Origin of the sequence: Micromonospora chalcea (assembly GCF_028768405.1) — a bacterium.
Lineage (GTDB): Bacteria > Actinomycetota > Actinomycetes > Mycobacteriales > Micromonosporaceae > Micromonospora > Micromonospora chalcea.
Genome location: NZ_CP118233.1, coordinates 5,221,906 through 5,278,014, shown reverse-complemented (window position 1 = coordinate 5,278,014; position 56,109 = coordinate 5,221,906). Strand labels below are relative to the sequence as shown.

The 56,109-nt window shown below is 73.0% G+C and carries 56 protein-coding genes (2 of these 56 cut by a window edge); 21 read left to right on the top strand and 35 right to left on the bottom strand.

The features are described from left to right. The 5 genes from PVK74_RS23725 to PVK74_RS23705 form a co-directional block, all read right to left on the bottom strand. A protein-coding gene (locus PVK74_RS23725; protein WP_274477241.1) for a bifunctional glycosyltransferase/CDP-glycerol:glycerophosphate glycerophosphotransferase crosses the window boundary here: on the bottom strand, positions 1-544 show its 5' end (the start). Its footprint begins 1,640 nt before the window's first position; 544 of the gene's 2,184 nt are visible here — the first part of the coding sequence; the start codon lies at positions 542-544; the stop codon falls past the left edge of the window. A gap of 16 nt (positions 545-560) precedes the next feature. Further along, complete coding sequence (locus PVK74_RS23720) at positions 561-2,564, bottom strand: DUF5941 domain-containing protein (protein WP_420800506.1); 2,004 nt, start codon at positions 2,562-2,564, stop codon at positions 561-563. Further along, the gene (locus PVK74_RS23715; RefSeq protein ID WP_030503547.1) at positions 2,561-3,304 is read right to left on the bottom strand and encodes an ABC transporter ATP-binding protein; all 744 of its coding nucleotides are present in this window, start codon (positions 3,302-3,304) and stop codon (positions 2,561-2,563) included. The genes PVK74_RS23720 and PVK74_RS23715 overlap by 4 nt, the downstream gene beginning before the upstream one ends. Beyond that, the gene (locus tag PVK74_RS23710) at positions 3,305-4,132 is read right to left on the bottom strand and encodes an ABC transporter permease (protein ID WP_166455742.1); all 828 of its coding nucleotides are present in this window, start codon (positions 4,130-4,132) and stop codon (positions 3,305-3,307) included. It abuts the gene before it with no gap. A 66-nt stretch (positions 4,133-4,198) separates the two neighbouring features. Then, positions 4,199-5,569, bottom strand: coding sequence for an L-serine ammonia-lyase (locus PVK74_RS23705; RefSeq protein ID WP_274477239.1), 1,371 nt, complete (start codon positions 5,567-5,569; stop codon positions 4,199-4,201). 1,059 nt (positions 5,570-6,628) lie between these two features. Here PVK74_RS23705 and PVK74_RS23700 point away from each other — a divergent pair. Next, positions 6,629-6,832: a PspC domain-containing protein gene (locus PVK74_RS23700; protein ID WP_043327136.1), complete on the top strand. Its 204-nt coding sequence runs from the start codon at positions 6,629-6,631 to the stop codon at positions 6,830-6,832. Between the two features lie 86 nt (positions 6,833-6,918). Here PVK74_RS23700 and PVK74_RS23695 read toward each other — a convergent pair whose 3' ends face one another. From PVK74_RS23695 to pdxH, 7 genes are all read right to left on the bottom strand, one after another. Beyond that, positions 6,919-7,707, bottom strand: a complete 789-nt coding sequence (locus tag PVK74_RS23695) for a DUF4230 domain-containing protein (RefSeq protein ID WP_043327138.1) — start codon at positions 7,705-7,707, stop codon at positions 6,919-6,921. Positions 7,708-7,806: 99 nt separating this feature from the next. Next, entirely contained in the window at positions 7,807-8,967 is a 1,161-nt protein-coding gene (locus tag PVK74_RS23690; protein ID WP_043327140.1) for an acyl-CoA dehydrogenase family protein, read from the bottom strand. 31 nt (positions 8,968-8,998) lie between these two features. Next, entirely contained in the window at positions 8,999-9,304 is a 306-nt protein-coding gene (locus tag PVK74_RS23685) for a type II toxin-antitoxin system VapB family antitoxin (RefSeq protein ID WP_013283726.1), read from the bottom strand. A gap of 54 nt (positions 9,305-9,358) precedes the next feature. After that, entirely contained in the window at positions 9,359-9,961 is a 603-nt protein-coding gene (locus PVK74_RS23680) for a nitroreductase family protein (RefSeq protein WP_043327142.1), read from the bottom strand. A 2-nt stretch (positions 9,962-9,963) separates the two neighbouring features. Next, positions 9,964-10,890 (bottom strand): aldose 1-epimerase family protein, encoded by a 927-nt coding sequence (locus PVK74_RS23675; protein ID WP_274477235.1) that lies wholly within the window; start codon positions 10,888-10,890, stop codon positions 9,964-9,966. A gap of 16 nt (positions 10,891-10,906) precedes the next feature. Then, positions 10,907-12,199 carry an MFS transporter gene (locus PVK74_RS23670; protein WP_069089567.1) on the bottom strand — a complete coding sequence of 431 codons (1,293 nt, stop codon included), beginning with the start codon at positions 12,197-12,199 and terminating at the stop codon, positions 10,907-10,909. Continuing rightward, a complete protein-coding gene (gene pdxH, locus PVK74_RS23665) occupies positions 12,196-12,825 on the bottom strand; it encodes a pyridoxamine 5'-phosphate oxidase (protein ID WP_051611271.1) in 630 nt (209 codons plus the stop codon). Before pdxH ends, PVK74_RS23670 begins: the two co-directional genes overlap by 4 nt. A gap of 273 nt (positions 12,826-13,098) precedes the next feature. Here pdxH and PVK74_RS23660 point away from each other — a divergent pair, with 273 nt between their 5' ends. The 4 genes from PVK74_RS23660 to PVK74_RS23645 all read left to right on the top strand — a co-directional run bounded on the left by PVK74_RS23660 (position 13,099) and on the right by PVK74_RS23645 (position 17,907). Beyond that, the gene (locus PVK74_RS23660; RefSeq protein WP_043327149.1) at positions 13,099-14,205 is read left to right on the top strand and encodes a citrate synthase 2; all 1,107 of its coding nucleotides are present in this window, start codon (positions 13,099-13,101) and stop codon (positions 14,203-14,205) included. A 252-nt stretch (positions 14,206-14,457) separates the two neighbouring features. Next, the gene (gene serC, locus PVK74_RS23655; RefSeq protein ID WP_043327151.1) at positions 14,458-15,585 is read left to right on the top strand and encodes a phosphoserine transaminase; all 1,128 of its coding nucleotides are present in this window, start codon (positions 14,458-14,460) and stop codon (positions 15,583-15,585) included. 191 nt (positions 15,586-15,776) lie between these two features. Continuing rightward, complete coding sequence (sepH, locus tag PVK74_RS23650) at positions 15,777-16,856, top strand: septation protein SepH (protein ID WP_043327153.1); 1,080 nt, start codon at positions 15,777-15,779, stop codon at positions 16,854-16,856. A gap of 64 nt (positions 16,857-16,920) precedes the next feature. Beyond that, positions 16,921-17,907: an aldo/keto reductase gene (locus tag PVK74_RS23645; RefSeq protein ID WP_043327155.1), complete on the top strand. Its 987-nt coding sequence runs from the start codon at positions 16,921-16,923 to the stop codon at positions 17,905-17,907. A gap of 84 nt (positions 17,908-17,991) precedes the next feature. Here the strand turns inward: PVK74_RS23645 and thpR are convergent, their stop codons facing one another. The 5 genes from thpR to PVK74_RS23620 all read right to left on the bottom strand — a co-directional run bounded on the left by thpR (position 17,992) and on the right by PVK74_RS23620 (position 22,492). Beyond that, positions 17,992-18,555: an RNA 2',3'-cyclic phosphodiesterase gene (gene thpR, locus PVK74_RS23640; protein ID WP_274477234.1), complete on the bottom strand. Its 564-nt coding sequence runs from the start codon at positions 18,553-18,555 to the stop codon at positions 17,992-17,994. A 4-nt stretch (positions 18,556-18,559) separates the two neighbouring features. Further along, positions 18,560-19,069, bottom strand: a complete 510-nt coding sequence (locus PVK74_RS23635) for a hypothetical protein (RefSeq protein ID WP_274477233.1) — start codon at positions 19,067-19,069, stop codon at positions 18,560-18,562. A 75-nt stretch (positions 19,070-19,144) separates the two neighbouring features. Further along, on the bottom strand, positions 19,145-20,431 hold the full coding sequence (locus PVK74_RS23630) for an MFS transporter (protein WP_064448807.1): 1,287 nt from the start codon (positions 20,429-20,431) through the stop codon (positions 19,145-19,147). Positions 20,432-20,499: 68 nt separating this feature from the next. Next, the gene (locus PVK74_RS23625) at positions 20,500-20,949 is read right to left on the bottom strand and encodes a MarR family winged helix-turn-helix transcriptional regulator (protein WP_030503565.1); all 450 of its coding nucleotides are present in this window, start codon (positions 20,947-20,949) and stop codon (positions 20,500-20,502) included. Positions 20,950-21,010: 61 nt separating this feature from the next. Further along, complete coding sequence (locus PVK74_RS23620; RefSeq protein ID WP_043327162.1) at positions 21,011-22,492, bottom strand: NCS2 family permease; 1,482 nt, start codon at positions 22,490-22,492, stop codon at positions 21,011-21,013. 92 nt (positions 22,493-22,584) lie between these two features. Here PVK74_RS23620 and PVK74_RS23615 point away from each other — a divergent pair, with 92 nt between their 5' ends. Further along, complete coding sequence (locus PVK74_RS23615; protein WP_030503567.1) at positions 22,585-22,848, top strand: DUF2530 domain-containing protein; 264 nt, start codon at positions 22,585-22,587, stop codon at positions 22,846-22,848. A gap of 4 nt (positions 22,849-22,852) precedes the next feature. On the opposite strand, the gene PVK74_RS23610 is transcribed toward PVK74_RS23615, so the two are convergent. Continuing rightward, positions 22,853-23,692, bottom strand: a complete 840-nt coding sequence (locus tag PVK74_RS23610) for a DUF3027 domain-containing protein (RefSeq protein ID WP_043327164.1) — start codon at positions 23,690-23,692, stop codon at positions 22,853-22,855. An 87-nt stretch (positions 23,693-23,779) separates the two neighbouring features. Between PVK74_RS23610 and PVK74_RS23605 the strand changes: the two genes are divergently transcribed. Then, on the top strand, positions 23,780-25,393 hold the full coding sequence (locus tag PVK74_RS23605) for an MFS transporter (protein WP_187693189.1): 1,614 nt from the start codon (positions 23,780-23,782) through the stop codon (positions 25,391-25,393). Continuing rightward, positions 25,390-26,067: a futalosine hydrolase gene (locus tag PVK74_RS23600; protein WP_069088093.1), complete on the top strand. Its 678-nt coding sequence runs from the start codon at positions 25,390-25,392 to the stop codon at positions 26,065-26,067. The genes PVK74_RS23605 and PVK74_RS23600 overlap by 4 nt, the downstream gene beginning before the upstream one ends. Before the next feature lie 56 nt (positions 26,068-26,123). Here the strand turns inward: PVK74_RS23600 and PVK74_RS23595 are convergent, their stop codons facing one another. Continuing rightward, positions 26,124-27,107, bottom strand: coding sequence for an NAD(P)-dependent alcohol dehydrogenase (locus tag PVK74_RS23595; RefSeq protein ID WP_104115468.1), 984 nt, complete (start codon positions 27,105-27,107; stop codon positions 26,124-26,126). A 117-nt stretch (positions 27,108-27,224) separates the two neighbouring features. On the opposite strand from PVK74_RS23595, the gene PVK74_RS23590 reads away from it, so the two are divergent. Both PVK74_RS23590 and PVK74_RS23585 read left to right on the top strand, forming a co-directional pair. Beyond that, on the top strand, positions 27,225-27,935 hold the full coding sequence (locus PVK74_RS23590) for a TetR/AcrR family transcriptional regulator (protein WP_274477232.1): 711 nt from the start codon (positions 27,225-27,227) through the stop codon (positions 27,933-27,935). Between the two features lie 34 nt (positions 27,936-27,969). Further along, the gene (locus tag PVK74_RS23585) at positions 27,970-28,800 is read left to right on the top strand and encodes a 1,4-dihydroxy-6-naphtoate synthase (protein WP_274477230.1); all 831 of its coding nucleotides are present in this window, start codon (positions 27,970-27,972) and stop codon (positions 28,798-28,800) included. Here PVK74_RS23585 and PVK74_RS23580 read toward each other — a convergent pair. Both PVK74_RS23580 and PVK74_RS23575 read right to left on the bottom strand, forming a co-directional pair. Next, complete coding sequence (locus PVK74_RS23580) at positions 28,761-29,147, bottom strand: cold-shock protein (RefSeq protein ID WP_030503574.1); 387 nt, start codon at positions 29,145-29,147, stop codon at positions 28,761-28,763. The two genes, PVK74_RS23585 and PVK74_RS23580, sit on opposite strands and share 40 nt — an antisense overlap. Positions 29,148-29,175: 28 nt before the next feature. After that, positions 29,176-29,799 carry an HAD family hydrolase gene (locus PVK74_RS23575; RefSeq protein WP_274477229.1) on the bottom strand — a complete coding sequence of 208 codons (624 nt, stop codon included), beginning with the start codon at positions 29,797-29,799 and terminating at the stop codon, positions 29,176-29,178. A 37-nt stretch (positions 29,800-29,836) separates the two neighbouring features. On the opposite strand from PVK74_RS23575, the gene PVK74_RS23570 reads away from it, so the two are divergent. Next, entirely contained in the window at positions 29,837-32,299 is a 2,463-nt protein-coding gene (locus PVK74_RS23570) for a helicase-associated domain-containing protein (RefSeq protein WP_187693184.1), read from the top strand. A 4-nt stretch (positions 32,300-32,303) separates the two neighbouring features. On the opposite strand, the gene PVK74_RS23565 is transcribed toward PVK74_RS23570, so the two are convergent. Both PVK74_RS23565 and PVK74_RS23560 read right to left on the bottom strand, forming a co-directional pair. After that, positions 32,304-32,540 (bottom strand): hypothetical protein, encoded by a 237-nt coding sequence (locus PVK74_RS23565; RefSeq protein WP_030503577.1) that lies wholly within the window; start codon positions 32,538-32,540, stop codon positions 32,304-32,306. Between the two features lie 125 nt (positions 32,541-32,665). Then, a complete protein-coding gene (locus PVK74_RS23560) occupies positions 32,666-33,541 on the bottom strand; it encodes a L,D-transpeptidase family protein (protein WP_043327176.1) in 876 nt (291 codons plus the stop codon). A gap of 186 nt (positions 33,542-33,727) precedes the next feature. Between PVK74_RS23560 and PVK74_RS23555 the strand changes: the two genes are divergently transcribed. After that, positions 33,728-35,407: a DNA repair helicase XPB gene (locus PVK74_RS23555; RefSeq protein ID WP_274477228.1), complete on the top strand. Its 1,680-nt coding sequence runs from the start codon at positions 33,728-33,730 to the stop codon at positions 35,405-35,407. A gap of 51 nt (positions 35,408-35,458) precedes the next feature. Here the strand turns inward: PVK74_RS23555 and PVK74_RS23550 are convergent, their stop codons facing one another. From PVK74_RS23550 to ligD (PVK74_RS23525), 6 genes are all read right to left on the bottom strand, one after another. After that, positions 35,459-36,406: a zinc metalloprotease gene (locus tag PVK74_RS23550; RefSeq protein ID WP_274477227.1), complete on the bottom strand. Its 948-nt coding sequence runs from the start codon at positions 36,404-36,406 to the stop codon at positions 35,459-35,461. A gap of 139 nt (positions 36,407-36,545) precedes the next feature. Next, positions 36,546-36,734, bottom strand: coding sequence for a toxin-antitoxin system HicB family antitoxin (locus tag PVK74_RS23545; protein ID WP_274477226.1), 189 nt, complete (start codon positions 36,732-36,734; stop codon positions 36,546-36,548). Then, positions 36,727-37,584: a GNAT family N-acetyltransferase gene (locus PVK74_RS23540; RefSeq protein ID WP_274477225.1), complete on the bottom strand. Its 858-nt coding sequence runs from the start codon at positions 37,582-37,584 to the stop codon at positions 36,727-36,729. Before PVK74_RS23540 ends, PVK74_RS23545 begins: the two co-directional genes overlap by 8 nt. Positions 37,585-38,011: 427 nt before the next feature. After that, positions 38,012-38,725: a TIGR03089 family protein gene (locus PVK74_RS23535; protein ID WP_274477224.1), complete on the bottom strand. Its 714-nt coding sequence runs from the start codon at positions 38,723-38,725 to the stop codon at positions 38,012-38,014. 78 nt (positions 38,726-38,803) lie between these two features. Next, on the bottom strand, positions 38,804-39,718 hold the full coding sequence (gene ligD, locus PVK74_RS23530; RefSeq protein WP_274477223.1) for a non-homologous end-joining DNA ligase: 915 nt from the start codon (positions 39,716-39,718) through the stop codon (positions 38,804-38,806). Then, a complete protein-coding gene (ligD, locus tag PVK74_RS23525) occupies positions 39,708-40,646 on the bottom strand; it encodes a non-homologous end-joining DNA ligase (RefSeq protein ID WP_043327188.1) in 939 nt (312 codons plus the stop codon). The genes ligD (PVK74_RS23530) and ligD (PVK74_RS23525) overlap by 11 nt, the downstream gene beginning before the upstream one ends. A gap of 87 nt (positions 40,647-40,733) precedes the next feature. On the opposite strand from ligD (PVK74_RS23525), the gene ku reads away from it, so the two are divergent. Beyond that, positions 40,734-41,753, top strand: a complete 1,020-nt coding sequence (ku, locus tag PVK74_RS23520) for a non-homologous end joining protein Ku (RefSeq protein WP_043327190.1) — start codon at positions 40,734-40,736, stop codon at positions 41,751-41,753. A 50-nt stretch (positions 41,754-41,803) separates the two neighbouring features. On the opposite strand, the gene PVK74_RS23515 is transcribed toward ku, so the two are convergent. Then, positions 41,804-42,196, bottom strand: coding sequence for a PPOX class F420-dependent oxidoreductase (locus PVK74_RS23515; RefSeq protein ID WP_064448873.1), 393 nt, complete (start codon positions 42,194-42,196; stop codon positions 41,804-41,806). 63 nt (positions 42,197-42,259) lie between these two features. On the opposite strand from PVK74_RS23515, the gene PVK74_RS23510 reads away from it, so the two are divergent. The 5 genes from PVK74_RS23510 (at position 42,260) to PVK74_RS23490 (ending at position 46,971) form a co-directional block, all read left to right on the top strand. Beyond that, the gene (locus tag PVK74_RS23510; protein ID WP_274477222.1) at positions 42,260-43,015 is read left to right on the top strand and encodes an FKBP-type peptidyl-prolyl cis-trans isomerase; all 756 of its coding nucleotides are present in this window, start codon (positions 42,260-42,262) and stop codon (positions 43,013-43,015) included. Between the two features lie 139 nt (positions 43,016-43,154). Further along, positions 43,155-44,003: an SCO6745 family protein gene (locus PVK74_RS23505; protein WP_274479312.1), complete on the top strand. Its 849-nt coding sequence runs from the start codon at positions 43,155-43,157 to the stop codon at positions 44,001-44,003. A gap of 31 nt (positions 44,004-44,034) precedes the next feature. Next, on the top strand, positions 44,035-44,688 hold the full coding sequence (locus PVK74_RS23500; protein WP_274477221.1) for an HAD family hydrolase: 654 nt from the start codon (positions 44,035-44,037) through the stop codon (positions 44,686-44,688). A 41-nt stretch (positions 44,689-44,729) separates the two neighbouring features. Beyond that, positions 44,730-45,866: a glutathione-independent formaldehyde dehydrogenase gene (locus PVK74_RS23495; RefSeq protein ID WP_274477220.1), complete on the top strand. Its 1,137-nt coding sequence runs from the start codon at positions 44,730-44,732 to the stop codon at positions 45,864-45,866. A 91-nt stretch (positions 45,867-45,957) separates the two neighbouring features. After that, positions 45,958-46,971, top strand: coding sequence for an NADPH:quinone reductase (locus PVK74_RS23490; RefSeq protein ID WP_274477219.1), 1,014 nt, complete (start codon positions 45,958-45,960; stop codon positions 46,969-46,971). 180 nt (positions 46,972-47,151) lie between these two features. Here PVK74_RS23490 and PVK74_RS23485 read toward each other — a convergent pair whose 3' ends face one another. After that, positions 47,152-48,786, bottom strand: coding sequence for a fatty acid--CoA ligase (locus tag PVK74_RS23485; RefSeq protein ID WP_176722787.1), 1,635 nt, complete (start codon positions 48,784-48,786; stop codon positions 47,152-47,154). 100 nt (positions 48,787-48,886) lie between these two features. Here PVK74_RS23485 and PVK74_RS23480 point away from each other — a divergent pair, with 100 nt between their 5' ends. After that, positions 48,887-49,378, top strand: coding sequence for an NUDIX domain-containing protein (locus PVK74_RS23480; protein WP_030503787.1), 492 nt, complete (start codon positions 48,887-48,889; stop codon positions 49,376-49,378). A gap of 7 nt (positions 49,379-49,385) precedes the next feature. Here PVK74_RS23480 and PVK74_RS23475 read toward each other — a convergent pair whose 3' ends face one another. Together PVK74_RS23475 and PVK74_RS23470 are read right to left on the bottom strand one after the other, a co-directional pair. Continuing rightward, a complete protein-coding gene (locus PVK74_RS23475) occupies positions 49,386-51,053 on the bottom strand; it encodes an MDR family MFS transporter (protein WP_064448866.1) in 1,668 nt (555 codons plus the stop codon). A gap of 56 nt (positions 51,054-51,109) precedes the next feature. Next, a complete protein-coding gene (locus PVK74_RS23470; RefSeq protein ID WP_043327208.1) occupies positions 51,110-51,664 on the bottom strand; it encodes a type 1 glutamine amidotransferase domain-containing protein in 555 nt (184 codons plus the stop codon). Between the two features lie 119 nt (positions 51,665-51,783). Here PVK74_RS23470 and rfaE2 point away from each other — a divergent pair, with 119 nt between their 5' ends. Continuing rightward, positions 51,784-53,649 (top strand): D-glycero-beta-D-manno-heptose 1-phosphate adenylyltransferase, encoded by a 1,866-nt coding sequence (gene rfaE2, locus PVK74_RS23465; protein ID WP_069088078.1) that lies wholly within the window; start codon positions 51,784-51,786, stop codon positions 53,647-53,649. Beyond that, on the top strand, positions 53,646-54,518 hold the full coding sequence (locus PVK74_RS23460) for a glycosyltransferase family 2 protein (RefSeq protein WP_069088077.1): 873 nt from the start codon (positions 53,646-53,648) through the stop codon (positions 54,516-54,518). The genes rfaE2 and PVK74_RS23460 overlap by 4 nt, the downstream gene beginning before the upstream one ends. On the opposite strand, the gene PVK74_RS23455 is transcribed toward PVK74_RS23460, so the two are convergent. Continuing rightward, entirely contained in the window at positions 54,493-55,653 is a 1,161-nt protein-coding gene (locus PVK74_RS23455; RefSeq protein ID WP_064448864.1) for a glycosyltransferase family 9 protein, read from the bottom strand. The two genes, PVK74_RS23460 and PVK74_RS23455, sit on opposite strands and share 26 nt — an antisense overlap. Before the next feature lie 7 nt (positions 55,654-55,660). Next, a protein-coding gene (locus PVK74_RS23450; protein WP_043327210.1) for an Hsp20/alpha crystallin family protein crosses the window boundary here: on the bottom strand, positions 55,661-56,109 show its 3' portion. Its footprint extends 88 nt past the window's final position; the window shows 449 of its 537 coding nt (coding positions 89-537); the start codon falls outside the window, past its right edge; it ends in the stop codon at positions 55,661-55,663.

Sequence of the window (56,109 nt, the reverse complement as noted above, 5' to 3'; positions counted from 1 at the left end):
AGCCCGGCTCGAAGCGCAGGCCGCGCTCGATCAGGAACTCCCGCCGTACCACCCGGTTCCACGCGGTGTGCAGCAGCTTCAGCGTCTCCGGCCGGTCCCGCAGCGTGAACGTCGTCGCGCCGGGCGGCACCGGGAACACCTCGCGCATCGCGCTGCGGGTGCCGATGTTGTTCCAGTGCGCCCGGACGTGGTCCACGATCAGCACGTCCGGCGCGGTGTCGCGGAGCCGGTCCGCGACGTGCGGCAGGCAGCCGGGCACCAGCCAGTCGTCCCCGTCGACGAACCACACGTACTCGCCGACGGCCCGGTCCAGCCCGATGTTGCGGGCCGGACCGAGCCCCACGTTCTCGGCGAGGCGCACCGGGCGGACCCGGGGGTCGCGCAGCGCGTACTCGGCCAGGATCTCGCCGCTGTCGTCGGGGGAGGCGTCGTCGACGCCGATCACCTCGATGTCGGCGAACGGCTGGTCGAGGATCGAGTCGAGACATTCCCGCAGGTAGCCCTGCACCTTGAAGGCCGGCACGACGAAGCTGATCAAGGTCACCCCGGCCCGCCCTCCGTCAGCCCGGCGAGCGCACACCCCCACGGGCGCGGGCCGGCAGGACCACCCAGGCGAGGACCACGCTCGCGACAAAAACCACGAGAAGGTACGCACCGAGTGTAGCCAGAGCGATACTCGCATATCCGGCGATCAGCCCGATTGCCAGCAGCAGGGAACGCCCCGGCCAGCCCAGCGTGGCGGCGTGCAGCGGCGGAGCCGACTGCCGCTTCTCCAGCCGGGCGGTCAGGTCGTAGTGGTGCAGCGTCAGCACCAGCACGTACCCGAAGATCAGCCAGGCCGGTGCCCGGCCCGCCACCCCGACCGCGATGGCGAACAGATACTCGGCGGCCCGCAACGCAGCCGGCACCAGCCAGTCCAGCGACCCGTCGTGCGGCGCCCGCGAAGCCTGCGCGGCGCCCAGCAGCAGCACCAGCGCGAGCACCGGCACCCAGACCGGCAGGTCGCCGCCGCCGTGCACCGCGAGCAGCGCCCACACCAGCGTCCCCGCCGAGCCGAGCGCGCCGAGCACCGCCAGCAGCAGCGGCCGCCGCGTGGTCGGCAGCGTCCGCGCCAGCACGCCGTCGTCACGGTGCAGACCCGCGTCCACAGTGGCCATCACCGGCACCCGCATCCACCGCGCCCGCAAGGTCCGCAACCCCCCGGTGTACGCGAACGCCAGCGTCCCCCAGACCAGCACCGCGACCAGCGCCACCAGCGGCCCGAACAGCGCGGCGGCGATCGCGATCAGCGCCCACCGCTCCCCGATCGGGAACACCACAGTGCGCTTCAGCCAGTACGACACCGAGCCGGTGTCCGCCTGCACCCGCGTCGACGCGGCGTTCAGCTTCCCGCCGATGCCGCCCGCGTCGGCGGTCACCACCTTCGGCCGCCGGGCCGCCTCGTCGTGCAACGCCCCGTACCAGGTGTCGGTCATGTGCCGCACGGTCTGCAACGTCATCGCGGCCAGCGCCAGCGCCCAGCCGTACCGGAACCCGGCATGCGTGGCCCCGAAGCCGAGCCCGGCGTAGACCACGTACTCCTTGAAGCGGTCGGCCATCGTGTCCAGCCAGCCGCCCCAGGCGCTGAAGTGCCGGGTGTAGCGGGCCAGTTGCCCGTCCACGCAGTCGAGCACGAACCCCAGGTAGAGCAGGACCGCCCCGGCCACCAGCGCGGGCCGTCCACCGACGCCGAACAGCACCGCCGCGGCCACCGCGAACGCCACCGAGACCATGGTGACCCCGGTCGGGCCGATCCCGATGCGCGCCGCCGCCTTCGTGACGTACGGGGACCAGGTGCTGACGAAGAACGTGGTGAAGAAGTCGTCCCGCTCCTTCACCGACAGCTTCAACTCGGCCCGGTCCTCGTCGACAGCGGCCACCGCCGCCTCGGCCGCATCCCGCTGCGCCTCGTCGCCGACCCGGTGCGCCACGAGCAGACGTACCCGCTGGGCGAAGATCAGCGTGCCGCGGGCGGCGAGGTCGGCCACGAGCCGGTCCACCGCGTTCCGCGGCCCGCCGTCCGTTGCGCCGACGCCCGGCGCGGACGCCGGGTCGGTCAGGCGCGCGTCCGGCGCATCCGGCGCGGCGCCTGCGGCGCGGCGGGCGGCGTCGGCGACCGCCGGCAGGTCGGCCGCGCCCACCCGCAGCGCGCCGCCGAACACGCCGGTCGCGTCGGCGGCGTCGACCTCGACCACCTGGCCGCGCTCCTCGCGCACGGTGGCCTGCCCGGGAGCGGGCGGATCGGTGAGCACCAGCGCCACCGTCGGCCCCACCGGGCTGGTCGCGAGATGCTTGAGTACGGCGGTGTGCGCCACCAGGTCCGCGCCGCTCACCAGCACCGGGCCGGTCGCGGCGGCCACCAGGTCGGCCAGCTCGGTCAGGTCGGCGGCGATACGCACGTCGTCCGCCCCGGCCCGGCGCCACTGCGCGGCCAGGCGCTCGGTGAGCGGTTCCCCGGCGGGCCGGCCAGGCTCGGTGAGGTGGCCCGCCGCCGGGTCGGCGGCGAGCACGATCGCGAGCGTCACCGCTTCGCCGCGTCGGCGTAGGCGGCCAGCGCCTCGTCGATCGTCCCGTCGACGATCAGCCGTCCGGCGTCGAGGTAGAGCCCCCGACGGCAGAACCGGGTGAGGTCCTTGTCGTTGTGTGACACCAGCACCAGCGTGCGCCCTTCCGCGAGAAGTCGCTCGATGGTCGCATAGCACTTCGCGCGGAACTCCGCGTCCCCGACCGCTGTCACCTCGTCCACAAGCAGCACCGGGTGCGGCAGGTGCGCGATCACCGCGAAGCCCAGCCGCACCTTCATCCCCGACGAGTAGTGCCGCACCGACGTGTCGATGGCGCGTTCCACCTGCTCACCGGCGAACGAGACGATCTCGTCGAAGTGTTCCCGCAGGTACGCCGACGACAGTCCGTGCAGCCCGCCCACCAGGTACAGGTTCTCCCGGCCGGTCAGGTCCCCGGAGAACCCGGCGGACAGTTCGAGCAGCGGCGCCACCCGGCCGTGCACCCGGATCGAACCCTCGTCCGGGATGAGCACACCGGCGATCAGCCGCAGCAGCGTGCTCTTGCCGGTGCCGTTGCGCCCCACCACGCCCACCGTCTCGCCCGGTTCGATCCGGAACGACAGGTCACGCAGCGGCCAGAACCGGCCCGCGTCCGGGTCGCGGGCGCCCCGGTGCACGATCAGCTCCCGCAGCCGCAGCTGGCGGCGCCGGTTGCGGACGAACCGGATGCCGAGCCCGTCCGCCTCGATGATCGGGGCCATTCAGAGTTCCTTCAGCACTGCCGGTTCGAGGCGGTGGAACGCCCACCAGCCGAGCGCCAGCACCAACACGCTGCCGGTCACCGTGATGATGAGCAGCCGGGCGTCCGGGAACTCGTCCGGGTACCAGACCGCGTGGTGCAGCTGGAAAATCCCGACCAGCGGGTTCAGCTCGTACCCGATCTTGAGCCAGCCCGGCATGCCCGACTCCCGCACCAGGTCGAGCGGATAGATGATCGGCGTCGCGTAGAACAGCAGCCGGATGATCAGCCGCATGGTGCGTTCGATGTCGCGCATCAGCACGTTGCCCGCCGACAGCAGCAGCGCCAGGCCCACCAGCAGCACGAACTGCACCGCCACCGCCAGCGGCAGGGCGAGCAGGCTCCAGCCGGGGCGGATCTTCCCCTGGCTCGCGTAGATCGCCGCGACGGCGACCAGGATCGGCAGCCCGGCCAGGTACTCGGCGAAGCGCCCGGTGACCCGCCCGATCGGGAAGATCGGCCGGGGCAGGTTCATCGTGGTGATCAGCCGGGCCTGCCCGGTGAGCGCGTTCGCGGCCTCGGTCAGCGCCGAACTCGCCCACATCCAGGCGAAGATCCCGGTGATCAGGAACAGCGGGTACGACCCGGCCGCCTCGCCCAGGTGCCGCCGGGTCGCGCCGGAGTAGAGCACGCCGAAGACGAACCAGTAGATCAGGCCCATGCCGAGCGGTTCGATCAGCGACCAGAAGTAGCCCAGCACCGACTGCTGGTACTTCACCGCGAGGTCCCGGCGGACCAGGATGCGCAGCGAGGTGCGGGCGGACCAGAGCGCCGCGACGCCTGACGTCACCGCATGATGGTCGCTTTGTCAGTAGCGCTCCCGGGCCGGGTGCGGGCCGGGGTCACCCCAACGGGGTCAGCATTCGATGACGTTGACGGCGAGCCCGCCCCGCGCGGTCTCCTTGTACTTGACCTTCATGTCCGCGCCGGTCTCCCGCATGGTCTTGATGACCTTGTCCAGCGACACGTGGTGCACCCCGTCCCCGCGCAACGCCAGCCGGGCCGCGGTGATCGCCTTGATGCTCGCCACCGCGTTGCGCTCGATGCACGGAATCTGCACCAGGCCACCCACCGGGTCGCAGGTCAGCCCCAGGTTGTGCTCCATGCCGATCTCGGCGGCGTTCTCCACCTGCTCCGGCGTACCGCCCAACGCCTCGGCCAGCCCGGCCGCCGCCATCGAACACGCCGAACCCACCTCACCCTGGCAGCCCACCTCGGCACCCGAGATCGACGCGTTCTCCTTGAACAACACACCGATCGCGCCCGCCGCCAGCAGGAACCGCACCACCCCCTCCTCGGACGCGCCCGGCACGAACCGGGTGTAGTAGTGCAGCACCGCCGGGATGATCCCGGCAGCGCCGTTCGTCGGCGCGGTGACCACCCGCCCGCCCGCCGCGTTCTCCTCGTTGACCGCCAACGCGAACAACGTCACCCAGTCCATCGCACGCAACGGATCCCCGCTACCGGTCTCCGCCTCCAGGCCGCGCCGCATCTCCGCCGCGCGCCGCCGGACCTTCAACCCACCCGGCAGTACGCCGTCACGGGTGCAGCCGCTCTCCACGCACTCGCGCATCACCCGCCAGATCTCCAGCAACCCCGCCCGCACGTCCGCCTCGCTACGCCAGGACACCTCGTTGGCGAGCATCACCTCACTGATCGACAGCCCGGTGCCGGTGGTGACGGTCAGCAGTTCCGCGCCGGTGAGGAAGGGGTGCTTCACACGGGTGCTGTCCGCCTTGATCCGGTCCGCCCCGGCGGCCGCCTCGTCCACCACGAACCCGCCACCCACCGAGTAGTACGTGCGCGCCCGCACCTCGTTCCCGGCCACGTCGTACGCCGCGAACGTCATCCCGTTCGGGTGGTACGGCAACGACCGCCGGCGGTGCAGCACCAGATCCGTGTCCGGGTCGAAGTCGACCCCCTGACTGCCGAACAGGTCGAGCCGCCGCTGGGTGCGGATCCGCTCGACGCGCGGCCCCACCGAGTCGGTGTCGACGGTCTCCGGAACCTCACCCTCCAGCCCCAGCAGCACCGCCCGGTCACTGCCGTGCCCGTGCCCGGTCGCGCCGAGCGAGCCGAACAGCTCCGCCCGTACCCGCGCCACGTCGGCGAGCTGCCCGTCGGCCTTCAGGCCCGCCACGAACGTACGAGCCGCCCGCATCGGCCCGACCGTGTGCGAGCTGGACGGCCCGATACCGACACTGAAAAGATCGAAAACACTGATCATTTGCTGCTTTCCTCGCCGTCGTCCCCGTTGTGCGGATCCGAGCCGGTGCGTGGGGTTGCCGCCCCCGCCAGGCGGGACGGCCGGCGCCCGGGGTGGGGGCGCCCGACCGGCGAGCCTACCCCGCCCTCATGAATACCCGCCCCCACTCCGCCCCATGCCCGCCCGCGAGCGAGCGCTGCCCCCTCCGGCCCCCACTCCCCCCGTCGATCTTGGAGTTGTGGCGCCCGGATGGCGGCATTTACGACCTTCGTGAACCGCCACAACTCCAAGATCGCCGCACAGCGCGGCGGGAGGCCGGCTCCCGGCTCCCGGCTCCCGGCTCCCGGCTCCCGGCTCCCGGCTCCCGGCTCCCGGCTCCCGGCTCCCGGCTCCCGGCTCCCGGCTCCCGGCTCCCGGCTCCCGGCTCCCGGCTCCCGGCTCCCGGCTCCCGGCTCCCGGCTCCCGGCTCCCGGCTCCCGGCTCCCGGCTCCCGGCTCCCGGCTCCCGGCTCCCGGCTCCCGGCTCCCGGCAGATCTTGGAACCAAACGGCCCCCATAGGGACCCTTTCCTTCCAAGATCTCCACGAATCCCACTCGACGGAACGCCGGTCCCGCACTACGGAACGCACTCGCCGCAACACGCGACCGAGCGCGGCTCCCACCGCACGCCACCCCGTCAACTGCCGCGACCTTGCACTTCCCGCCCCGTCAATCCAGAGCAAATAGGGCACGTCGAGGGCCTCAAGTGCAAGATCGCGGAAGGCGGGAGACGGAAGGCGGGAGACGAAAGCGGGAGCGGGAGGGGGCGGGAGGGGGCGGGAGGTAGGGCTGATGGTGTGGCCAGCAGTGCGGAAGCGCTGAGCAGGAACCGCAGTTCCCCGACCCGTGACTGCGGGACCACCTCGGACCGGAAACCGCGGCGGCGACCCGGGAGTCTCCGCGGTGAGTCGGTGGGGACGGTCCGGGGTATGCACCTACGGGTGCCCGGGTCGCCGATCATCCTCGGGGCCGAGGGCGCGGCGCGCACCCCTCTCTACCGTGGAATCAGCGCGGCGGATCGCCGCAGAAGTGGGAGACGACGATGAGTCGCAAACTGGTCCGGCCCCGCCAGGGGCGCATGATCGCCGGTGTCTGCGCCGGCCTGGGGCAGCGGTTCGGCATGTCGGCCGGCCTGGTCCGGCTGCTGTTCCTGCTGTCGCTGCTGCTGCCCGGCACGCAGGTGATCATCTACCTGATCCTGTGGGTTCTGATGCCGAACGAGGACCGCTACCTCGCCACCCGCTGACGCGACACGAAGCCGGGACACCGGCACACACGCGACGCGCCCGCCCCGGACCATCGGGGCGGGCGCGCGGCGTCAGCGCACGAAGATCAGGGCGCGGTGTAGGTGACAGTCACCTTCTCGTAGCCGAGCGAGCGCAGCAGCCCTTCCAGCATCTTGCGGGTGTTCTCCTCGGCGCGGGCGGCGAGCCCACTGTCGCGGGCCGCCGCGGTGATCCGGTCCTCGGCGAGCTTGTAGATCTGCTGCTGCCGGTTGGGGTCGCCGGCCACCAGGTCGTTGAGCCGGTTGATCAGTCCCCGCTGCTGGGCGAACACGTAGCTCTTGTCCATGTCCAGGTCGGTCTCGCCGAGCTGCGGCGCGGGCAGCTTGATCTCGGCGGACTTGCCGTCTTCGGAGACCGTCACCGCGCCGTCGGCGATCTTCGCGAAGTCGACGTACGCCTCGACGCGGCCCGCCCCGACGAACAGCGTGCGCTCGTTGAGCAGGAAGTCGGGCACGTTGCGCCGGTCGTTCTGCACGTCCACCACGACCTGGAAGTTGCCCTCGGCGGCGACGTAGCGGCTCAGGTCGCGGATCGACTTGAGCAGCGGCGGCTGGCTGCGGTCGGTCTGCTCCTTGGCGAACGGGTTGCGGAAGTCGGGCAGCAGACCGGTGGCCTGCACGCCGAGCAGCACCACCACCGCCAGCGCCGCCGCGCCGAGCACCCAGAGCAGGCCACGAGCCGCGCCGCCGCCCGACGCCGGGGCGCCCGGACCGGGCTCGCGATCGGGATCGCGGCCCGGGTCGGGCGAGCCTTCCGCCCGGTCGCGAAGGGACTCGCTGGTGGGGTAGTCCGGGAACTCCCGGGTGGGCTCGTTGATGTCACCGTCGCGGGCCATCGCCCTCACCGTCCTCGTCCGACACATCGACTGACAAAGACGGTACGGCCACCGTGCGACAGTCGCTCGCCGAGCGTCCCGATCGGGTGAAACCGCAGGTCAGGCGAACGCGGACAGGCCCGTCAGCCGCTGGCCGATGACGAGCTGGTGGATCTCGGAGGTGCCCTCGTAGGTGAGCACGCTCTCCAGGTTGTTGGCGTGCCGCATCACCGGGTACTCGCCGGAGACGCCGTTCGCGCCGAGGATCGTGCGGCACTGCCGCGCGATGGCGAGCGCCTCCCGGACGTTGTTCAGCTTGCCCACGCTCACCTGATGGGGCCGCAGCGAGCCGGCGTCGGCGAGACGGCCCAGGTGCAGCGCGAGCAGCATCCCCTTGTTCCACTCCACCGCCATGTCGGCAAGCTTGGCCTGGGTGAGCTGGAAACCGGCGAGCGGGCGGCCGAACTGGGTGCGCGTGGTCGCGTACTCCAATGCGGTTTCCAGGCAGTCGCGGGCCGCGCCGAGCGCGCCCCAGACGATGCCGTGCCGGGCCTCGGTCAGGCACCCCAGCGGCGCCTTCAGCCCGATCGCCTCGGGCAGTCGCGCGTCGGCCGGCAGCCGGACGTCGTCGAGCGCGATCTCGCCGGTCAGTGACGCGCGCAGCGACATCTTGTGCCGGATCTCGCGCGCCGTCACCCCCGGCGTGTCCATGGGTACGGCGAAGCCGCGCACGCCTTCGTCGGTGCGCGCCCAGATCACGCCCACGTCGGCGATCGGCGCGTTGGTGATCCACAGTTTGCTGCCGTTGAGGATCCAGTCGTCGCCGTCGCGGCGGGCCCGGGTGGCCATCGAGCCGGGGTCGGAGCCGTGGTCGGGCTCGGTGAGCCCGAAACAGCCGATCGCCTCGCCGGCCGCCATGGCGGGCAGCCAGCGCTGCTTCTGCTCCTCGCTGCCGAAGCGCCAGATGGCGTACATGGCCAGCGATCCCTGCACCGACACCAGCGAGCGGACGCCGGAGTCGCCGGCCTCCAGTTCCAGGCAGGCCAGCCCGTACGCGACGGCGGACGCGCCGGCGCAGCCGTACCCGGTCAGGTGCATGCCGAGCAGGCCGAGCTTGCCGAACTCGCGGGCCAGCTCACGGGCCGGCACCTGGCCGTCCTCGTACCAGCCGGCGACGTGCGGGCGTACCCGGTCGGTCACGAGCTGGCGCACGACGGCGCGGATCTGCCGCTCCTCCTCGCTGAGCGACGCATCGATGTCGAGCAGGTCCAGAGGAGTCATGGCGTCACCTTAACCAAGGCTCAGCCGGGCGTCACTCGCCCTGGTCGCCGAGGACCAGCACGCGCGCGTGGATCTGGTTGCGCTGCTGCAGCGCCGCGCGCAGCGCCCGGTGCAGGCCGTCCTCCAGGTAGAGGCCGCCGTTCCACTGGACCACGTGCGGGAAGAGGTCGCCGTAGAAGGTGGAGTCCTCCGCGAGCAGCTTGTCCAGCGCCAGTTCGCGCTTGGTGGTGATGAGCTGGTCCAGCCGCAGCGGGCGCGGCGGGATCTCGGCCCACTGCTTCAGCGTGAGGTTGTGCTCCGGGTAGGGACGCCCGTCCCGGACCGCCCTGAAGATCACGGCGTGCTCTCCTCCCCCAGGCCCGGCTGACGATGTGGATGTCAGCCTAACCGCTCAGGTCCACCGTCCCCGCCGCACCACATCCTGCACCGGACGCCGCCCTCTACGCAGCGACGGTGACCGATGGTCGACGGCCCGATAACCCACTGTGATGGCTCCGACGGGGCTGAGTTCCGGCGGTACCCCGAACGCCTCCCGGTACGCCTCGATCCGCTGCGGCGGAATGCCGAAGAAGCAGGCGCCCAGCCCTTCGTCCACGGCGGTGAGCAGCATCAGCAGCGCCGCGAAGCCGGTGTCCACGTACCAGTAGGGCACCGGCCAGCGGTCCTCGGCGCGGTCCGCCCAGCCCTTGTCCGGCTCGGCGTAGCGGTCCAGGTAGGCGTCACGGTTGGCGTGCGGCACCACGATCAGCGGCGCCCGGCGCATCCCGGCCAGCCAGCGTTCCCGGCCGCCGCCACCGGGCGTGGTCGCCGCCCAGAACCGTTCCCGGTCCTCGGGTTCCTCCAGCACCAGGAAGCCCCAGCCCTGGGCGAACCCGGCCGACGGCGCGCGGACCGCATGGTCCAGCAGGCGGTCCACCACCTCCGGCGGCACCGGGCGGTCGGGGTCGTAGTTGCGCACCATCCGGCGGCGGCGGACTACCTCGGCGAACTCCACGCTCATACCTCCGGCCGGACGCCCCAGGCGCCCCGCCAGGTCTGCCCCGGCTCCAGCGTGATGACGTCCCTGCCGGAGCGGAACGCATCAGGCGGGCAGGTCATCGGCTCGACCGCCACCGACCGGCGGTGCCGTTCCCCGCCGAGCGTGTCGCCGGTGAACACCTGCCACCAGCCGAACTCGCGGTCCGCCCAGATCCGCAGCACGGACGAGCCGTCCGGCGAGCCGAGCGTCACCGCCGAGCCGCCGTCGGCGTCCCGCTCGACGTCACCGAAGGCGGTGTCGAGGACCAGGTCGCCGATCGGGCGCGGGCTGGTGAAGTCGAACTCGGAGCCGGTCACCTCGGTCGCACCGACCGGAAGCAGGCGGCCGTCCACCAGCACCCGCCGCCGGGCCGGCAGGTGCAGCCGAATCCCGTCCACGCCGGCCTTCGGCAGTTGCAGGTAGGGGTGCACGGAGAAGCCGAACGGCGCCGGCTCGCCGGACAGGTTCGTCGCCTCGTGCTCGGCCCGCAGCCCGTCCGGGCCGACGCTCCACCGGGCCCGCAGCCGCAGCGCCCACGGGTAGCCGGGGCTGGGCGGCAGGTCGTAGCCGATCGTCACGCTCTGGGCCGACTGCTCGATCAGCTGCCACCGCGCCCAGTTCACCAGGCCGTGCAGCGCGTTGTGCCGCTCCGGCTCGGTGAGGTCGAGCTGGAACGACCGCTCCCCGAACGAGTAGACGCCGTCCCGGATCCGGTTCGGCCAGGGCGCGAGCACCTGACCGGCCGAGCCGGGGCAGACCTCGTCCTCGGCGTACCCGTCGAGGTAGTCCACGCCGTCGTGCCGGTAGGCCCGCAGCCCGCCGCCCACCTCGACCACGACGGCCTCGTGGCCGTCGGCGGAAATGGTCCACTGTGTACCGGACGGTGGCTGCACGTCGATCCCCATGTCGGCGACCCTACCGTCAGTGGCGCTCCTCGGCGGGGGTGGTCGAGCGATAGCGCAGCAGCGCCGGGAACGCCACCACCAGCAACACCGCGAGTACGGCGGCGGCCAGGCCACCACCGACCATGGCGACGCCGGTGCCGAACCCGGCGGCCGTCGCGCCGGCCCGCAGATCGCCCAGACGCGGGCCACCGGCCACCACGACGGTGTTCACGCCCTGGAGGCGGCCCCGCATCCGGTCCGGCGCGTAGACCAGCAGCATCGACTGGCGCAGCGTGGCGCTGACCAGGTCGGCGGCGCCGGCGACGCCCAGCAGCACCACCGCCACCCACAACTGCCCGGCCAGCCCGGCGAGCGCGATCGCGACGCCCCAGCCGACCACCGCCACGGTGAGCGCGAGGCCCTGTCGGCGTACCCGGCCGATCCACCCGGAGGTCAGGCCGCCCAGCATCGCGCCGATGGCGATCGAGCTGTAGAGCCAGCCCACCGCCGAGGCGCCGCCGAAGCGTTCCTGCGCCAGCTCGGGGAAGAGCGCCCGCGGCATGGCCAGGATCATCGCGATCAGGTCGATGGCGAAGGACAGCAGCAGCACCCGCGTGGTGGCCAGGTAGCGGAAACCGTCGACGATGCTGGCCAGCCCGGCCTTGCGGACGCCGCCGTCCGGGTCCGGCGCGGGCGGCATCGCGGGCAGCCGCAGCGTGGCCCAGAGCGCCGCCGTGTACAGCAGCGCGTCCGCCGCGTACGCGATGGGCAGCGCCGTCCCCACCTCCCACCCGGCGAAGATCAGGCCGGCGGCGAGCGGGCCGAAGACGGCGGCGGCGGTGAACGTGGTGAAGTTCAGCGTGGTCGCGGCCGGGACCAGCTCGGCCGGCACGAGCCGGGGCAGGATCGCGCTGCGGGCCGGTGAGGTGATCGCGAAAGCCGTCGACTGGAGGCCGACGAGCAGCAGGAGCAGCAGCGGGCTGCGCACGCCGGCCAGCGACTGCACCAGCAGCCCCAGCGTCGACGCCCAGAGCACGCAACCGCCGACGAGCAGCACCCGGCGGCGGTCCCGGGCGTCGGCGATCGCGCCGCCCCACAACCCGAACAGCAGCAGCGGCACGAAACCGGCGATGCCCAGCAGGCCGACCCAGAGCGAGCCGCCGGTCAGGTCGAACATCTCCACCGGCACCGCCACGGCGGTGAACTGGAAGCCGAACATCGCGATCGCGTTGCCGGTCCAGACCCGCCGGTACGCGGGCACGCGCAGCGGGCGCAGGTCGATCGCCCAGCGGCGCGCACCCCGCCGCCGGGCCTGCGTGACGTCGGTCACGGCGCGAGCCGCTCGACGACGAAGACCCCGTTCCCGGTACGCCGGAAGCGCAGCCGGTCGTGCAGCCGGCTGGCCCGGCCCTGCCAGAACTCGACCGTCTCGGGCCGGACCCGGAACCCGCCCCAGTGCGGCGGCGCGGGGATCGGGTCCACGTCGGCGAACCGTTCCGCCGCCGCCCGGTACGCCTCGTCGAGCGCGGCGCGGTCCGGCACCACCGTCGACTGGGCGCTGGCCCACGCCCCGAGCTGCGAGCCGCGCGGCCGGCTGGCGAAGTACGCCTCGGTCTCGGCCCGGTCCACCGGCTCGACCCGGCCGGTCACCGTCACCTGCCGCTGCATCGGGAACCAGGGGAACACCAGGCTGGCCCACGGGTTCCCGGTCACCTCGGCACCCTTGCGCGAGCCGTGGTTGGTGTAGAAGACGAAGCCCTCCGGGTCGTACCCCTTGAGCAGCACGGTGCGCCCGCTGGGCCGGCCCCGGGCGTCGGCGGTGCCGAGCACCATCGCGTTCGGCTCGGGCAGCGGATGTGCCACCGCGTCGGCGAACCAGCGGGCGAACTGGGTGTGCCAGTCCGGCGCCAGGTCCGCCTCGGTCAGGCCCAGGTCGGCGGCGTACTCGTTACGCATACCGGCCGGTGCGGGTGTGTCGCCTGTCACTGTGCTCGTCCCTCTCCCGGGCGTGCCGGCGTCCCCCGACGCTGGCCAGGCCCCGGTACCCAGTCTTCTCCCTCTCTCACCGACGGCCAGCGGCGGGGATGTCGTGTGGCGCACAGTGGCTGTGGGTCGCGCAGCCGGTTACCCACCGGGCAAGATGTTCCGAACCACATCCCTGAAGGGTCGCCTGAGCTGCGGGGCTCGATCAGCCCGCCCGGGCGCGCCGAGCCGAAGCCAGGAGACGACATGTCCGATTTCAAACCGGGCCTGGAGGGCGTCGTAGCCTTCGAGACCGAGATCGCCGAACCCGACCGCGCGGGGGGTTCACTGCGCTACCGGGGCGTGGACATCGAGGACCTGATCGGCCAGGTCTCGTTCGGCAACGTCTGGGCGCTGCTGGTGGACGGCCGGTTCGGCCCGGGCCTGCCGCCGGCCGAGCCGTTCCCGGTGCCGGTGCACTCCGGTGACATCCGCGTCGACGTGCAGTCCGCGGTCGCCATGCTGGCGCCGTACTGGGGGCTCAGCCAGCTTCTCGACATCTCCGACGAGCAGGCCCGCGAGGACCTGGCCCGGGTGTCGGTCACCGCGCTGTCCTTCGTCGCCCAGTCGGCGCGCGGCCTGGGCCTGCCGGCCGTGCCGCAGAAGGAGATCGACAAGGCGGAGACCATCGTCGAGCGGTTCATGAAGCGCTGGCGGGGTGAGCCCGACCCGCGGCACGTCAAGGCCGTCGACGCGTACTTCATCTCGGCCGCCGAGCACGGCCTGAACGCCTCCACCTTCACCGCCCGGATCGTCGCCTCCACCGGCGCGGACGCCGCGGCCTGCATCTCCTCCGGCATCGGCGCGCTCTCCGGCCCGCTGCACGGCGGCGCCCCGTCCCGGGTGCTCAGCATGCTGGAGGCGGTCGAGCGCAGCGGCGACGCCGACGGGTACGTCAAGGGCGTGCTCGACCGGGGCGAGCGGCTGATGGGCTTCGGCCACCGGGTCTACCGGGCCGAGGACCCCCGCGCCCGCGTGCTGCGGCGTACCGCCAAGGAGCTGGGCGCGCCGCGCTTCGAGGTCGCCGAGGCGCTGGAGAAGGCCGCGCTGGCCGAGCTGCAGGCCCGCCGCCCGGACCGCGTCCTCGCCACCAACGTCGAGTTCTGGTCGGCGGTGGTGCTGGACTTCGCCGAGGTGCCGGCGCACATGTTCACCTCGATGTTCACCTGCGCGCGGATGGGCGGCTGGTCGGCGCACATCCTGGAGCAGAAGAAGCTCCAGCGGCTGGTGCGCCCGTCGGCGACGTACGTCGGCCACGGCTCGCGCAAGCCGCAGGAGGTCGAGGGCTGGGACGCCATCCCGCACGGCGTCTGACGTCTCGCCCGGGGCCCCGCTCCACCCGCGGGTGGAGCGGGGCTCCGGCATTTCCGGGACCGGCTCGCGGCCCGTGTGGCGGACGCCTCACCGACCGGCGTGGGACTGGCCGCCGGACGGCCCGGAGCAGGTGCGAGGATTGCCGTGGCAGTGTCGCCGGAACGGGCTCGGACGCCGCCCGCCGCCACGCGGCAGCACATCGTCCGCGCCTGCCAGCTCACCTCTCGCCCATGCGGAAGGATCTTCAAGACCGTGGCTGACGCACCGACCATCCGGATTCCCGACGAGATCAGGCCCGCCGACGGACGATTCGGCTGCGGCCCGTCCAAGGTCCGTCCGGCCGCGGTCTCCGCCCTCGCCGACGTCGCCACCAGCTACCTGGGCACGTCGCACCGGCAGAAGACGGTCCGCGACCAGGTCGCCCGGCTGCGCCGCGGCCTGGCCGAGTTCTACTCCCTCCCCGAGGGGTACGAGGTGGTGCTCGGCAACGGCGGCACCACCGCGTTCTGGGAGGTCGCCACGTTCGGCCTGATCCGGGACCGGGCCCAGTTCGCCAGCTTCGGCGAGTTCGGCGCCAAGTTCGCCAAGTCGGTCAAGGACGCACCGTTCCTCGGTGAGCCGACGGTGCGCAAGTCCGACGCGGGCAGCGCCCCGACGCTGGTCGCCGAGGCCGGCGTGGACGTCTACGCCACCCCGCACAACGAGACCTCCACCGGTGTCGCGGTGCCGATCAGCCGGGTGGCGGGCGCCGACGAGGGCTCGCTGCTGCTGGTCGACGCCACCTCCGGCGCGGGCGGCCTGGACGTGGACGTCGCCCAGACCGACGTCTACTACTTCGCGCCGCAGAAGTGCTTCGGCTCCGACGGTGGCCTCTGGCTGGCCCTGATGTCGCCGGCCGCGCTGGCCCGGGCCACCGAGATCAAGGAGTCGGGCCGCTACATCCCGGCCTTCCTCGACCTGGTCACCGCGATCGACAACTCGCGGCTGGAGCAGACGTACAACACCCCGGCGCTGGCGACCATCTTCCTGGCCGCCGAGCAGACCGACTGGATGAACTCCCAGGGCGGGCTGGCCTGGGCGGCCAAGCGCACCGCCGAGAGCGCCGGCATCGTGTACGGCTGGGCCGAGCGCTCGTCGTTCGCCACCCCGTTCGTGGCGGACCCGGCGCTGCGGTCCAACGTGGTCGCCACCGTCGACTTCGCCGACGGGGTGGACGCCACGGCGATCGCCAAGGTGCTGCGCGCCAACGGCATCGTCGACACCGAGCCGTACCGCAAGCTGGGCCGCAACCAGCTGCGGGTGGCGCTGTTCCCGGCCGTCGAGCCGGCCGACGTCGAGGCGCTCACCGCGTCCATCGACTACGTGGTCGAGCGACTCTGATCACGCCGTCACGGTGCGTGGCCGTCAGGGCTCCGGCGGCCACCCACCGTGATCATTACCGCAGCTCAGTCACGACATGCCGGGGTGTCGCAGTCCCCATCGGCGGGTAGATGAGCGTACGGTGGTGCGAGACGCCCGGGTGGCCGGCTCCCGTGGCGTGACGGCCAGCGAAGCGGGACGGAGGCAAGCCCATGCGCCCAGTACGCTTCGTCGCCCTCTCCGAGGACGGCCAGGCCCTGGTGCTCGCCGACGAGGTGGGGCGCCTGCTGGCGCTGCCCATCGACGAGCGGATCGCGTCGGCGCTGCACGCCGAGCCGGGCGCCCCGCCACTCGCTGTGGTGCCGAGCGCCACCGACCCGACGCCGTCGCTGTCCCCACGGGACATCCAGGCCCGCATCCGCTCCGGTGAGTCCGCCGAGGACGTCGCCCGCATCGCCGGCGTGCCGGTCGACCGGGTGCTGCGCTACGCCGGCCCGGTGCTCCAGGAGCGGGCCATGCTCGCCCAGCACGCCCGCCGCACCCGGCTGAAGGGCGCGGAGAAGCCGACCCCGCTGGCCGAGGTCGTCAACGGCCGGCTGGCCCAGCACGGCATCGACACCGAGAAGATCTCGTGGGACGCCTACCGCCGCGACGACGGCACCTGGCGGATCATCGCGACCTGGCCGTCCGGCAAGGCCACCGCGCAGGCGGTGTGGGACCTGGACAAGACCCGGCAGAACGTCGCCCCGCACGACGACATGGCGCAATACCTCTGCGCCGAGCGGCCCACGCCGATCCTCGGCCAGGAGCCGGCGCCGGAGCGGGGCGGTCACGCGCTGCCCGGTCCGTCGCGTGGCGAGCCGAGCCGGGGCGGGCACGGCCTGCCGGCCGCCTCCGAGCACGCCCGTCCGGGGCGTGACCCGATCCGCGCCGGCCGGGACGCGCTGCTCGCCTCGCTGGACCGGCCGCTCGGCGGCACGTCCGGGCGCGGCCTCGACACCCGCTCCCCGGCCGCGCAGGAGGCGCCCCGCCAGCGGGCCGTCGCCGGTGGTGCCGCCGCGCTGCTCGGGGGTGGGCAGGGCTCGGCCTTCGACGACGACTCGGACGCGCCGAAGGAGATCCCGGCCGTACCCTCGCTGGCAGTGCTGCGGCCGCGGCGCACCGGTGCCGCGGCGGCGACCGGCGGCGCGGGCGGCGAGTCCACCGAGGCCGGCGGCAAGCCGCGCAAGCGGCTGCCGAGCTGGGACGACGTGCTCTTCGGCACCGGCCCGGCGGCCCGCGAATCCTCCTGATCCGCAAGCTCCACCCTGGCTCGTTGAGAGGGCACTCCAGGTGCCGGCGTGCCAGGGTGGAGTCATGGAGTACACGAACCTGGGACGCACCGGCCTGTCCGTGAGCCGACTCTGCCTCGGCACGATGAACTTCGGTCCGCAGACCGACGAGCCGGACAGCTTCGCCATCATGGACCGGGCGCTCGAACACGGGATCAACTTCTTCGACACCGCGAACGTCTACGGCTGGAAGCTCGGTGAGGGCGTCACCGAGCACATCGTCGGCCGCTGGTTCGCGCAGGGCGGCGGGCGCCGCGACAAGGTCGTCCTCGCCACCAAGGTGTACGGCAAGATGGGCGAGTGGCCCAACGAGCAGGGCCTGAGCGCCCGGCACATCATCCGGGCCTGCGAGGACTCGCTGCGCCGCCTCCAGACCGACACGATCGACCTCTACCAGATGCACCACATCTCCCGGACCACGCCGTGGGAGGAGATCTGGCAGGCGATGGAGACGCTCGTCGCGCAGGGCAAGGTGCTCTACGTCGGCTCGTCCAACTTCGCCGGCTGGCACATCGCGCAGGCGCAGGCCGCAGCCGGCAAGCGCAACTTCCTCGGCCTCGTCTCCGAGCAGTGCATCTACAACCTGCTGACCCGGTACGTCGAGCTGGAGGTCGTGCCGGCCGCGCAGCACTACGGGCTGGGCATCATCCCGTGGTCGCCGCTGCACGGCGGGCTGCTCTCCGGCATCATCCGCAAGATGGCCGAGGGCAGCGCGGCGCGCGGCACCACGGGCCGCTCGGCCGACGCGCTGGCCGAGCACCGCAGCACGATCGAGGCGTACGAGAAGCTCTGCGCCGACCTGGGCCACGACCCGGCGGATGTGGCGCTGGCGTGGCTGCTGTCCCGTCCGGGCGTGACCGCCCCGATCGTCGGCCCGCGCACCATGGACCAGCTCGACCGCAACCTCGGCGCGCTCGACGTCCACCTGGACGAGCCCACGCTGACCCGCCTGGACGAGCTGTTCCCGCCCGTAGGCAACGGCGGCCCCGGCCCCGAGGCCTGGGCCTGGTAGGTGAAAGGAAGGGCCCCTTCTTAACGCCTCAGGTAGAGAAGGGGCCCCTTCTTAACACGCCGCCGAATTAACGCGCCGCCCGCATCAACGCGCCGGCGCGAGCGCCCACGCGGCGATGCGCGTGTGGCGGGGCGTACGGCCCGGGTGGCTGCGGGTCAGCATCACCTCACCGGCCGACCACTGTGGGCCGGCGTACCCGTTGAGGGTGTCCCGGTCGGCGTGGAGGTCGGCCTCGGGCACCCGGTCGCCGGGGCGGGCGATGGTCAGGTGCGCCCGGAACGGCTTGTCGTCGCAGGGCAGCCCGGCCTCGCGCAGCCCGCCGCGAATCGAGCGGGCGAGCGCGTCGAGCGCCTCGACGTCGCCGCGTACGTCGACCCAGAGCACAGTGGACCGGCCCTGACCGAAGCAGCCTCCGCCCGCGAGGCGCAGCAGTGGCGAGCGTGCCGTCCGGGCGGCCGAGGCGAGCGCGTGCTTCACGTCGGGGAGCCGGACGTCCGGCACCTCGCCGAGGAAGGCCAGCGTGAGGTGCAGGTTCGCCGGGTCGGCCAGCCGGGCGTGGCGGGCGGACGCGACCCGCAGGCCCTTGATCCGGGCGGTCAGGTCCTCGACCGCCACAGCAGGTGGGTAGATCGCCGCGAAGAGACGCACCAGGTCAGCGGTGCCGCTGGTGGTGCGCGGCGCGGGCGGCCGGCAACGTCAGCCCGGCGGCGTGCAGCAGCCCTTCGACGCGTACCCGTTCGATCTCCCGGTCGACGCCGTCCAGTTCGGCCAGGTGCTCGTCGATGCCGAGCGCCCGGCAGGCGGCGCGCAGCCGTTCGTCGTACGCCTCGATGACCGCGCCGTGCCACACCACGCTGCGGTCGTTGGCGGCGAGCCGGTGGCCGCCGAGGCGGCGCAGGTCGGTGGCGAGCTGGTCCAGCGGCCGTCGGCCGTCCCGGTCGAACTCGGTGAGGTCGATGTCGCGGGTCAGCGCCTCGGCCTCGATGGCCCGGTCGAGCCGCGCGATGGTACGGCGTTCCCGGCGCTGCTCCCGCCACTCGGCCCACCCGCACGCGACCCGGTCGATGATCTCGTCAGTGCAGAACAGCAGCGCGAACAGGGCGGGCAGGCAGCAGACGGCGAGGATCGCCAGCGCCAGCAGCAGTCCCTGCCCCACTTCCACACATCGACGCTAAGCCCTGCCGCACCGGCCCGCCACCCGTTTGGGTAATCGGGCCGGTACGACCGGCTATCGGGGCTACTTGGCTCCGGGCGACACGACGTAGAAGCGGGGCATCGGGAGCACCCGCATCCGCAGCCGGGCGCCGGAGCGGCGCAGCTGCCAGGTGAGCGCCAGCAGCGCGGCGGTCAGCGAGATCAGGCCGCCGGCCCAGATGCTCGCGCCCGCGCCGTAGTGCTCGGCGACCCAGCCGATCAGGGGCGCGCCGACCGGGTTGGTGCCCAGGAACACCAGCACCCACAGCGCCATCACCCGTCCCCGGAAGGAGGCGTCGACACCGAGCTGGACACGCTGGTTGGCGGCCTGGGCGAAGTAGATCATGAAGAACCCGGCGGGCAGCAGCAGCGCCACGACCAGCCAGTACGCCGGGGCGAGCCCGACGAGCGTGCCGAAGACCGCGCAGCCGATCGCGGCACCGAGCACGAGCCAGACCGAGGGCCGGCTGCGCCGTCCGGTGCCGGCCAACGCCCCGACCAGCGCACCGGCCGCGAGCGCGGTGCTGAACAGGCCGAACGAGGCGGCGCCGGTGTTGAACACGGTCTTCGCGAGCGCGGCGAGGGTGAGCTGGAAGTTGAACAGGCTCATCCCGATCACCGACATGAGGACCATCGGCAGCAGGATGTCGGGGCGGCGTGCCACGTACCGGAGGCCGTCGACCACCCGGGCCTGGTCCCGCTCGCCGACCGGCGGCAGGTCCTTGCGGTGCAGTTCCTCGGTACGCATCCGGACCACGTTGACCAGCGGGGCGATCGAGCTGAGCGCGGTGACCAGGAAGACCGGGCCGACGTCGACGGCGGCGATGGCCAGGCCGGCGACGGCGGGGCCGACGATCCGGGCGGAGTTGAACACTGCCGCGTTGAGCGAGAGCGCGTTCGGCAGCAGCGGCATGCCGACCAGCTCGGAGACGAACGCCTGACGGACCGGTGTCTCGACCGCGTTGGAGACGCCGAGCAGGGCGGCGAACGTGAAGACGTGCCAGAGCTGCACCAGGCCGGTCAGGACCAGGACGCTCATGGCCAGCGCGAGCACGGTCCAGAACGCGTTGGCGACGAAGAGCAGCATCCGCTTGTCGTAGCGGTCGGCGAGCCGTCCGGAGAGCAGCGTGAGCAGGAGTACGGGCGTGAACTGCAACGCGGTGACCACGCCGAGCGCGGTCGCCGAGTTGTCGCTGAGCTCGAGCACGAGCCAGTCCTGGGCGATGAACATCATCCAGACGCCGATCAGTTTGATCAGCTGCCCGGTGGCGAAGAGTCGGTAGTTACGGACCCGTAGGGACTGGAACATCGTGCTCAATTTGGCCTGCACTCTAGGTGCGCCTCCTTGCGTCGGTACGCTTCATCCACAGCTGACGAAGCGAACCGCGGGCGGCGGTGTCAGGCGCGAGCGATGCCCTGGAGGATGTCCGCGGCGCGCCGTAGCGTTTCGCGTTCGTCCTCGGTGAGCTCGGCCAGCCGGGTGGCCAGCCACTCGTTGCGGGCCCGCTCGAACTGGTCGAGTACGGCCCGTCCCCCTTCGGTAGCCGCCAGGATGACCTGCCGTCCGTCGGTCGGGTGGGGGGTGCGTTGCACGAGGCCCCGCTCCTCCAGCTTCGCGACGATCTTCGTCATCGTGGGCGGCTGCACCCGTTCGACATCAGCGAGTTCCCGTGGTGTGAGGGCGCCCGCCAGGTTGAGGCTGGTGAGCGCCGACAGCTGGGTGACTGTGAGGTCGCCGACCGGCCGGGCCTGTCGGACCCGCCGGTTGAGCCGGGTGATCGCATCTCGCAGCTGAGGGGCCAGCTGCGCCGGTGGCACGCGTTTCGCCGTCACCGTCCGCTCCGTCACGGTAGTTAGCTTAACTAATGAGCCTGGCTAACGACACGCGTTATGACCAGGCTCACCAGCGTCAGAGCAACACGGACTCGACCGGCCCGCGCAGGAAGTACACGATGAACAGCGCGGCGACCCCGTACAGGAGCGGGTGGACCTCCCGGGCCTTGCCCTTCGCCACCTTCAGCAGCACGAAGCTGATCACGCCGGCCCCGATGCCGTTGGAGATCGAATAGGTGAACGGCATCAGCGCGATGGTGAGGAACGCCGGGATGGCGATCTCGTAGTCGGTCCAGTCGATCGTGCGGACCGCCGTCATCATCAGGAAGCCGACCACCACCAGGGCCGTCGACGCGGCCTCGAACGGCACGATCAACGACAGCGGCGCGAGGAACATGGCCAGCAGGAACAGGCTGCCGGTGACCAGGTTGGCCACGCCGGTCCGGGCGCCCTCCGCGACACCTGCGGCGCTCTCGATGTACGACGTGTTGCTGGACACCGAGGCGGCGCCACCGGCCGCGGCGGCGATCGAGTCGACGAGCAGGATCTCCTTGGCCTTCGGCGGGGTGCCCGTCTCGTCGAGCATGTCCCCTTCCTGGCCGATCGCGACCATCGTGCCCATGGTGTCGAAGAAGTCCGTGATCAGCAGCGTGAAGATGAACATCAGCGGCACCAGCCAGCCGACCCGGCTCCACGAGTTCAGCACGTTGAACTGGCCCAGCAGCGACAGGTCGGGCACGTCCACGATCTGCTTCGGCAGCTCGGGCACGTTCAGCGCCCAGCCCTTCGGGTTCGGCTTGCCGTCGACGAAGGACGGGCCGACGTTGGCGATCGCCTCGACCACGATGGCCAGCACGGTGGAGGCGAGGATGCCGATCAGGATCGCGCCGCGGACCCGGCGTACCACCAGGACCAGCGTGATCAGCAGGCCGACCACGAAGACGAGCATCGGCCAGCTGACGATCTTGCCGTTGATGCCCAGGCCGACCGGCACAGTGGAGTTCGCGGCGTCCGGCACGCGCCGGACGAAGCCGGCGTCGACCAGGCCGATGATGGTCAGGAACAGACCGATGCCGACGCCGATCGCGGTCTTGAGCTGCGTCGGCACCGACCGGAACACCGCGGTACGCAGTCCGGTGAGCACCAGGATGCCGATCAGCACACCCTCGATGACCACCAGGCCCATCGCGTCCGCCCAGGTCATCTGGGGCGCGATCTCGTACGCGACGAGCGCGTTCACACCCAGGCCGGCCGCGAGCGCGATCGGGAACCGGGCCACCACGCCCATCAGGATGGTCATCAGGCCGGCGACCAGCGCGGTCGCCGCGGCGAGCGCCGGAATGGCCAGCGAACGGCCGTCGCCGTCCTTCCCGCTGCCGAGGATCAGCGGGTTCAACACCACGATGTACGCCATCGTGAAGAACGTGGCGAAACCGCCCCGAAGCTCCCGGCTCAGCGTGGACCCGCGTGCCGAGATCAGGAAGAAGCGGTCGAAGCCGTTACGTGGATGCGCGGGATCGGGCGGAGTGCCGTGATCGGGCGGTGGAGCAATGGACATGGTTCCTCATCTGGTCATCGGCCGGGTTTTGTCGCGCGCATCGTCCCAGATCACCTGGCGGGCAGGGAAGAACGATCACGTAGGCTGGGCCGGTGTCACAGGAGCAACAGCCGCGGCCGGAGCCGCTCGACCCGCCGATGGTGCCGTTCGCCGTCGCCGGGCTGATCGCCTGGGCGGTGGCCGGTCTGGTGCTACTGATCTTCTTCCGGGACTGGCTCACCGAGTCCGGGCGTCAGAACTGGCTCTGGACCTGCCTGGCCGGTTTTCTGTGGGGCTTTCCCGGCCTGGCGGTGATGATGCGGCACGACGCCAACCGGCGTCGCCGACGCGCGGCCGCCGCGCAGCGGCCGCGCTGACCGGTCAGGGGTGGCCGTACGGCTCCGCCGGCTCGGACGCCTCGACCGACCCGGGGGCCCGGCTGACCGTCATGGCCTCGACCGCGCTGTCGTCGTAGACGGTGGGCAGCTCCTCGACCGGCGTCTCGGGCGTCTCCACAAGCGTCTCCGAGTGCGCGCCGCACCCGTGGTCGGCGCTGACCACCCGGCCGTCGTCGGGCGCGTAGAAGTTGCCGCACGCGCCGAAGGCCAGTCGCAGCGCCCCGGCCAGCGGCAGGTAGAAACCGCAGGTGCCGCAGCGGGCGGCGGCCGGCGCGGCCGTCGAGATCGCGGCGTCCGGGCCGTGGTCACCGTCGTACCAGCGCTGGGCGGTCTCGGCGCGCCCCTCCCGGGACAGCACCCGGGCCCGGCCCAGCCCCAGCTCCCAGGCGGTCTCCTCGACCGCCGGGTCGTCGGAGAGCAGGTAGCCGGGCGCGAGCCGCTCGTCGTCGGCCGGGGTGGGCAGCAGGTCGCCCGGGCCCAGGTCGCCCGGCTTGAGCCGCTCCTGCCAGGGCAACCAGCCCGGGGCGAGCAGCGCGTCCGGGCCGGGCAGCAGCACCGTCTCGCAGATGGTGACGTGCCGGCTGCGCGGCACCCGGGTCACCGTGACGGCCCAGCGCCAGCCGCGGTAACCGGCCATCCGGCATTCGAAGTAGTGGGTGACGACCCGGTCGCCCTCGGCGACGGCCTGGAGATGGTCGCCGATGTCTGTCGGCTCCACCTCGGTGATGGCGTCGCGGGCCACCTCGACGGCGGCGGCGCAGACCTGGTCGAGCCGGGGAGCGCGGGCGGAGGCGGGCCTGGTCACCGGACCATTGTTCCCCATGCCGGTCCACGGGTGACAGGCACTCCCCGGAGTCGTTCTCCGCGGGTGATGCGGCGCGCGTGGATCGAATGGGCGAGGATGGGACGCATGGCGCTGTCCTCCCGCTCCGGCCGCTCCTTTCTGGGGCGGACCGTCGGCACCGGCATCCGCGCCACCCGGCTGCTGTTGCGCGGGTCTCTGCACGGCGGGCGCTGGATGACCCGCCGCGCCGGCACCGCCCGGGCCCGCAGCGCCGGCAACGAGGTGGGCATGGTCCGGCTGTTCGACCTGCACGCCCTCTCCTGCGCCGGCGACACGCTCATCGCCATCGGCCTGGCCGGGACGATCTTCTTCGACGTGCCGCTGGGCGAGGCACGCAACAAGGTCGCCCTCTACCTGCTGGTGACCATGGTCCCGTTCGCCATGCTCGCCCCGGTGGTCGGCCCGCTGCTCGACCACTTCCGCCACGGCCGGCGGTACGCGCTGGCCACCACCATGCTCGGCCGCGCGTTCCTGGCCTGGCTGATCTCCGACTACATCGGCGGCTTCGGGCTCTACCCGGCGGCGTTCGGCGTGCTCGCGCTCTCCCGGGCGTACGGCGTGGCCCGCTCGGCAGCGGTCCCCCGGCTGCTGCCCGAGGGCCTGGGACTGTCCCAGGTCGGGGCGCGGGCGAGCGTCTACGGCACGGTGGCGGGCGCGCTCGTCGCGCCGATCGGGCTGGCCGCGTTCTGGTTCGGGCCGCAGTGGCCGCTGCGGGTCGCGTCGGTGATCTTCCTGGTCGGCATGGTGATCTCCCTGCGGCTGCCGCCGAAGGCCGACTCCGAGCCGCCGGAGCGGATGCCGCACCCGCTGCGCGCGATGCGCCGCCGTGACGGCGAGCGCCCGCTGGGCCGGGGCCGCCCGGCCGGCCGCCTGGTGATCGCCACGCTCATCGGCGCGGCGGCGCTGCGCGGGCTCTACGGCTTCCTGCTGCTCTTCCTGGCCTTCGCCATCAAGGCCGGCGACCTGACCACCGACTTCTTCGGCCGTGACCTCGGCGCCCAGGGCGCGCTGGGCCTGGTCGGCGGCGCGCTGGCCGTCGGCACGTTCCTGGCCACCGCGATCGGCACCCGGCTGCGCATCCACCGGCCGACCGCGCTCCAGTCCAGCGGCACGATAGTGGTGGCCGGCGTGGCGGTGCTCGCCGCGCTGAAGTTCTCCCTGCCCATGGTGGCGCTGCTCTGCCTGGTGGCGGCGATGATGAGCGGGATCGCCAAGCTGACGGTGGACGCCTCGATCCAGGAACGCATCCCGGAGCGGCTGCGGGCCAGTTCGTTCGCGCACTCGGAGACCGCGCTGATGCTCGCGTTCGTAGCCGGGGGCGGGCTCGGGCTGGTGCCGTTCACCGGGCTGATCGGGGTGACCGTCGCCGCCGTGGTGGCCGCGCTGGTGGCCGTACGCGGCGTGCTGGTCGCCGGCAAGCTGCGGGGTGAGCACCTGGTCGGCCGGCCGCTCGGCGACGAGGAACTGGCGGCGGAGCAGGCCACCCGAGCCGCGGAACCGGCCACCACCTCGTTCGACGACCCGGCGCCCACGTCACCGGCGCCTCAGCGTGCCGGCCCGCCCGACGACGACGGGCTCGCGCCGCCCGGCTTCCACATCTACCGGCCCTCCTCATCGGTGGGCGGTTCCGGCGGCGTCGAGGACACCGAGCGGCGCGACCCCCGGGGGCCGGTGGCGTGACCGGGCTGCTCGTGGTCACGGCGGTACCCGCCGAGGCCGAGGCGATCCGCGCCGGCCTGACCGCATCCGCCGCGCCGGACGGGACGGCACCGCCGGACGTGACGGTGCTGCCGGTCGGTGTCGGCCCGGCTGTCGCCGCTGCCGCCACGGCACGGCTGCTGGCGCTGGCCGAGGCGGCCGGGCGGCCGTACCGGGCGGTGGTCAGCGCCGGCATCGCCGGTGGCTTCGTCGGCCGGGTCGCGGTGGGCGGCACGGTGCTCGCCGACCGCAGTGTCGCCGCCGACCTGGGCGCCGAGTCGCCCGGCGGGTTCATCCCGGTCGAGGACCTGGGGATGCCCCCCGAGCTGCTGGGCGGCGGCCGGATCGTGCCCGCCGATCCGGGCCTGCTGGCCGGGCTGCGGGCCGCCCTGCCGGGGGCGGCTGTCGGCACGGTACTCACCGTGAGCACGGTGACCGGCACCGCCGCGAGCACGGCGGCGCTCGCGCAACGGCACCCGGACGCGGTGGCCGAGGCCATGGAGGGGTACGGCGTGGCGGTCGCCGCCGCCCAGGCCGGTGTGCCCTTCGCCGAGCTGCGTACGGTCTCCAACCCGATCGGTCCGCGCGACCGGAGCGCGTGGCGGATGCGCGAGGCGTTCGCCGCGCTGACCAGCGCCGCAGCCGCCCTCCACTGATCTTGTCCACCTGTGGACAACCCTGTGGACAACTCGCCGGGCTGGGGACGACGGCCTCAGATGGTGACGACGACCTTCGCCCGCGCGTGCTCGGTTTCGAGGTAGCGGATGGCGTCGGGCACCTCGTGGAGCGAATAGGTACGGTCGATGGCCACGGTGAGCCGGCCGGCCTCGGCGTGCTCGCGGAGCGCGTCCAGGTGCGCCCGGCCGGGTGAGGTGGCGAGCGCGACGATGCGCTGCCGGACGAAGGGCGCCGTCAGCCGTCCGCGGGCGAGCAGCCCGACCGGTCCGATGAGGCTGCCGCCGCGGTAGACGCCGCCGCCGGAGAGCACGAGCGTCCCGGTCGGCGTCAACGCGCGCCGCAGCGCGCGCAGCGAACGGTTGCCGACCAGGTCGAACACCACGTCGTACCGGCGCCCGGCGCGGGTGAAGTCGTCGCGGGTGTAGTCGACCACGTGGTCGGCGCCGAGCGAACGGACCAGGTCGACGTTGCGGGTGCGGCACACGCCCGTCACCGTCGCGCCGAGCGCCTTGGCCAGCTGGACGGCGAGCGTGCCGACGCCGCCGGATGCCCCGTTGATCAGGACCCGGTGGCCGGGCCGGACCTGCCCGGCGTCGCGCAGCCCCTGGAGCGCGGTGACGCCCGCGAGCGGCAGGGCGGCGGCCTGCTCCGGGGACAGGTTCGCCGGCTGGGGCGCGACCAGGCGTTCGGGTACGCACACGTACTCGGCGAACGCGCCGTCGGCCTCGCCGAGGTCGGCGAAGACGGCGTCGCCGGGACGTATCTGCCGTACCCCGGCGCCGACGGCCTCGACCCGCCCGGCCACGTCGCGGCCACGGATGCGCGCCCGGGGCCGCGTGAGGCCGAGCGCCAGCCGCGATAGCCGGGGATCGCCACGCATGACGTGCCAGTCGTACGCGTTGAGCGCGGCCGCCTCGACCCGGATCAGCACCTCGTCAACGGCGGGTACGGGCGTGTCGACGTCGGCCAGCGTGAGTGTCTCAGGTGGGCCGTACCGGTCCTGGACGATCGCTCTCATGGTCCCGCTCCCTCCCAGGTGTACGGCGTACACCTCGATGGGACCAGGCTAGGTGTACGCCGTACACCAGTCAAGGCGGATACTGTGACAACCGCCCCCGGGAAGGCGAGGAACCACATGCCGAAGCAGGCGGAGAAGGTGCGCCGGGCACCGCTGAGCAGGGACCGGATCCTGCGTGCCGCCGTCGCGCTCGCCGACGGGACCGGCATCGAGTCGCTCAGCATGCGCAACCTCGCCCAAGACCTGGGCGTCGTGCCGATGGCGCTCTACAAGCACGTGGCGAACAAAGACGAACTGGTCGACGGCATGATCGACGTCGTGGTCGCGGAGATCGATCCGCCGGAGCCCGGCGACTGGAAGCAGGCGATCCGGCGGCGCATCCTCTCGGCGCGACAGGTGCTGCTGCGCCACCCCTGGGCGCCGCTGGCGATCGAGTCCCGCAGCACGGCGACGCCGGCCGTGCTGGCGTACCTGGACTCGACGGTCGGGGCGCTCCGCGCCGGAGGGTTCTCCACCGACCTCGCCCACCACGTGATGCACGCGATGGGCAGCCGGCTGCTGGGCTTCAGCCAGGAACTGTTCGACGCCACCCGGCAGGCCGGCCGGTCCGGCGCTACAGTGCCCGAGCCACCGGCCGACCTGCCGCCGGAGATGGCCGCCCGGTTCCCCAACCTCGCGGCGATCGCCACCGCGGCGTCGCACGACGGCGACTCGGTCGTCGGGCCGGGCTGCGACGACCAGTTCGAGTTCGAGTTCGCGCTGGACCTGCTGCTCGACGGCATCGAACGGCTGCACCGGAACGGCTGGATGTCACACCGGACGCTGTGACGGGCGGCCCGGCCCCCGGGGTTACGGTGGGGACGTGGCGCTCTCCCTGGCGATCTCCCCCTGCCCCAACGACACGTTCGTCTTCGACGCCCTGGTGCACGGCCGGGTGCCCGGCGCGCCGCCGGTCGAGGTGACCTACGCGGACGTCGACGTGACCAACACGGCCGCCGAGCGGGGCGCGTTCGACCTGGTGAAGGTCAGCTACGCGGCGCTGCCCTGGCTGCTGGACGACTACCACCTGCTGCCCTGCGGCGGCGCGCTCGGCCGGGGCTGCGGCCCGCTGGTGCTGACCCGCGGCGACCGGACCGACCTGTCCGGCGCGACGGTGGCGGTGCCCGGCGAGCGGACCACCGCGTACCTGCTGTTCCGGCTCTGGGCGGCCGACCAGGCGCCGGCGCGCATCGAGGTGGTGCCGTTCCACGAGATCATGCCGGGCGTGGCCGCCGGCCGGTACGACGCCGGCCTGGTGATCCACGAGGCGCGCTTCACCTACCCGCGGCACGGGCTGACCGCGCTCGTCGACCTGGGCGAGTGGTGGGAGGGCGACACCGGGCTGCCGATCCCGCTGGGCGCGATCCTGGCCCGCCGGGGCGCTGTCGACCCGGCCGATGCCGCCGCCTGGATCCGCGAGTCGGTACGCCAGGCGTGGGCCGACCCGGCTGCGAGCCGCGAGTACGTCCTCGCGCACGCGCAGGAGATGGAGCCCGACGTGGTGGACCGGCACATCGGCCTCTACGTCAACGAATTCACCGCCGACCTGGGTGAGGCCGGCTTCGCCGCCGTGGAGGCGCTGCTGGGCCGGGCCGCCGACGCCGGGCTCGTCCCTCAGACCTCCAGCTCGCGCGCCACCGCGTGGACCAGCTGAGCGATCTTCTGGGAGGTCTTCCGATCCGGGAAGCGACCCCGGCGCAGGTCCGGCTGGACCTTCGCCTCCAGCACCTTGATCATGTCTTCGACCAGGCCGTGCAGCTCCTCGGCCGGCCGGCGGCGCAGCTCCGCCACCGAAGGCGGCGCCTCCAGCAGCTTGACCCCCATCGCCTGGGCGCCCCGCCGGCTGTCCACGACGCTGAAATCGACCCGCTGGCCACCCTTCAGGTCGGCGACACCCGCCGGTAGCGCGCCCTTCGGCAGGAACACGTCGCCACCCTCGTCACTGGTGACGAACCCGTACCCCTTGGCGGCGTCGTACCACTTCACTCGACCCGTCGGCACCTGTTGAACCCCGCTCCACTCGAACCGTCTACCCCTCCAAGGCTAGCCCGATGATCCGGTCCAGCGCCCTCGGGAATTCGACGAGATCATCAAGCACCAGGTACGCCCCGGCCTCGGTCAGTTCGTCGACCGAGCAGGGACCGGTCGCCACTGCCACGCCTGGGATTCCCGCAGCTCGCGCGGCGGCCATGTCGGCCACGTGGTCACCCACGTAGAGCGTCGCGCCGTGCTCGCGCAACGCGACCGCCTTCTGCTCGGCGAACACGTCCCCGGCCAGCTCGTCCACCGGTAGCCCGAGGTGGTCCAGGTGCAGCTTCGCCAGCCGGCCGATCTTCGCGGTCACCACCATCGTCCGGCCGCCGCGCGCCTGCACCGCGCGCAGCGCGGCCTCCGCGCCCGGCATCGGCACCGTCGGAGTGATCGCGTACGCCGGATACAGCTCCCGGTAGAGCGTCACCGCCTCCTCGATGCGCTCCGGCGGGAACCAGTGCGCCAGCTCGGTGCGCAGCGGCGGGCCCAGCCGCGACACCGCCAGATCCCCGTCCACGTGCACGCCGGTCCGCGCGGTGAGCGCCCGGAACGCGGCGGCGATCCCGGGGCGGGAGTCGACCAGTGTCATGTCGAGGTCGAAGCCGACCATCAGCGGAGGCATGCCGAGAACCTACCCAGCGGGCTAGCGTGGTACGACGATGACCACCTCACTCGCCGACCACCTGCGGGCCCTCCCCGACGAGTCCCTCGCCGCGCTGCTCCAGCTGCGGCCGGACCTCGTCGTACCGGTGCCGGCCGACGTGTCCGCCCTCGCCCTGCGCGCCCAGTCCCGGGTCTCCGTGGCCCGGGCGCTCGACGGGCTGGACCAGTTCACCCTCCAGATCCTCGACGCCGCCCGCCTCACCCGCGGCCCCGAGGGCGCCACCTCCACCGACCAGATCCTGGCCATGGCCACCGCCGGGCCACGACCCCCCGCGCCCACCGCGGTCCGCGCCGCCGTCGACCGGCTCCGGGCCCGGTTCCTGCTGTACGGCCCCGAGCACGACCTGTGCGTGGCCGGGGGCATCGACGAGGTGTCCCCGTACCCGGCGGGGCTGGGCCGGCCGGCGGCGGAGCTGGACCCGCGCGTGGCGGCCCTCTGCGCGGACCCGGCGAAGCTGCGGCGGACGCTGCTGTCCGCCCCGCCCTCGGCCCGCGCCGTCCTGGACCGGCTCGCCGCCGGACCGCCGGTCGGCACCGTCGCGCCGGGCGCGTTGGAGGCCCCCGCGACCGGCGCCGAGGACGTGCTCCCGCCGGACCTGGTGAACGGCGGCGCGCCGACCGGGTCCCCGATCCGCTGGCTGGTCGAGCACCGGCTGCTGGTGCGGATGTCCGGCGGCCGCAACGGCACCGTCGAGCTGCCCCGCGAGGTGGGGCTGGTGCTGCGCCGCGACTCCGGCCCGCTCGGCCCGCTGCGCACCAGCCCACCCGTGGTGTCCGGCCCGCCCCGCGAGGTCAAGTCCGTCGACTCGGCCGGGGCCGGGCAGACCATGGAGGTGGTCCGGCACACCGAGGCGCTGCTGGAGGCGCTGATCGTGGAGCCGGCCCCGGTGCTGCGCTCCGGCGGCGTCGGCGTCCGCGACCTGCGCCGGCTCGCCCGTGGACTCGGACTGGACGAGACGACCACCGCGCTGCTGTTCGAGGTCGCGTACGCGGCCGGGCTGACCGGTGAGATGGAACTGACCGGCGCGGCCACCACCCGCTACGGCGGCGACCAGCAGATCCTGCCCACCGGCGGGTACGAGGTGTGGCGCGCGGCGTCGCTGGCCCAGCGTTGGGAGCAGCTCGCCCGCGCCTGGATGTCGATGCCCCGCCAGGCCGGCCTGATCGGGCAGCGCGACGACCGGGACCGGCCCATCTCGGTGCTCTCCGCCGAGGCGGAACGAGCCGGCGCGCCCGCCGCCCGGCGTGCGGTGCTCGCCGTGCTCGCCGACCTGCCGGCCGGCACCGCGCCCACCCCGGACGAAGTGCTGGAACTGCTGGACTGGCGCGCGCCCCGGCGGGCCCGGGGGCGGGAGACGGCGCACCGGGAGGTGCTGGCCGAGGCGGCCTCGCTGGGCGTGACCGGGCTCGGCGCGCTCACCACGTACGGGCGGCTGCTGCTCGCCGAGCTGACCGACGCCGACGAACGCGGCGACGACCCGCTCGGGCTGCGCTCCGACGCCGAGTCGGGCGACCCGTCGACCACCGTCCGCGCGCTGGACGGGCTGCTGCCCGCCCCGGTCGACCACGTGCTGGTGCAGGCCGACCTGACAGTGGTGGTGCCCGGCCCGCCCGACCCGGCGCTCGCCGCCGAACTGGACGTGGTGGCCGAGCACGAGTCGGCGGGCGGGGCGAGCGTGCACCGGGTCACCACGGGCAGCATCCGACGGGCGCTGGACGCCGGCTACACCGCGGAGGACCTGCACGCGTTGTTCCGCCGCCGGTCCCGTACCCCGGTGCCGCAGGGCCTGACCTATCTGGTCGACGACGTGGCCCGCAAGCACGGCGGGCTGCGCGTCGGGTCGGCCGGCGCATACGTGCGCAGCGACGACGAGGCGCTGCTCACCGAGGTGCAGGCCGACCGACGCCTGGAGCCGCTGGCGTTCCGCCGGCTCGCACCCACCGTGCTGGTCACGCCGTACCAGGTCAACCGGATGCTCACCGCGTTGCGCGACGCCGGGTACGCCCCGGTGCCCGAGGACGCCAGCGGAGCGACGGTGCTGGCCCGGCCGAAGACCCGGCGGGCGCCGGCCCGTACCGGGATCGGCCGCGCGGTGGACCCGCTCGCCACGCCGAAGCTGCCGATGCCCCGTCTGCTCGGCGTGGTGGAGCAGATCCGCCGGGGCGACGCGGCGGCCCGGGCGGCGCGGCGGGCCCCGGCGGTGGTCCGGGGCGGCGCGGCGGCGGGCGGTCCCGCCCCGGTGCCCGGTCACGGTGACGCGCTGGCGGTGCTTCAGCAGGCGGTACGGGACAAGGCGCTGGTCTGGGTCGGCTACGTCGACGCGCACGGGGCGACCGCGTCCCGGCTGGTCCGGCCGGTGTCTATCGGCGCCGGCTACCTGCGCGCCGAGGACGACCGGACGGAGATGCTGCACACGTTCGCGCTGCACCGGATCACCGCAGCCGTGCTGGAGGAGTGAGGCGTCACTCCCCGTTGCGGCGCAACGTGCCCACCACCGACACGGCCAGCAGCAACGCGAACGCCGCGCCGGCCGACTCGCCGACCGAGTCCACGAAGCCCTGCTGCTGCACCAGCAGCCCGAACAGGAACCAGCCGAACACCCCGACGGCGGCGGCCGCGTAGCCGAACAGGACCGCCGTGGGCACCTCCTGCTGCTGCGTCCGCTCCTCGTCGGGAAGCACGTCCTGGTCAACGGTCATGGCAGTCCCTCCCCGTCCCGGCTTGGACCCGGCTTCCAGAGTGGCACCTGCCGGACCGGGCGGACAGGGGTTAAAACCCTGATCCGGGCCGTCCGGTCACGGGTGAGGGCGGGTTCCGGGCCGGTTCAGGTGCCGGGGCGGCGGCCGATCACCACCACGCGGGTGCCGACCGAGCCCAGCTCCCACAGGCGTACCGCGTCGCGGTGCAGCAGGTTCACGCAGCCGTGCGAGCCGATCGCGCCGTTGTGCAGGTATGTCGTGGTCTCGTGGAAGCCGATCCCGCCGTTGAACTGCTGCCAGTACGGCAGCCACACCTCGTACGGGTTGGACCACTCGCGCGGGTTCTTCCGCCCCACCGTGTACGTGCCGGCCGGGGTGGCGTAGCCGGACATGCCGGTGCGGGTCACGGTCGGGCCCATCACCACCTCGCCGCCGCGCATCGCCCAGACCGTCTGCCGGGTCAGGTCGACGCAGAACGTCAGCCGGGAACCGGCCTTGCACCGCGCGGTGTCGGTGGCGGCCAGCCGCTTCGCCACGTCGTACGTGGTGGGGCCGGCGCGACCCGAGGACGGGCTGATGCCGTACCGGATCTGGAACTTCTTGATCGCGGCGCAGTCGGCGGCGGACTGCTCGCCGTCCACGGTCAGCGTCCCGAAGCCGCCCAGCCGGGTCAGGTACGTCTCCACGGCCCGCTGGTGCTCGCCCTGCGGGCACCCGGCGGACGCGCTCGGCTTCGGCTTGGGTTTCGTCGTCTTCGTCGCCTCCGGCGATCGGGAGGGTTTCGGCGAGGCCGTCCGGCTCGGCTGCGCCGACGGGGACGTGACCGGCTGCTCCGGCGTGGGCGACGCGCTCGCCCCCGATGCTCCCTCCGTCAGCCCGACCGGGCCGGGGGTGCTCCCCCCGGCGCCGTCCGCCTGCGGATCGAGCGCGCAGGCGCCGACACCGACCAGCACGACCACCGCCAGGGCGGTGACCCGGGCGAGAAACCGGACACGCTGCATGGGCCCTCCCTGGACAGTCGTCCCGCTTGCTAGACGTGTGGGACGAGTATGACGTTGCCTGTCCAGCCGGACTTTTTTGCGCAGCCCTCCGGCGTGCAACACTGGTTGGTCGGCCTCCGGCAGGTCAGCCGGGGTGCGGCGGGGTTCCGGGCAGCGGGGTTCCGGGCGATGCGAGAGGACGCTGGCGTGAGCGGTGGACCACTGATCGTGCAGTCGGACAAGACGCTGCTACTGGAGATCGACCACCCCGACGCGCAGGCGTGCCGGATGGCCATCGCGCCCTTCGCCGAGCTGGAACGCTCCCCCGAGCACGTGCACACGTACCGGCTGACGCCGCTGGGCCTGTGGAACGCGCGGGCCGCCGGCCACGACGCCGAGGGCGTGGTCGACTCGCTGATCAAGTACTCCCGCTACCCGGTGCCGCACGCGCTGCTGGTTGACGTGGCCGAGACGATGGACCGGTACGGCCGGCTCCAGCTCGCCAACGATCCGGTGCACGGCCTGGTGCTGCGCGCGCTGGACCGGGTGGTGCTGATCGAGGTCGCCAAGAGCAAGAAGCTCGCCGGCATGCTCGGCGCGAAGCTCGACGACGACACCATCGCGGTGCACCCGTCCGAGCGGGGCCGGCTCAAGCAGGCGCTGCTCAAGCTGGGCTGGCCGGCCGAGGACCTGGCCGGGTACGTGGACGGCGAGGCGCACCCGATCGAGCTGGCCGAGGCCGGCCAGGACGGCGGCAAGCCGTGGACGCTGCGGTCGTACCAGCGGGAAGCCGTCGAGGCGTTCTGGGCCGGCGGCTCCGGCGTGGTGGTGCTGCCCTGTGGCGCCGGCAAGACGCTGGTCGGCGCGGCGGCCATGGCCGAGGCGAAGGCGACCACGCTGATCCTGGTCACCAACACGGTGGCGGGACGGCAGTGGAAGCGGGAGCTGATCGCCCGCACGTCGCTGACCGAGGAGGAGATCGGCGAGTACTCGGGCGAGCGCAAGGAGATCCGCCCGGTCACCATCGCCACGTACCAGGTGCTCACCTCGCGGCGCGGCGGCGCGTTCACCCACCTGGACCTGTTCGGCGCCCGCGACTGGGGCCTGGTCGTCTACGACGAGGTGCACCTGCTGCCCGCGCCGATCTTCCGCTTCACGGCGGACCTCCAGGCCCGTCGCCGGCTCGGCCTCACCGCGACTCTGGTACGCGAGGACGGCCGCGAGGGCGACGTGTTCAGCCTGATCGGCCCGAAGCGGTACGACGCGCCGTGGAAGGACATCGAGCAGCAGGGCTGGATCGCCCCGGCGGAGTGCACCGAGGTACGGGTGACGCTCACCGACGCCGAGCGCATGGCGTACGCGACGGCGGAGGCCGAGGAGCGCTACCGGATGGCGGCGACCGCCCACACGAAGCTGCCCGTGGTGCGGGCGCTGGTGGACCGGCACCCGGACGAGCAGGTCCTCGTCATCGGTGGGTTCCTCGACCAGCTGCACCAGTTGGGCGAATACCTGGACGCGCCGATCGTGCAGGGCTCCACCACGAACAAGGAACGCGAGCGGCTGTTCGACGCGTTCCGCTCCGGCTCGTTGCGGACGCTGGTGCTCTCGAAGGTCGGCAACTTCTCCATCGACCTGCCCGAGGCGGCGGTGGCGATCCAGGTGTCCGGCACGTTCGGCTCCCGGCAGGAGGAGGCGCAGCGGCTCGGGCGGGTGCTGCGCCCGAAGGCCGACGGGCGGCAGGCGCACTTCTACACGGTGGTCTCCCGGGACACCATCGACACCGAGTACGCCGCGCACCGGCAGCGCTTCCTGGCCGAGCAGGGGTACGCGTACACCATCGTGGACGCCGACGACGTGCTCGGGCCGACGCTGCCGACTGTCGACTGACCGGCGCGCGGCCGGGCGGGCCGCCGTGGTGCGGCCCGCCCGGTCTCGCGGTCAGCCCTTGCCGCTGGCCCGGAACGCGACCCAGGCGTCGCTCATCCGGTCGGCCTGGCCCGGGGTGAACATGTTCATGCAGGAGTCCTGCGTGTAGTCCATGAAGTTGTGGATCGGGTCCAGCCCCGGCGCGGTGCAGGTGTCCGCGCCGATCGGGCAGTTGAACTGCGGCGCCGCCTCACGCGGCGTGTCCGCCACGAAGTCGCCGGACGCGGAGCAGCCGTGCGCGAACGTGTGCTCCAGCATCAGCCAGTGCCCCACCTCGTGCGTGAGCGTGTCACCGAGCGCGTACTTGCCGGCCGTACCGCCCGGCATCGACTCGTCCAGCATCACCACGCCGTCGATGTAGTCGCGGCCGTTGTTGTAGCCCTTCGGGAAGTACGCCCAGCCGAGCAGCCCGTCACCGATGTTCGCCGCGTAGACGTTCAGGGTGCGGGAGTCGCCGGTGTAGAGCGCCTTCTTCATGTCCCGCTCGTTCTTGCCCGGCACCACCGTGTACCAGGTGCTGTTGACGGTCCACGTGGTGTCGACCAGCGAGAAGCGGAACGGCGTGTCCGACGCGTCGGCCGCGGTACGACCCGCGAACGAGTCGTTGAGCACCGTCATCTGCGCCGAGATGAGCGTGTTCCAGCGGGCCTTCTCGGCCGCGCTCAGCTCGTGGTCGGAGATCATGTGGAAGACCGTCGGCACGGTGACGCTGCCGTTGGCGAGGCGCGGCGAGTCCTTGATGACGCCGTACGCCTTGGCCTCGTTCGTCGAGTAGAGCGCGGGCTCCTTTGCGGTGGCGCCCTCACGTACCCGGGCGGCGCTGTGGCTGTCCGCGCCCGGCTCGCACTCGGCGGCGGCGGGAGAGGCGGCCGTGGCCGCGACGGGGGCTCCGCCGGCGGTCAGGAAGGTGGCGGCGGCAGCGACGAGCACTGCCAGGTGAATCGTCGGTTTCCTGTGCATCGTTGCACCTTTCGGAAGGCATGAAAGGAGTACCGACGCGGGGTTGTCAAAGCTGCGGATCGATGACGTCGTCGTCCCGCCATAAGACCACGTCAATGGGCATCGGCAACAGTCCCCGGCAGGGACCGCTCCGGACGGGTCAGGCGGCGCTCAGCTTCCTCAGCAAGTACTGGTTCAGGCTCATGCCTTCCTCGGCGGCGTGGATGGCCAACTCTCGGTGCAGGCTCTCGCCGACCCGCAGGTTGAACTTGCCCGAGTGCCTGCGCTCGGACAGCGGCTCAGCGCCGCCAGCCCGCGCAGGAATCGCCTCCCGCGTCGGGTCAGCCACGCAGGTAGCGGGCGCGGCGGCCGAAGTCGCGGAAGCCGAGCCGCCGGTATAGCCCGGCGGCCGGGTTGTCGTCGTTGACGCAGAGCCACGCGCCGTCCGCGCCCGCGTCGGCGAGGCCGCGGAGCACGCGCGCCACCAGGTACGCGCCGACCCGCCGCCCGCGCCAGCCCGGCACCACGCCGACCTGGTCGATCCAGTTGTCGAGCACGGTGACGAAACCGGCCGCATCCCCGTCCGGGCCGCGCGCGAGCAGCGTCAACTCCGGCCGGAAGTCCTCGTCGTCGCGCAGGTCGCCCAGCCACTCGTCGGCCTCCGGCTCCACGAAGCCGTGCCGGTCGGCGAACGACGCGCGGTAGGTGGCGAACAGCTCCAGTCCCAGCGTGGCGGGCTCCACCGTGACGCCGTCCGGCGCGGTGACCTCGGGCAGCGCGTCGAGGTCGTGCCGCAGCACCCACTCCAGGAACGTCCGCGTGTAGCCGCGCTTGGCGAACAACTCCTCCGCGCCCGCGTTCCACGTCTCCGTGGTGACCAGCAGTCCAGCGTCGCCGGCGTGCTTCTCCGCCCAGTCGAGCAGCGCGCCGCCGAGCCCGCGCCCGCGCCACGCGGGGTGCACGAGGCCGGTGGCGGTGGCCGGCGTCCGCCCGGCGCCGACCCCGACGGCCGCGACCAGGTCGCCGCCGGACCACGCCCCATGGGTACGCGACTGAAGCAGCCGCGCCCGCACCAACGGGGTACGCCCGAACAAAGGCAACCCGCCGTCAGTGGCGAGACACGCCTGCGCCAAGCCGGTCAACGCGGCCAGGTCGTCCTCGCCGAACTCCCGCCACACAAGCGCACCCGTCCCGCCCACGCCCACTCCCGTCACCCGCCCGACCCCACGGCCCGACTCACCGACGCAGTAGGCCCCACCCCGTCCCCCACGGTCAACCGCTTTCCTCACCCCCTCACCCCCACTCACTCCGTCGATCTTGGAGTTGTGGCGCCTCAGATGCCCGCTTCACGGCTTACGCGAGGCACCACAACTCCAAGATCGGCGCGAGTGAGTGAGCAGCGCGAACGAGGGCCGTGCGCGACTACCCCGCGCGCCCGCAACATGAGACGAGCGTTTCGCTCACTGGGACTCGCGGAGATCTTGGAAGGAGAGGGCCCTCATGGCGACCGTTTTCTTCCAAGATCTCTGCGTGGATCGACGCGAAAACCAGCAACGTCGTTGATCTTGCAGGTGCGGCCCGGGCAAGAGCCGCAAAACCGGCACCCGAGGGGCCGCTACTGCAAGATCAGCGAGGCGAGGAGGCGGGGGCGGAGGTGGCGTGGATCAGGACCGTGGCTCGGGCGGACAGGGGGGCCAGCAGCCACTTCAAGGGCTGCTCGTCCTCGGTCGGGTCCACCCGGAGGCGGTCGCCGGGGTGCAGATCGAGCTGGGTGGCGATCTCGGCGGCCAGGCGACGCCACGCCCCGAAGCTGGTGCCGTCCGCCGTGGCCGGCCCGGACGGGTCGACTGCCGTGTAGTCCGGCGGGTCGGTGGGGTGCCGCAGCACCTCGGCCGACCAGTCCAGCCAGCCCGGCGGCACCTCGCCGAGCGGCCCCGGACCGGTGCCCACCAGATAGCGGTGCGTCCCCTCGGGTACGTCCTCCAGCCAGTCGTCGAGGCGTTCCGGCGTCACGAACACCGCGTCGTACGGCCGGTCCGCGCCCGGTTCCAGCACCGGCAGGCCGGCCAGCGCGCGGGGACGGAACGACACCGTCAACCCGACCGACCAGGCCCCGAGCAGCACCGCCGCGGTACGCCAGTGCGGCGGCAGCAGCACCGCCACCCGGTCACCGGGGCGCAGCCCGCACCCGTCGCGGAGCAGCCCGGCGCTGCGGGCCGTCCACTCGCCGAGCTGCGCGGCGGTCAGGTCGGTGCGTTCGCCCGTCCCGTCGTCGTGGTAGCTGAGCAGCGGGTACCCGACCGCGTCGGGCGCGACGGCGACGGCTGCCTGGTGGGCCATGCGCGAAACTCCTGTCTGCCGGTCCGCTCACCCTAACCGTCCGAGCCGCCCCGTCCGGAGCAACCGAAGCGGCCCGGATCAGCGCACGGGCAGCTCGGGACCGCCGTCGAGCAGCGGCGCCAGCAGGTCGCCCTGCTTCTCCACCCGCTTGAGCACCTCCCCGGCGGTGTACGGCCGCGTCGACGGCCGCTTCCCGGCCGCCCCGGCCTCCACCTCGTCCCAGGTCAGCGGCGTCGACACGGCCGGCACCGGCTGGGCCCGCAGCGAGTACGGCGCCACTGTCGTCTTCGCCGCGTTGTTCTGGCTCCAGTCGATGAAGACCTTGCCGGGCCGAAGGTTCTTCGCCATCTTCGACACGACCAGCTTCGGGTGCGCCTGCTCCAGTTCCTGCGCGATCCGCTTGGCGTAGTCGGAGACGATCTCGGCGTCCTGCGTACCGGCGATCGGGCAGCACAGCTGCATGCCCTTCTTCCCGGATGTCTTCGGGAACGAGGAGATCCCGTCGGAAGCCAGCCGGTCGCGCATCAGCAGCGCCACCTGGCAGCACTGCTTGAGCGCGGCCGGGGCGCCCGGATCCAGGTCGACCACCATCATGTCCGGGTGCGCGCCGATCTTCCACTGCGGAGTGTGCAGCTCCAACGCGGCCAGGTTGGCCAGCCACACCAGCGTGGGCAGCTCGTCGCAGACCACGTAGTCGATGGTTTCCCGCCCCTTCGTGGAGCCGGGGGCGGGCAGGTTCTCGGTGCGTACCCAGCCGGGGGTCGCGGCGGGCGCGTTCTTCTCGAAGAACGAGCCGCCGTCGACGCCGTTGGGAAACCGGATCCGGGTGAGCGCGCGGTCGTTCAGGTGCGGCAGCAGCACCGGGGCGATCCGGGTGTAGTAGTCGATCACCTCGCCCTTGGTGAAGCCGGCCTGCGGGAAGAGCACCTTGTCCAGGTTGGACAGCTCCAGCGAGCGCCCCTCGACCTCGACCTTGAGCCGATCAGCCGGCATCGTCGACCTCCTCGGGCGGCTTGTCCGGGCGCAGGCGCAGGATGCGCGGGAAGCGCAGCCTCCCGTCCGGCGTGCGCTGGCCGTACTTGACCTCCACCACGATCCGGGGAGTTACCCAGATCGCGCCGCGGGCATCCTCGCGCGGCACCCCGGCGGCGAACGGCGACGCGGTGGCCCGCAGCGGTTCCAGCTCACGCAGCAGTTCCCGTTCGATGGCCGCGCCGATCCCGCCGCCGACCCGCCCCCGGTAGATCAGCCGCCCGTCCGGGCCGGGCACGCCGACGAGCAGACCGCCGACGCGCCGCGCGCCGGGCCGCCAGCCGCCGACCACGAAGTCGCCGGTGACCTCCAGCTTGACCTTCACCCAGTCCGGGGAGCGCACGCCGGGCCGGTAGAGCGAGTCGACCCGCTTGGCCATCACCCCCTCCAGCCCGTGCTCGCCGGCCGCCGCGTAGGTGGCCGGGCCGTCGCCGAAGACCGGCGGCACCGCCCACCGGGCGGCGCCGAGCCCGAGCGACTCCAGCGCCGCCCGCCGCTCCCGCCACGGCCGGGCGGTCAGGTCCTCGCCGTCGAGCCGCAACAGGTCGAAGATCATGTACGTGACGGGTACGGTCGCCGCCAGCCGAGCCGCCTTGGCCGGGTTGCGCACGTGCATTCGTTCGGCGAGCGCGGTGAACGAGGGCTGCCCGTCGGTGAAGAGGACCACCTCGCCGTCGAGCAGCGCGTCACCGACCTGCTCGGCCAGGTTGAGCAGTTCCGGGTACGCGGTGGTGATCTCGACGCCGGAGCGGGCGTAGAAGTGCCGGTCGCCGCGGGAGATGTCGGCGAGCGCGCGGACGCCGTCCCACTTGAACTCGTACGACCAGGCGGCGCCGGCCGGGAGCTGCCCGGTCGTCGCGAGCATCGGCTTCAACGGCGCGCCGGGCACGTTCCGACTGTAGTTGGGTGCGGAAGCGCGTGCGTCCCGTTCGATCGTTTGCGATTCTGGTGGTCAACCGGGGAGAGGAGCGCGGGTATGCGGGCGATCTGGAAAGGAGCGGTGTCGTTCGGCCTGGTGTCGATCGGGGTGAAGGTCTACTCGGCCACCGAGGAGAAGGACATCCGTTTCCACCAGGTGCACCGTGAGGACGGCGGCCGGATCCGCTACAAGCGCACCTGCTCGGTCTGCGGCGAGGAGGTCACCTACGACGACATCGCCAAGGGGTACGACATCGGTGGTGGCGAGATGGTCATCCTCACCGACGAGGACTTCGCCGACCTGCCGTTGAGCACCTCGCACGCGATCGACGTGCTGGAGTTCGTACCGGCCGAGCAGGTCGATCCGATCCTCTACAACAAGGCGTACTTCCTGGAGCCGGAGGGCTCGGCGACGAAGCCGTACGTGCTGCTGCGCGACGCGCTGTCCGACTCGGAGCGGGTGGCGATCGTCAAGGTGGCGCTGCGCCAGCGGGAGCAGCTCGCGACGCTGCGGGTCCGCGAGGGCGTGCTGCTGCTCAACACCATGCTGTGGCCGGACGAGATCCGCCGGCCCGACTTCGGTTTCCTGGACGAGGACCTGAAGGTACGCCCGCCGGAGCTGGCGATGGCCAGTTCACTGATCGACTCGATGGCCGGCGAGTTCGAGCCGGACGCCTTCACCGACGACTACCGGGCGGCGTTGCAGGAGGTCATCGACGCGAAGGTCGAGGGCCGCGAGGTGGTGCAGCCGGAGGAGGAAGAGGCCGCGCCGGCCGCCGCGGTGGACCTGATGGCCGCGCTGAAGGCGTCCGTGGAGCGGGCCCGGGCGGCCCGGGGCGAGGCGCCGTCCGGCGGTGGGGCCGAGCCGACGCCGATCTCGTCGGCCCGATCGGCGAAGAAGGCCGCGAAGAAGGCCCCGGCCCGGAAGCCGGCCGAGAAGAAGGCCGAGCCGGCGAAGAAGACGGCCGCCAAGAAGACCCCCGCGAAGAAGACGGCGGAGAAGAAGACCGAACCGGCCAAGAAGACCGCCGCCAAGAAGACGACGGCGAAGAAGGCCGCCGCGAAGAAGAGCGCCTGACGCGCGTACGGCCGGGGCCCCGCCCTCGGTGGAGGGCGGGGCCGGACCGCTCAGCCTCGCCCGAGCTTCTCGGTCGGGGTGACCCGGACGATGACGCGCTCCTCGCCGGGGCGCCGCCACGGGTACGTGTCCTGGCCGAGGTACTTCTTCGCCAGCCGGTCGATGTGCTCGTCGGCGCCCTCGGTGACGAACTCGACGGTGCCCTTGATCCAGAGCGTGCGGAAGTCGTCGGCCCTGTCCGCCACCGACACCGCGACCACCGGGTTGCGGGCCATGTTCAGGTACTTCTGCCGCCCCTTGGCCGTGTTGAACACGATGTGCTCGCCGTCGGTGTCGACCCAGACCGGGGTGACGTGCGGGGTGCCGTCGGCCTCGATCGTCGCCACGTGCGCGAGCTGCGGCTCGCCGAGCAGGGCCAGGTCTTCTTCACTGAGGATCGCCATGCCCGAAACGTACCCTGTGCGGTGCCCCCGTATCGGTCTCCGTGTCCTGATCGGTGCGGGCGTATGGGCACGCTGGGGCTCCGGGCGGGTACCGTGTGCGCTGGCCTCGGCGGCGGCCCGCCGGGGGCGCACCCACCCACCCTGCAGGGAGTCGACGTGAGCGAGCGTGTGGAGAACCGGTCGGAGGGCCAGGCCGCCCCGGCCACCAAGGCAGGGCGGCGGCTGGCCGCCCAGCTGGCCGAGAAGAAGGCCGCCGAGGCGCGTCGCCGCCGGCAGTCGATGCTCGGCGCGGCTGTCGGCGTGCTCGCCGTGGTGGCCCTGGTCGGTGGCCTGGTCTGGCTGAACGGCGGGGACGACGACAAGGCGGCCACCGCCGGCTCCTCGGCCAGCCCCACCGCCCCGGTCGAGCCCACCGAGATGCCCGCTCCGGAGCTGCCCGCCGGCATCGACCCGGCGCTGAAGACCAAGCCGACAGTGCAGGCCGGCACCGGCGAGCTGACCAAGCTCACCGTCACCACGCTGGTGAAGGGCACCGGGCCGGCGGTGAAGGCCGGGCAGAACATCACCACCAACTACGTGGGCGTGTTCTACTCCGACGGCAAGCAGTTCGACGCGTCCTGGGACAACGGCCAGCCGGCCACCTTCCAGATCGGCGTGGGCCAGGTCATCAAGGGCTGGGACCAGGGCCTGGTCGGCGTGCCGGTGGGCAGCCGGGTGCAGCTGGACCTGCCGGCCGATCTGGCGTACGGCAACGACGCCGCCGGTGGCCGCCCGGCCGGGCCGCTGCGCTTCGTCGTCGACGTGCTGGCTGCGCAGTAGCTCACTCCAGGCTTCCGTCCGGTCACCCTGCGGCAGTAGGTTCATGGTCACCGCGGGCGGTACGTCCGTCCGCGGTGATCTGCTCACCGACGCGGAGGTGCACGTGGCGGCGCTGGACGGGGCCGGGGCGACCCGGCAGATGTGGACGCTGTACGAGCCGGTCCACGCGGTGACCTACTTCCATCCGCGGGCCCGCGCCGCGTTCGAGGCGGTCGGGCTGCGCGGCTACTGGCGCGGATACTTCGCGGGGCGGGCCGCGCCGCTCGGCGCGGTCGACGCGCCCGCCGTGACCGCGGCGTTCTTCAGCTTCGCGCCGGCCATGGTGGCCCGCGCGCTGCCGTCGGTGTGGCGTCTGGCCACCCCGGAGGAGGCGCTGCGGGCGCGGCTCACCGGTGGTGTGCAGGCGCTCGCCGAGTTCACCTACGAGCTGCCCGAGTCGCATCTGGTCGAGGCCGCCGACCTGCTGGAGGAGGCGGCCGGGCGGGTGGACACGGCCGGGCGGGTGCTCGGCGCGGTGAACGCCGCACTGCCCCGGGGCGAGTACCCGCTGGCCCGGCTCTGGCAGGCCGCCACCACGCTGCGCGAGCACCGCGGTGACGGCCACGTGGCGGCGCTGGTGACGACCGGGCTGGAACCGGCCGAGGTGGTGGCCTGGCGGTGCCGGGTCGACCAGTCCCGCGAGTTCCACCAGCCCGCCCGGGGCTGGACCGACGAGCAGTGGGCCGCGGCCGAGGAGCGGCTGGTGGAGAAGGGCTGGCTGACCGCCGACCGGACGGCCACGCCGTACGCCACGGAGACGTTCCGCGTGGTCGAGGAGGCCACCGACCGGGCCGCTGCCGGGCCGTGGCGGGCGCTGGGCGCGGAACGTACCGCCCGGCTGCGGGACCTGCTGGAGCCGATCGCTACCCGCTGCCGCACGATCATCCCGGCCAAGGCGCCGATCGGCCTGCCGGCGCAGCGGTCGGTCGGAGCCGCGCTGCCACGGTGAGCCGGGCCGCCGGCTGGGGCAGGATGGCGGCATGGTGGACGCGGTGCTCTTCGACCTGGACGGCGTGATCGTGGACTCCGAGCCGGTCTGGGAGGAGGTCCGGCGCGCGTACGTGGCCGAGCACGGCGGCCTCTGGCAGCCGGACACGCAGCGCCGGCTGATGGGCATGAGCACCGGCGAGTGGGCCGAGTACCTCAGCGGTGAGCTGGGCGTCGACAGGTCGCCCGAGCAGGTCGCCACCGAGGTGGTGACCGAGATGGCCCGCCGGTACGCGCAGCGCGTACCCGTGATCGACGGGGCGGAGGAGGTCGTGCGCCGCATCGCCGCGCGGTGGCCGCTCGGGCTGGCCAGCTCCTCCCCGACCCGGCTGATCGCGGCGGCGCTGGACGCGACGGGCCTGGCCGGCTCGTTCGGCGCGACCCTGTCGACGGAGGAGACCGCCCGGGGCAAGCCCGCGCCGGACGTGTGGCTCGCGGTGGCCGGGCGGCTGGGAGTCGACCCGGCCCGCTGCGTGGCCGTGGAGGACTCGTCGAACGGGGTCCGTTCGGCAGCTGCCGCCGGGTGCCGGGTGGTGGCGGTGCCGCACGGGTCGTACCCGCTCGATCCGGACGCCGAGGCGCTCGCGACCGTGCTGCTCCCCTCGATCGGCGCGCTCACGCCCGCTGTGGTGGCGGGGATCGACTGAACCACCCACCCGCCGCCACCACCCGGCCTACGGTCGGTGACATGAGGGCTGTGGTGTACGAGGGGCCGCACGAGGTGGCCGTCAACGAGGTCGACGACCCGCGGATCGAGGATCCGAACGACGTGGTCGTCCAGGTCACGACGACCGCAATCTGCGGTTCGGACCTGCACATGTACGAGGGACGGACGGCCGCCGAACCGGGCATCGTGTTCGGCCACGAGAACATGGGCGTGATCGTCGAGACCGGGCCGGGCGTGACGAGCCTGCGCGTGGGTGACCGGGTCTCGATGCCGTTCAATGTGGCGTGCGGGTTCTGCCGCAACTGCCGGGAGCAGCGCACCGGGTTCTGCCTGACGGTGAACCCGGGCTTCGCCGGCGGCGCGTACGGCTATGTGTCGATGGGGCCGTACCGGGGTGGGCAGGCGGAGTACCTGCGGGTGCCGTTCGCCGACTTCAACTGCCTGAAGCTGCCGCCGGGCACCGAACACGAGAAGGACTACGCGATGCTCGCCGACATCTTCCCGACCGGCTACCACGGGGTGGCGATGACCGGGCTGCGGCCGGGCGAGAACCTGACGGTGATGGGCGGCGGGCCGGTCGGGCTGATGGCGGCGTATTCGGCGGTGCTGATCGGGGCGTCCGAGGTGTTCGTGGTGGACCGGGTGCCGGACCGGCTGCGGCTGGCCGAGTCGATCGGCGCCACCCCGATCGACTTCAGCGCGGGCGACCCGGTCGAGCAGATCCGGGACCGGACCGCCGGGGTGGGGACCGATCACGGCGTGGACGCGGTGGGATACCAGGCGTCCGCGCCCAGCGGCGAGGAGCAGCCGGCGCTGGTGCTGAACACGCTCGTGGAGGTGGTGCGCGCGACCGGGGCGATCGGCGTGGTCGGGCTCTACCTCTCGGCGGACCCGGGCGCCCCGGACGAGCACTCCGCCCGGGGTGAGCTGCTGTTCAAGGTGGGCAAGCTGTTCGAGAAGGGCCTGCGGATCGGCACCGGGCAGGCGAACGTGAAGACCTACAATGCGCACCTGCGAAACCTGATCATGGCGGGGCGGGCGACCCCGAGCTTCGTGGTGAGCAAGGAGTTGCCGCTGGACGCGGCGCCGGAGGCGTACCAGCGCTTCGACCGCCGCGAGCCGGGCTACTCGAAGGTCGTGCTCAAGCCGGCCGCCTGACGAGCCGTCGTACGGTGGCCGGGTGCGCCCGGGGCCGCATGTTCGGGCGGCTGCCGGGTAGCGCACCCGGAAGGACGGCGGAGGGACGGCGATGAAGGCGATCGTGTACGAGCGCAGCGGGGACGCCTCGGTGCTCCAGGTGGTGGACCGGCCGGTGCCGGAACCCGGGCCGGGCGAGGTGCTGGTGCGGATGGCCGTGTCGGGGGTGAACCCGACCGACTGGAAGGCCCGCCAGGCGTGGCCGCTGCCGAGCGGCTGGCAGATACCGCACCAGGACGGCGCCGGGGTGGTCGAGGCGGTCGGTGAGGGCGTGGACCGGACGCTGATCGGCGAGCGGGTCTGGGTGTGGGAGGCGGCGTGGCAGCGGCCGTGGGGCACCGCCGCGGAGTACACGCTGGTTCCGGTCCGGCACGCGGTGCCGCTCGGTCCGGCGTCGTTCGACCTGGGGGCGGCGCTCGGCATCCCGTTCATGACCGCGCACCGCTGCCTGACCGCCGGTGAGTACATGCCGGACAAGCTGCACGCGGGCGCGCTGAGCGACCACGTGGTGCTGGTGCAGGGCGGCGCGGGCGCGGTGGGCAACGCGGCGATCCAGCTCGCGAGCTGGGCCGACGCGTGCGTCATCGCGACTGTGAGCAGCCCGGAGAAGGCGCAGCTCGCGGCGGCGGCCGGGGCCGACTTCGTGATCAACTATCGCGAGCAGGACGTGGTCGAGGAGGTCCGCAAGGTCGCGCCCGACGGGGTGCACACGATCGTCGAGGTCTCCGCCGCCCGCAACGCCGCCGCCGACGTGCGGATGCTGCGTACCGGCGGGGCGGTCTGCGTGTACGCCGACGACGGCGGCGACGAGATCACGTTGCCGATCCGGCCGCTGATGGTTCCGAACGCGCGCTGGCAGTTCGTGCTGATCTACACCGCGCCGAAGGTCGCCAAGGCGCAGGCGGTCACCGACATCGCGGCGGCGGTGGCGCAGGGCGCGATCCGGGTCGGTGAGGACGCCGGGCTGCCACTGCACCGGTATCCGCTGGCGGACGCCGCTGCCGCGCAGCAGGCGGTGCAGGACAGCGTGGTGGGCAAGGTGCTGGTCACCACCGCGGACGAGTAGGTGACCGGATTTCCCCGACAGCCGGACAGACGCGAACAAGTTTCGCAACAATGACGGTGCGGGTCAGCCCGTAACGGACGGGCGGCCCCGGCGCGGTGCGAACGCCGGGGCCGCCCTCTGGGAGGAATGCCCGTTGGAAACGTGTTCCTGCCCGTGTAGGCGACGGTACGCCCCGAAACGTTACGACGCGGTCAGTTCCCGTACGTCGAGCCCGCCGTCGGCGTACCGCGAGCGCACCACCTTCTTGTCGAACTTGCCGACGCTGGTCTTGGGCACGGCGTCGATGAACGCCCAGCGTTCCGGCAACTGCCAGCGGGCCACCGAGCCGGCCAGGAAGTCCCGCAGCTCCTCGGCGGTCACCGAGGCGCCCTCGCGAACCACGACGGTGGCCAGCGGGCGCTCGTCCCAGCGCTCGTCCGGTACGCCCACCACGCACGCCTCCAGCACCGCCGGGTGCGCCATCAGGGCGTTCTCCAGCTCGACCGAGGAGATCCACTCCCCGCCCGACTTGATCACGTCCTTGGCGCGGTCGGTGAGCGTGATGTAGCCGTCCGGCGAGAGCGTGCCGACGTCACCGGTCCGCAGCCAGCCGTCCCGGAACTTCTCCTCCTCCGGCACGTCGTCGCCGATGTACCGGGCGGTCACCCACGGCCCGCGCACCTCCAGCTCGCCCACCGACGTCCCGTCCGCGGGCAGCGGCTCACCGGCCGGGCCGACGATCCGCGCGGTCACGCCCGCCGGTACGCGGCCCTGCGTGTAGCGGTAGCGCCAGGCGTCGTCGCCGGTCGCGCCGGCCGGCGCCCGGGACACCGAGCCCAGCGGCGACATCTCGGTCATGCCCCAGGCGTGGATGACGTCGATGCCGTAGCGGTCGTGGAAGGCGTGCATCAGCGCCGGCGGGCACGCCGACCCGCCCACGATGACCTCCTTCAGTGAGGAGAGGTCCACCTCGTGCGCGTCCAGGTAGGCCAGCAGGTCGGTCCAGATGGTCGGCACCGCCCCGGCCAGCGTGGGGCGCTCGGCGGCGATCATCGCGGCGATCGGCTCGGCCTGGAGGAACCGGTCCGGCATGATCAGCGAGGCGCCGGAGAGGAAGGCCGCGTACGGCAGGCCCCAGGACATGGCGTGGAACATCGGCACGATGGCCAGCTCGCGGTCGTTCGGCCCGAGCCCGAAGCCCTCCGGCATGCAGACCTGGAGCGAGTGCAGGTAGATCGAGCGGTGCGAGTAGGCGACGCCCTTTGGGTGGCCGGTGGTGCCCGAGGTGTAGCAGAGCGCGGCCGCGTCCCGCTCGTCCACCTCCGGCCAGTCGAAGTGGTCGGGGCGGTCGGCCAGCAGCGCGTCCCAGTGGTGCACGGTGATCCGGTCGCCGGCGGCGGCCAGCAGCGGGGCCGGGTCGCCGCCGCCGACCACCACCACGTGCGCCACGGTGGTCATCTCGCCGATCACCCGGGCGAGCAGCGGGATGAGCGTGGTGTCGACGAGCACCACGCGGTCCTCGGCGTGGTTGGCGATGTAGGCGACCTGGTCGGGGAAGAGCCGGATGTTGAGCGTGTGCAGCACCGCCCCCATGCTCGGCACGGCGAAGTACGCCACCAGGTGCTCGTTGTTGTTCCACATGAACGTCGCGACCCGCTCGTCGCCGGTCACGCCGCACTCGTCGCGCAGCGCGTGGGCCAGCCGGGCGGCGGCGCGGCCGACCTCCGCGTACGTCATCCGGCGCGGTTCGGCGCCGGTCCAGGTGACCACCTCCGCCGCGCCGTGCACGGTGGAGCCGTGTTCGAGGATCCGGGCGACCTGGAGGGGGGCGTCCATCATCGTGCTACGCATGGGTAACAACGTAGTGGCGGCGGTCACATCTACGGAACCCCCCGGAACCACCGAGGTGATCACGGATGATGCGTAGATTGTCCGGGTGAGCATCTCGTGGGCCGACTCGTACGTGGGGCAGCTCCGCGCCCTGGCCGGTGACCGCACCCTGATGTTCGTCGGCGCCCGCGCCGTGGTGCGCGACAACGCCGCCCGGGTGCTGCTGATCCAGCGCTCCGACAACGGCCAGTGGGCGCTGCCGGCCGGCGCCATGGAACTGGGCGAGTCGATCGCAGACTGCGCGGTCCGCGAGGTGCGGGAGGAGACCGGCCTGCGGGCGCTGCGGGTCAGCGCGTTCGCGCTCTACACCGGCCCGGACCGCACCCACACCAACATGTACGGGCACACGTACCAGGTCTTCACCACCGCGTTCCGGGTCGACGAGTGGGACGGCGAGCTGGACCGGTTCACCGACGAGACCACCGACGCCGCCTTCTTCCGTCCGGCGGACTTCCCGCACCCGCTCTCGTCGAGCGTCCACGAGACGCTCGCCGACCTGGACGTGTTCGAGCAGACCAACCGGCTGATCCTCAAGTAGCCGCCGGTCACAGCATCGTCTGCGACTTCGCCTCCATGTCGGCGGCGGCCTCCTCCTTCGACTCCTTCGTCAGCGGCTTGCCGCCGGGCGCCGGGGCCTTGCCGCCGATCGGGTCGGCGCCTCCGGTGGCGCCCTGCGGGCCCGTGCCGCGCAACTGGTGGTTCGGCATGGCCAGCGTGACCAGCACCGCGACGATCGCGATCAGCCCGGTGGTCAGGAAGACCAGGTGCAGCGACTCGACGAACGAGGCCTGGACGGCAGCGCGTACCGGGGCGGGCAGGGCCAGGATGGCCGCCGGGTCGTTGATCGAGAAGTTCCCGCCTGCAGACACCGCGGCCCGCTGCTCCGGTGGGAGCTGCGCGAGCGCGCCCGGCAGCCGGCCGGCCAGCTCGGTGGTGAGCCGGGACGACAGCACCGCGCCCAGGATGGCCACGCCGAACGAGCCGCCGAGCGACCGGAAGAACGTGGCCGAGGACGTGCCCGCCCCCAGGTCGCGCACGCTCACCGCGTTCTGCACGGCGAGGATCAGCGACTGCATGCACAGGCCCAGCCCGATCCCGATCACCACCATGTAGCCGAACGCGGCCCAGAGCGAGGTGGCCACCCGCAGCTGCTGGAACAGCAGCATGCCGACCACCAGCACGGCCGCGCCCGCCACCGGGAACCACTTGTACCTGCCGATCCGGCTCATCGCCCGGCCGGTGACGATCGAGGTGATGATGACGCCCGCCATCATCGGCAGCATCAGCAGACCGCTGCGCGTCGGCGAGGCGCCCTTGACGATCTGGAGGTAGAGCGGGATGAAGATGATCGACCCGAACATCACCAGACCGAGGACGAAACCCGCCGCGTTCGCCAGCGCGAACGTGGCGCTGCGGAACAGCCGCAGCGGCAGGATCGGCTCCTTGGTCCGCGCCTCCTGGACGACGAACAGCACGCCCAGCACCGCGCCCGCGGCGAACAGGCCGACGATCACGCCGGAGCCCCAGGCGTACTCGGCGCCGCCCCAGCTCAGCGCCAGCAGCAGGCAGCTCACGCCGGCCACCAGCAGCGCCGCGCCGATCCAGTCGACCGTGTGCTCCCGCCGCTCGAACGGCACCAGCCGCATCACGTGCCAGCAGACCACGATGGCGAGGATCGCCAGCGGCACGTTGATGTAGAAGATCCACCGCCAGTTGGTCTCCGCGAAGTAACCGCCGACGAGCGGCCCGGCCACCGAGGAGACGCCGAACACCGCGCCGAACAACCCCTGGTAGCGCCCGCGCTCCCGGGGCGAGACCACGTCCGAGATGATGGTGAACGCCAGCGTCATCAGCCCACCCGCGCCGAGACCCTGCACGCCGCGCGTGACGATCAGCTGGGTCATGTCCTGCGACAGCCCGGCCAGCAACGAGCCGAGCAGGAACATGCCGATCGAGAACAGGAAGACCGGCCGGCGTCCGTACAGGTCGGCCATCTTGCCGTACAGCGGCGTCGAGGCGGTCGACGCCAGCAGGTACGCGGTGACCACCCACGAGTAGTGGTTGATGCCGCCCAGCTCCCCCACGATCGTCGGCAGGGCGGTGCCGACGATGGTCTGGTCGAGCGCCGCCAGCAGCATCCCGGTCATCAGACCGAACATCAGCAGGCGGATCTGGCGGGCGGGCAGCGCGGGCGGGGCGGTCTGGGCGGTCATCCCGCTTCCTATCCCACCGGGGGCGGATCATGCCCCCGGTGGGCCTGTGACTTTCCTCAGGCGGCGTGCCGGCCCTCGGCGAACTCCTCCACGATCTTGGCGCAGAACGCCGGCAGGTCGTCCGGCTTGCGGCTGCTGACCAGCCCGTTGTCGGTGACGACCTCCTTGTCGACCCAGTTCGCGCCGGCGTTTGTGAGGTCGGTGCGCAGGCTCGGCCAGGAGGTGATGGTCCGGCCCCGCACCACGTCCGCCTCGACCAGCGTCCACGGGCCGTGGCAGATCACGCCGACCGGCTTGCCGGCGTCGAAGAACGACTTCACGAACCGGACCGCGTCCGGGTCCGCGCGCAGGAAGTCCGGGTTCGCCACGCCACCGGGCAGGACCAGACCGTCGTACGCGCCGGCGTCCGCCTCCTTGACGGTGACGTCGACCCGGTACTGCTTGCCGTGGTCCAGGTGGTTGAAGGCCTGGATCGAGCCGGAGTCGAGGGAGACCAGCTCGACCTGCGCGCCGGCGTTCTCCACCGCCTCCCGGGGCTGGGTGTACTCGACCTCCTCGACGCCGTCGGCGGCCAGGAAGGCGATGCGCTTGCCCTGAAGTGTCGCTGCCATGCTCTTCTCTCCTCTCCGAGGTATGTCTGCACCGTTCCCCCGGCCGATGCGGCGAAACCGGGCGCACCGGGTGGCCCGCGTCGCGTTTGGCCCGACGGCGCGGGGGGATCCGCAGAGGCATGGCAGGAGCAGCAGCGGAAGAGCGCCGGCTGGCCACCGTGGTGGCGAGCTGGCAGCAGCGTCCCGTGCTGGTCGTCGGGGACGCCATGCTGGACGAGTGGCGGTTCGCCGAGTCGGAGCGGCTCTGCCGTGAGGCGCCCGCGCCGGTCCTCACCCTGCGGCGGCGGATCTCCGCGGCCGGGGGCGCCGCCAACACGGCGGTCAACGTGGCGGCGCTCGGTGGACGGGCGGCGCTCGTCGCCCCGGTCGGCGCCGACGTGGCCGGTGACGAGCTGCACGACTGCCTGGACCGCGCGGCGGTCTGGGACCGTACGGTGAGCCAGCCCGGCCGGCCCACGCCGGTCAAGCGGCGGATGCTCGCCGGCAACCAGATCCTGCTCCGTGAGGACTCCGGCGGCCCGGAGGACGCGCTGGACGACGACGGGGTGGCACGGCTGCTGACCGCCCTGCACTGCGCCACCGAGGAGCTGCGCGCGGTGGCCCCGGGACAGCCGCTCACGCTCGTGGTCTGCGACTACGGCCTGGGCGCCCTGCCCTCGGCGGTACGCGCCTGGCTGGTCGCCAACCGGGACCGCTACGGCACCGTGGCGCTGGACGCGCACGACCTGGCCGACTGGCGTGGACTGAACCCGACTGTGGTGACGCCGAGCTTCGCCGAGGCCACCCGGCTGCTGGCCCGCGCCGCCGCCGGTTTCGCACACGGCGAGCGCAACGCCGTACCCAATGGGGGTGACCTGCACCTGGACCACCCGGCGGAGGCCGACGGCCCGTCCGAGCTGATGGTCGGCGCGGCGCCCGGCGGGTCCGGCGACCGTGCGCCGGGCAGCCCGCACCCGACCTCGGGCGCGCCCGCCGCAGCGACGTCCGGCGGCTCGACCGGCCCGACCGGCGAGCCGACGCCCGGCGAGGAGCGGGTGGCGCTGACCGGGGACGGGCTGAGCGTCACCGGCACCGGCGTGACGGTGAGCGCGACCGCCGGCACCGGCGTGGACCGGGCCGTGCTGGCCGAGTCGCGCCTGCCCGAGCTGCGCGCGCACACCGGCGCGGACGTGGTGGCGGTGACCCTGGACACCGAGGGCGCGGTGGTCGGCGGCGCCGAGGGCGAGCCCCGGCGCAGCCACAGCACCCCGGTCCCGGCCAGTCACGCGGTGGGCGCCGGGGACGCGTACCTGGCGGCCATGACGCTGGCGCTCGCCGCCGACGCGGGCCTGCCCACCGCCGCCCAGCTCGCGCAGCTCGCCGCCACCATCACGGTCGCCGACACCGGCACCTGCGTGTGCCGCCGCGAGGACCTCCTCGCCGCGCTCGGCACCGGCCCGGACGACGGCGGGCACCCGGCGCTGGTCGGCGCCGACGAACTGGCCGCGCTGGTGGACGAGCACCGGCAGGCCGGGCGGTCGGTGGTGTTCACAAACGGCTGCTTCGACGTGCTGCACCCGGGGCACGTCCGCTACCTGACCCAGGCCCGCGCGCTCGGTGACCTGCTGATCGTGGCGGTCAACTCGGACGGCAGCGTCCGCCGGCTCAAGGGCGCGGACCGGCCGGTCAACCCGGTCGAGGACCGGATCGCGCTGCTGGCGGCGCTGGCCTGCGTCGACCACGTGGTGGTCTTCGAGGAGGACTCGCCGGCCCGGCTGATCGAGGCGGTCCGCCCCGACGTCTACGTCAAGGGCGGCGACTACCCGCCGGAGATGGTGCCGGAGGCGCCGCTGGTACGCCGGCTGGGCGGGCAGGTACGCACGCTCGGGTACGTGCCGGACCGCTCCACCTCGGCGATCATCGACCGCATCCGCGCCCAGTCGCTCATGAGCGAACGCACCGAGCGGAGCGAGGACAGTCCCGTGGGCGAAGGCAGGCCGGCGTGACGCGACCGCTCGACCCGGGCACGCCCGGGCAGTTCCGGCAGTGCCGCCGCCTCGACGTGCTCATTCCCACCCGCAATCGGCCCGCCGAACTGGCTGTCACGCTGTCCGGGCTGGCCGCGCAGGAGGGCGTACCCGGGTTCGGGGTGGTGGTCAGCGACCAGTCCGACGGCGAGCCCGCGTACGCGCATCCGGCCGCCGCCACGATGGTCCGGGCGCTGCGGCACCGGGGGCATCCGGTGCTGCTGACCCGGCGGCTGCCCCGTCGCGGCCTGGCCGAACACCGGTGCTACCTGCTGGCCCAGTCGGCCGCCGACGCGGTGCTCTGCCTCGACGACGACGTGTGGCTGGAGCCGGGCACGCTGTCCCGGCTGATGACCGCGCTGGACGAGCTGGGCTGCGGGTTCGTCGGCAACGCGGTGCACGGGCTCTCCTACGCCGACGACGTCCGCCCGGAGACGCACCAGCACTACGAGGAGTGGGCCGGGCGGCCGGTGCCGGAACGCATCATGCCGGGCACGCCGGAGTGGCACCGGGCGTCGATCCACCCGGCCGCGAACCTGCTGCACGTCACCGAGAAGCTGAACCTGCCGCCCGGGCAGTGGCGGGCGTACAAGGTCTCCTGGATCGGCGGCTGCGTGCTCTACGACCGGACGAAGCTGGTCGAGTCCGGTGGCTTCGACTTCTGGGAGCGGCTGCCCGACCGGCACCAGGGCGAGGACGTCGCCGCCCAGCTCGCCGTGCTGGAGCGCCACGGCGGCGCCGGCGTGCTGCCCAGCGGGGCCTACCACCTGGAGTCGCCGACCACAGTCACCGAGCGGGACGTGGAGGCGTGGGAAGTGGTGCTCAGCGAGTCGACGGCGGAGGTGTGAGCAGCTCGCGGGCCGCCTCGATCACCTCGGCCGCCGGCACGTCGGCCACGAACGACACCCGGTGCGGGCACTCCCCGTCGCCGGGCCGGTGCGGGTAGATCCCGGGTGTGCAGTCGACGCCGCAGACCGGGCAGTGGGTGGTCCAGGCGGCGATCGGGCGGTGCCGCCCACGCAGCGGCGACGCCCCGTTGATCAGGTTGCCGACCCAGAACACCCCGACGGTCGGCGCGCCCACGGCGGCGGCCAGGTGCAGCGGGCCGGTGTCGTTGGAGACCACGAGCGCGCAGTCCGCGTACGCGGCGGCCAGCGCGCCGAGGCTGAGCGTGCCGACCTGCGGACGCACCGGCACGCCGGCCGCCGCCACCACAGCGTCCACCGTCTCCTGCTCGGCGGGGGTGCCGGTGACAAGCACCTCGTACCCGTCGCCGACGAGCGTGCGGGCGACCTCGGCGAAGCATTCCGGCGGCCAGCGTCGCCGCGTGTCGGTGGCGCCCGGGTGCAGCGCCGCCCGGGGCCGGGTGGGCGGGCCGAGCACGGCGGCGGCCTCGGCCCGGTCGGCGGCGGTGACCGCCAGCGACGGGGTGATCGTGGTGGCGGGCGCGCCGACCAGCGCGGCGACCTCCAGGTAGCGGATCACCTCGTGCTGGTAGTAGACGTAGCGCAGCCAGCGGTCGAGCGGCGGCGCGCCCTCGGCCCGCAGGCCGGCGGTGACCCGCGCGCCCAGGCCCGCCACCAGCGGGTTGGAGTTCGCGCCACCGCCGTGCACCTGCAACGCCAGGTCGAACCGCTCGGCGCGGGCCGCGGCGAGGAAGCCCGGCACGTCGCCCGGCGACTCGCCCGGGCCCGGATCGCGGATGCCGGGCGCCGCCGGCACCACCAGCACCCGGTCCACCGGGCCGGGCCGGTCGCGCCAGAGCGCCGCGTGCCACGGTGCGCCGAGCAGCACGATCTCCGCCGACGGGTACGCCGACCGCAGCGCGTCCAGCGCCGGCAGTACGAAGATGAAGTCGCCGAGCGCGTTGGCGCGCAGCACGGCGATCCGCTCGACGTCGGGCACACGCTCGCCGACCGGGCCGAGCAGCGACGGCTCCGGGTCGCGGCGCGGCGGGTCGGAGTCACCCGACGGGCTGGTCACGCGGCCCCTACGGCCTGTCGATCTCGTCGAGCGCGGTGTCCGGGTGGTGCAGCTCCCGGTCCGCGGCCGGGTCGGCCGGCATCGGCGTACGGTCGACGCCCGCGCGCGGGCCGGTGCGGCCGACGGTGATGGTGCGCGGCGCGGGCCGGGCCGCCCGGGGCAGCCGCACCCGGAGCAGGCCGTGGTCCATCACCGCGTCGATCCGGTCCGGGTCCACCCGGGACGGCAGGTCGACGCGGTACTCGAAGCCGCGCGTGGTGAACCCGCCCGGGATGCCGTGGTCGGCATTGACCTCGGCTTCCGACCGGGCGCGTACGCACAGCTCCCGGTCGTCCAGCTCGACGGCCACCTCCTCCGGCGCCACACCGGGGAGCCGGACGACCACTTCCCAGCCGTCCGCCGTCTCGGCCAGATCCACGTCCTGGCTGCCGGAGCGTCCGCCGACCAGCCGGCTCA

Coding starts and splice junctions, on each gene's coding strand:
- PVK74_RS23715 (WP_030503547.1), bottom strand. CDS start 3,304: ATGGCCCCGATCATCGAGGCGGACGGGCTCGGCATCCGGTTCGTCCGC.
- PVK74_RS23705 (WP_274477239.1), bottom strand. CDS start 5,569: ATGATCAGTGTTTTCGATCTTTTCAGTGTCGGTATCGGGCCGTCCAGC.
- PVK74_RS23700 (WP_043327136.1), top strand. CDS start 6,629: ATGAGTCGCAAACTGGTCCGGCCCCGCCAGGGGCGCATGATCGCCGGT.
- PVK74_RS23695 (WP_043327138.1), bottom strand. CDS start 7,707: ATGGCCCGCGACGGTGACATCAACGAGCCCACCCGGGAGTTCCCGGAC.
- PVK74_RS23690 (WP_043327140.1), bottom strand. CDS start 8,967: ATGACTCCTCTGGACCTGCTCGACATCGATGCGTCGCTCAGCGAGGAG.
- PVK74_RS23675 (WP_274477235.1), bottom strand. CDS start 10,890: ATGGGGATCGACGTGCAGCCACCGTCCGGTACACAGTGGACCATTTCC.
- pdxH (WP_051611271.1), bottom strand. CDS start 12,825: ATGCGTAACGAGTACGCCGCCGACCTGGGCCTGACCGAGGCGGACCTG.
- PVK74_RS23660 (WP_043327149.1), top strand. CDS start 13,099: ATGTCCGATTTCAAACCGGGCCTGGAGGGCGTCGTAGCCTTCGAGACC.
- sepH (WP_043327153.1), top strand. CDS start 15,777: ATGCGCCCAGTACGCTTCGTCGCCCTCTCCGAGGACGGCCAGGCCCTG.
- PVK74_RS23645 (WP_043327155.1), top strand. CDS start 16,921: ATGGAGTACACGAACCTGGGACGCACCGGCCTGTCCGTGAGCCGACTC.
- PVK74_RS23620 (WP_043327162.1), bottom strand. CDS start 22,492: ATGTCCATTGCTCCACCGCCCGATCACGGCACTCCGCCCGATCCCGCG.
- PVK74_RS23610 (WP_043327164.1), bottom strand. CDS start 23,692: ATGGGGAACAATGGTCCGGTGACCAGGCCCGCCTCCGCCCGCGCTCCC.
- PVK74_RS23605 (WP_187693189.1), top strand. CDS start 23,780: ATGGCGCTGTCCTCCCGCTCCGGCCGCTCCTTTCTGGGGCGGACCGTC.
- PVK74_RS23595 (WP_104115468.1), bottom strand. CDS start 27,107: ATGAGAGCGATCGTCCAGGACCGGTACGGCCCACCTGAGACACTCACG.
- PVK74_RS23590 (WP_274477232.1), top strand. CDS start 27,225: ATGCCGAAGCAGGCGGAGAAGGTGCGCCGGGCACCGCTGAGCAGGGAC.
- PVK74_RS23575 (WP_274477229.1), bottom strand. CDS start 29,799: ATGCCTCCGCTGATGGTCGGCTTCGACCTCGACATGACACTGGTCGAC.
- PVK74_RS23570 (WP_187693184.1), top strand. CDS start 29,837: ATGACCACCTCACTCGCCGACCACCTGCGGGCCCTCCCCGACGAGTCC.
- PVK74_RS23565 (WP_030503577.1), bottom strand. CDS start 32,540: ATGACCGTTGACCAGGACGTGCTTCCCGACGAGGAGCGGACGCAGCAG.
- PVK74_RS23560 (WP_043327176.1), bottom strand. CDS start 33,541: ATGCAGCGTGTCCGGTTTCTCGCCCGGGTCACCGCCCTGGCGGTGGTC.
- PVK74_RS23550 (WP_274477227.1), bottom strand. CDS start 36,406: ATGCACAGGAAACCGACGATTCACCTGGCAGTGCTCGTCGCTGCCGCC.
- PVK74_RS23535 (WP_274477224.1), bottom strand. CDS start 38,725: ATGGCCCACCAGGCAGCCGTCGCCGTCGCGCCCGACGCGGTCGGGTAC.
- ligD (WP_274477223.1), bottom strand. CDS start 39,718: ATGCCGGCTGATCGGCTCAAGGTCGAGGTCGAGGGGCGCTCGCTGGAG.
- ku (WP_043327190.1), top strand. CDS start 40,734: ATGCGGGCGATCTGGAAAGGAGCGGTGTCGTTCGGCCTGGTGTCGATC.
- PVK74_RS23515 (WP_064448873.1), bottom strand. CDS start 42,196: ATGGCGATCCTCAGTGAAGAAGACCTGGCCCTGCTCGGCGAGCCGCAG.
- PVK74_RS23510 (WP_274477222.1), top strand. CDS start 42,260: ATGGGCACGCTGGGGCTCCGGGCGGGTACCGTGTGCGCTGGCCTCGGC.
- PVK74_RS23505 (WP_274479312.1), top strand. CDS start 43,155: ATGTGGACGCTGTACGAGCCGGTCCACGCGGTGACCTACTTCCATCCG.
- PVK74_RS23500 (WP_274477221.1), top strand. CDS start 44,035: ATGGTGGACGCGGTGCTCTTCGACCTGGACGGCGTGATCGTGGACTCC.
- PVK74_RS23495 (WP_274477220.1), top strand. CDS start 44,730: ATGAGGGCTGTGGTGTACGAGGGGCCGCACGAGGTGGCCGTCAACGAG.
- PVK74_RS23490 (WP_274477219.1), top strand. CDS start 45,958: ATGAAGGCGATCGTGTACGAGCGCAGCGGGGACGCCTCGGTGCTCCAG.
- PVK74_RS23485 (WP_176722787.1), bottom strand. CDS start 48,786: ATGGACGCCCCCCTCCAGGTCGCCCGGATCCTCGAACACGGCTCCACC.
- PVK74_RS23475 (WP_064448866.1), bottom strand. CDS start 51,053: ATGACCGCCCAGACCGCCCCGCCCGCGCTGCCCGCCCGCCAGATCCGC.
- PVK74_RS23470 (WP_043327208.1), bottom strand. CDS start 51,664: ATGGCAGCGACACTTCAGGGCAAGCGCATCGCCTTCCTGGCCGCCGAC.
- rfaE2 (WP_069088078.1), top strand. CDS start 51,784: ATGGCAGGAGCAGCAGCGGAAGAGCGCCGGCTGGCCACCGTGGTGGCG.